Here is a 55,040-nt window from a genome sequence, read left to right as displayed (position 1 = left end):
GAGTCCGCCGTCGTCGGCGCCGCCGACCCCACCACCGGCCAGGCCATCGTCGCCTTCGTCATCCTGCGCGGCGGCATCACCGAGACCCCCGAGCTCGTCGAGGAACTGCGCGCCCACGTCGGCCGCACCCTCGGCCCGATCGCCAAGCCCAAGCAGATCAAGGTCGTCGGCGAGCTCCCCAAGACCCGCTCCGGCAAGATCATGCGCCGCCTGCTGCGCGACATCGCCGAAGGCCGCGAGGTCGGCGACACCACCACCCTCGCCGACAGCTCGGTGATGAGCCAGATCCAGGCCCAGCTGCCGCCGCACGGCAGCAACGGCTGAACGAGGCGCTGACGGCCGTAGGCAGCACGGGCAGTCGACGGCTGAGCGCGCTCGCTTGAGCAGTGACCGGGGCCCCGGGCGGTGACCACCGCCCGGGGCCCCGTCGTCGGGCCCGCGAGGGGATCACCCCGCTGCCGGCGCCGACCCGACTACCGAACCGGCCGCCGAGCCCGCCGCTGGGCCTGCCGCTGGGCCGACTACCGAACCGGCCTCTGGGCCTGCCGCCGAACCGGCCGCCGTCCCGCGCTGGGCGGCCAGGGTCCGCAGGGTCTCGTACGCGCCCTGGACGAAGCCCCGGTCGTGCAGGACCCGCACCCCCGACCACGCTCCGGCCAGCACCGCCAACCCGACCTGGGCCCGCGGGCTGAACCCGACGAAGGCGCTGAACCCCCGGGTCGACCCGGCGTGGAACACCAGCTCCACGGCGCCCTCCCTCTCGGCCGGCTCCCCCGCCGCACCGACCGCACCATCGTCGCCGGGCTCGCCCACATCACCACCGACCCCCCGCTGGTTCCAGCCCAGGCAGAGCCGGGTGCCGCCCCGGTGCCGCCCCACCCTGGGCCGACGGACCTCGGCGAGCGCCGTCCGCAGCACCGCCGGATCGGCCCGCTCGGGCAGCGGCACGGCGTCCAGCGAGAGGTGCGCCTGGAGGTAGCGGAGCATGTCGTCCGCGGTGGAGCGCACTGCCGAGGCGCCCGGCAGGGCGGGCAGCCGGAAGGACGGCACCCGGCCGCCGCGCCGGTACCCGCCGACGTCCTCCCGGCCGGGGCCGCAGGAGGTGTCCACCAGGCCGAGCGGCCCGCAGACCCGGGCGGCCAGCAGGTCGTCGTAGCGCTGCCCGGCCGCGTTGGCGAGCAGCAGTCCGAGCAGTCCGCAGCCGAGGTTGGAGTAGCGCACCTGGGTGCCCGGGGTCCCCCGGACGGGGGTCCGCGGCAGCGCCCCGAGCAGGTGCGTCGGCCCGAAGGTGGCGCACGGGCGGGTGAACCACCGGGGTGCCGCGGCCGGCCGCAGGCCGACCGGCAGCCGGGGCAGGCCCGAGGTGTGGGTGGCCAGGTGGAGCAGGGTGATCGGCCGCTCGTGCGGATAGCCGGGGACGGCGTTCGCGGGGAGGTAGCGGTCGATCGGGTCGTCGTACCGGACCTCGCCGCGGGCGGCCATCTCGGCGAGCAGCAGTCCGGTGAAGGTCTTGGTCACGGAGCCGAGCTCGAAGCGGGTGTCGGCCCGGACCGGGTGCCGACCGGGGTGGTCGGACTGCCCCCGGCAGGCGACCGTCCGCTCCTCGCCGCGGATCACCACGACGGCGACGCCGCCGTCCGGCCCCGCGGAGCGGAACAGCGGGCGGAGCAGCCGGTCGAGGTCGGCCGGAACGTCCTCGGCGTCGCCGGGCTCATCGGGCTCATCGGGTTCACCGGGCGAAGCGGGCTCGCCGGGCAGGGCAGGCCCACCGGGTAGGGCGGGCTCACCGGGTAAGAGGGGCGGTTGGGGCAGGGTGGTGCCACCACTGGGCATGGTCGTGCCTCCAGCAGGAACTACGGGGAACGGAAGGGGTGTGCGCACCGGCCCGGAGCGGGCGGGCGCCTGCGACCGACCTTAGGGAGCCGTTCACCCGACTGCACTCGGCCTGGGCCGTTCGGGTACCGGTCCACTGCTCCTCGGGAGTGCAGAACCGGCTCGCAGGGCTTAAGTCCTTTACTAGGACAATCCGGATGTCACCTGAACGTCCCTTAGACTGTTAAGGACGCATCAAGATCCTTGACGGGATTCGCGGGCGTCACAGGGCGCGCCGGGAAGTCTGGTCGGCAACTGCACCACCCGTGCATCCGTTGCCGCTCCCAGCCCCCAGGAGGTCCCCCGTGACCGACCAGCCGCCCGCTCACGAGCCGACGACCCGCCGCCGGCAGTTCCTCGGCCGGCTGTCACTGCCCGAGCGCACCTTCATCACCGACGCCCTGCGCACCGAGACGGTCGGCGGCATGCTGCTGCTGGCCGCCGCCGTGGTCGCGCTGGTCTGGGCCAACCTCTGGCCGAACGCGTACGAGAGTCTGCTCGACTTCAAGATCGGCCCCTCCGCCCCGCTCCACCTCGACCTCACCCTGGCCAACTGGGCCAAGGACGGCCTGCTGACGATCTTCTTCTTCGTGGCCGGCATCGAGCTCAAGCGCGAGTTCGTCGCGGGCGAGCTGCGCACCCCGGCCGCCGCGCTGCTGCCGGTGATCGCCGCCGTCTGCGGCGTCGCCCTGCCCGCGATCCTGTTCGCCCTGGTCAACTCCGGCAGCGGCGGTCACCCCGGCGGCTGGGCCATCCCGACCGCCACCGACATCGCCTTCGCCCTCGGCGTGCTGGCCGTGGTCGGCAGCCACCTGCCCTCGGCGCTGCGCGCCTTCCTGCTGACCCTGGCCGTGGTCGACGACCTGATCGCGATCCTGATCATCGCGGTCTTCTACAGCTCCGGGATCAAGTTCTGGGCGCTCGGCCTGGCCTTCGCCGGCCTGGTGCTGTTCTGGTTCCTGCACCGGCGCGGGGTGAAGGGCTGGTACCTGTTCGTACCGCTGGCCGTCGTGGTCTGGGCGCTGATGCACGAGAGCGGCATCCACGCCACGGTCGCGGGCGTCGCGATGGGCCTGATGCTGCGCTGCCACCGGGAGGGCGACGAGAAGCACTCCCCCGGCGAGCACATCGAGCACCTGGTCCGCCCGCTCTCGGCCGGACTGGCCGTCCCGGTGTTCGCGCTGTTCGCGGCCGGGGTGACGATCTCCGGCCCGGCGCTGCGCGAGGTGTTCACCCAGGCCGCCCCGCTCGGCATCGTGATCGGCCTGCTGGTCGGCAAGACGGTGGGCATATTCGGCGGCACCTGGCTGGCCGCCCGGTTCACCCGGGCCGAGCTGAACCCCCAGCTCAAGTGGGCCGACCTGTTCGCCGTCTCGGTGCTCGCCGGGATCGGCTTCACCGTCTCGCTGCTGATCAGCGAGCTGGCCTTCCCGAACGACCTCGCGCTGGCCGACCGCGCCAAGACGGCCGTCCTGGTCGGCTCGCTGCTCTGCGCGGTGGTCGCCACCGTGCTGCTCAAGCTCCGCAACCGGCACTACCGCGCCCTGTGCGAGGAGGAGGACCGGGACGAGGACGGCGACGGCGTCCCGGACGTCTACCAGCAGGACGACCCGGCCTGGCGGGCCCGCACCGGCGACGCGGCGGCGGTCGCCGAAGCACCCCGGCCGGTCGCCGAAGCACCCCGACCCGTCACCGAGACGCCCCGGCCCGTGCCGGGCGAGGGGCCCGGCACGGGCCGCTGAGCCCCTCCGAGGAGCGCGGAGCCCCCCTCCGAGGAACTCCGCGGAGGCCCGCCGGGGCCTTCCGAAGCCAGGACACGTCCCTCCGGCGGGGCCCCGGAGTGGTGTCCGACTGACCGGTAGGGGCATGATTCTGAGCTGTCGACACACCACTGACGCCTCCGGAACCCCCACCGGCCCCGGAAAACCGCGCACCGCGACGGCGTCACGCCGCAACAGCCGCAGAGGAGAACCGCTGATGCCCGCAGGAGCCGCAGACCCGTCCAGCAACGGCCGGGCGCCCTACGAGGGCGAGCGTTCGGTGGGGCAGCTGTTCGCGGCGGCCACCGCCGACCTGAGCGCACTCGTCCACGACGAGATCGCGCTCGCCAAGGCCGAGATCCGCAAGGACGTCAAGCGCGGTGTGACCGGCGGGGTCTCGATCCTGGTCGCCGCCACCGTGGCGCTGTTCTCCGTGCCGATGCTGAGCGCCGCGGCGGCGTTCGGCATCCACGCGCTGGGTCTGTCGCTCGGCTGGTCGTTCCTCATCGTGGCGGGCGCCTACCTGGTGCTGGCCTTCCTGCTCGGGGTGCTGGCCTACCGCTCGTTCAAGAAGATCCAGAAGCCGGAGCGCGCCATCGAGGGTGCCCAGAAGACCGCCGAGGTGCTGAGGAACGCCCGGCCGCGCCCGGCCACCCAGGAGGAGATCGACCGGGGCCTGGGCCGCATCCCGTAACCCGACCTGCAGCTACGTGCCCGGACCCGCCGACGGCGAGTGCCGGGCACGTGTCCTTCGCACGGATGTGACACGCTCTCGGTATGCCGCTCGACCAGAAGCCCGCTCCCGCGCAGCCGTCCGCCGCCTCCGGCCCCGACTCCGGCCCGGAGGCCGCCGAGGGCGCCACCGCCCCCGGACGGTCCGACGGCGGTGCCGACAGCGGTGCAGACAACGGTGCCGACAGCGGTGCCCCCGGCAGTGCCGGCGCCGGCGGCGGCGCCGCGGCCGAGGCGTGGAGCATCCGGCAGTCCGGCCCGTGGCGGCACCGCGACCTGGCGGCCAACGGCGCCCGCTTCCACATCACCGAGCTGGGCTCGGGCCCGCTGGTGCTGCTGGTGCACGGCTGGCCCGAGTACTGGTGGGCCTGGCGCCACCAGCTGACCGCGCTGGCCGCGGCCGGCTACCGCGCGGTGGCGCTGGACCTGCGCGGCATCGGTGGCAGCGACCGCACCCCGCGCGGCTACGACCCGGGCAACCTCGCCCTGGACATCACCGGGGTGATCCGCTCGCTCGGCGAGCAGCGGGCGCACCTGGTGGGCCACGCCTCCGGCGGCACCCTGGCCTGGGTGGCGGCGGTGATGCGCCCGTCGGTGATCCAGAGCCTCACCGTGGTCTCCGCGGCCCACCCCCGGGACCTGCGCCGGGCGCTGCTGACGGACCGCAAGCAGATCGCCGCCTTCGACCACGTGCTGGGCTTCCAGCGGCCGTGGATACCGGAACGCCGTCTGGTCGCCGACGACGCGGCGCTGGTGGGCCGCTACCTGGACGAGTGGACCGGGCCGACCAAGCTTGACGAGGCGGCGGTGCACGCGTACCGGCAGGCGATCCAGATCCCCAGCACCGCGCACTGCTCGATCGAGCCGTACCGCTGGCTGCTGCGCTCGATGGCGCGTCCGGACGGCATCCAGTTCGCCCGCCGGATGAAGAAGCCGATCTCCGCACCGACCCTGCACGTCCAGGGCGCCGCGGACCCGGTGCTGCTGTCGCACACCGCGCTGGGCGGCGGCGAGTACGTCGCGGCACCGTACCGCTGGCGGCTGCTGCCGGGGGTCGGGCACTTCCCGCACGAGGAGGCTCCGGAGGAGTTCACCACGGAGCTGCTGGACTGGGTCGGTCGCCACAAGGAGTGACGACCGGAGGGCCCTCCCCAGGATTCCCGGGAGGGTTCGGAAGTCCCAACTCCCTTGATGTTGCGCTCATATGACATGCACATGGGCCAGTTTCGGCGAACCCGGGCGGTTACTCCCACCGGCCCAGGGGCATCCCTTCCGGTATGACCTGGATGCCCGATCGCGGCGACGCCCCGCGCGGCCGACGCCACAACAGTCCCCAGCGCCCCGCACACCTCCCGGACTGGGCGGAGGACCTCGGCCTCGAGGGCCTCGACCGCCGCCAGCGCGGGGCGCAACGGCAGATGGGCATCCCGCGCATCCTGGGCCGGCGCGCCCGGTGGGTGGGCGCACGACTGCGGCGCGAGACCTGAGGTCTCGCGCCGCGTCAGCCGGACGTACGGCGGCCGCACCGAAGGGGTACGGAGGCCGTGGGGCGCCCGGTCAGTTCACGATCTGCGGTGACAGCGCGGTGAACCAGAGCAGGACGAAGGTCGCCACCGACATGATCGGCACCAGCACCTTGGTCTCGACGTCGTTGCCGCTGCGCTTGATCAGCACGATCTCGTAGCGCTCCTTGTGCGGCCACAGCAGCGGCGCGCCCTTCTTGGTCAGGCAGTCGCCCAACAGGTGCGCCAGGGTGCCCAGCGCCACCGCGTACGGCAGCCAGCCGGGCGCGTTGGGCATCCAGGTGTTCATCCCGAAGGTGCCGAGCGCGGACAGGCCGACGACGGTGAACCACGCCTCCGGGCCGTGGCCGGGCGGGCAGAGCCGCAGGGCCTTGATCGCCAGCGCCAGCAGGAAGAACGTCACCGTGAGGGTGAAGTAGCGGCCCAGGAAGGTGACGCCGGCCCAGGTGCCGCCGCCCATCAGCGCGACGAACAGCAGCGAGTGGGTGGCGTGCCGGTGCCCGCCCGAGGCCCAGGCCACGAAGCGGCAGAGCGCCTTGGAGAGCGGGCCGAGGAAGTTGGCGATCGAACCGTCGTGGTGGTCGAGGTCCGGCAGCAGCGCCGCGCCCGCGCACAGCACCGTGCCCATCAGTATGTCGGCCGGCTGCAGCGTGGTGTGCAGCAGCAGCGGGGGCAGGAACGGGGCCGAGGCCGCGTACAGCATCGCCCCGCTCACCGCGTGCGAATGACCCATCATCGGACTACCACGACCTCCCGTTGACTCACTCCGGGACGGCAACCCGGTTGAGCCGAACGGGTGAGCGCGGCCGAGGCTACCAGGGCGGACTGACGGTGCGACGGATTCCGCGCCGGCGGCATGCCGTACCCTCGCCCGACTCGAGACAAAACCACGGCCGGAGCACCACCCGCCCCGGCCGGCGCACCGGCCGCCCCCGGCCCCGGAGGGTCAGAGCGCGCAGCCCTGGGTGTCCACCCGGCCGCTCGCGGTGCTGCCCGCCGTCGCGTCCTCGCGCACCTCGGCCGAGGTCAGCACGTACCCGGTGTCGGCGCTGTCCAGCGACTTGGCGAACACCACGCCGAACACCTGCCCGTCCGGGGTGAGCAGCGGGCCGCCGCTGTTGCCCTGGCGGACCAGCGAGCGCACCGAGTAGACGTCGCGCACCACCTGGCCGCGGTGGTAGATGTCCGGGCCGTTGGCCTGGATCCGGCCGCGGATGCGGGCGGGCTGGACGTTGAAGGCGCCGTTCTCGGGGAAGCCCGCGACGATCGCGCTGTCGTTGGTCTTCGCCTCGCCCGCGAAGGTCAGCGGGGGCGCGTTCAGCTTGGGCACGTCCAGGACGGCGATGTCGCGCTGCCAGTCGTAGCGGACCACCGTGGCGTCGTACAGCTGGCCGACGCCGCCGATCTGTACGGTCGGCTCGTCGACGCCGCCGACCACGTGGGCGTTGGTCATCACCCGGTGCGGGGCGAAGACGAAGCCGCTGCCCTCCAGCATCTTGCCGCAGGAGGGCGCGGTGCCGACCACCTTGACCAGGCTCTGCCGCGCCCTGGCCACCGCCGGGCTGTTGGCCAGGGCCGGGTCGGGGGTGTCGACCTGGGTGATCGGCTCGTGCTCGAAGGGGTTGAAGACCTGCGGGAAGCCGTTGCGGGCGAGCACCTTGGAGAAGTCGGAGAACCAGTTCGGCGCGTCACCGGGCAACGCCTCCTGGACGCCGCCGAGGATCGCCGAGGAGCGGACCTGCTTGGAGACCGTCGGCAGGGACGTGCCGGCCAGTGCGGAGCCGATCAGCCAGGCGACCAGCAGCATCGAGATCACGTTGACCACCGCGCCGCCGGACGCGTCCAGCACCCGGGCCGGACGGCGGTCGATGTGGCCGCGCAGCTTCCAGCCGTAGTGCGCGGTGACCGCCTGGCCGATCGCGGCGCAGACGATCACCACCACGACGGCCACCACCGAGGCCGTGGTGCCGGGGCTGAGGTGGTCGAGCAGCAGCGGCAGCAGCTGGACGGCCAGCAGGCCGCCGCCGAGGAAGCCGACGAGCGACAGGACGCCCACCACGAAGCCCTGCCGGTAGCCCGAAATGGCGAACCCGACCGCGGCGAGGATCAGCAGCACATCCAGCACGTTCACTCCGACACCCTCCCACGCTTCGCGACCGTGCCGCGCCGACGGTCCGTCACGAGCCTTCGACGTCGCCGCCCGGCAGGGCCCGGGAGTGTTCGAGGTCGCCCTGGACCAGCGCCAGCGCGTCGTCCGAGAGGTCGACGACCCGGGACGGGTCCCACGGCCGCTCCAGCCCGCTGTGGTGCAGCACCCGGTCGATCACCCCGGCGGTGAACCCCCAGACCAGCCGCCCGGCGACCGCGAAGGCCGGCCCGACGTGCCCGGACGGGTGCCGCAGGCGGACCCGGTTCGCCGGGTCGGCGAGGTCGGCGATCGTCACCCGGAACACCGCACCGGTCTCGCCCTGGTCCACCGGGCGCACCGGCGACTCCTCGCGCCACCAGCCCAGCACCGGGGTCACCACGAAGGCGCTCACCGGGATGTACAGCCGGGGCAGCGCGGCGAAGACCTGCACCCCGGCCGGGTCCAGGCCGGTCTCCTCCCAGGCCTCGCGCAGCGCCGCCGCGACCGGGCCGGGGCCGTCCGGGTCGCCGTCCTCCGGGTCCAGCGCGCCGCCCGGGAAGGACGGCTGGCCGGCGTGCGAGCGCAGCGAGCGGGCCCGCTCGATCAGCAGCAGGTCCGGCCCGTCCGGGCCCTCGCCGAACAGCATCAGCACGGCTGCCGCCCGGCCGCCCTCGCGCGGCGGCAGGAAGCGGCTCAGCTGCTCCGGCAGCACCCGCTCGGCCGCGTCCCGGACCGGCTCCAGCCAGCCCGGCAGGTCGTTCCGCTCGATGGCACCGGCGATCACGCTTCCACCCCCTGGTCCGCGACCCGCCCCTGGTGGGCGGCCGCGTCGGCGCGGGCGGCGGCCTCGCCGGGGAAGTCCGACGGCGGCCTCAGCCGCTGGCCGGGCTGGCCGCCCATCTCGTACTTGAGCAGCTTGCGGGCCTTCTCCGGGTCCAGCTCGCCCTCCCCGTAGGCGGGGCAGAGCGGCGCGATCGGGCAGGCCCCGCAGGCGGGCTTCTGGGAATGGCAGATCCGGCGGCCGTGGAAGACCACGCGGTGCGAGAGCATCGTCCACTCCGACTTCGGGAAGATCTCGGCGACGGCCAGCTCGACCTTCACCGGGTCGTCCTCGGTGGTCCAGCCGAACCGGCGGGCCAGCCGCCCGAAGTGGGTGTCCACCGTGATGCCGGGGACTCCGAAGGCGTTGCCGAGCACGACGTTGGCGGTCTTGCGGCCGACCCCGGGCAGGGTCACCAGGTCGGCCAGCCGGCCCGGGACCTCGCCGCCGAACTCGTCGCGCAGCGCGGTCGAGAGGCCGATCAGCGACTTCGCCTTGTTCCGGAAGAAGCCGGTCGGGCGGATGATCTCCTCCAGCTCCTCCGGGTTCGCCGCCGCCATGTCCTCGGGCGTCGGGTACTTCGCGAACAGCGCCGGGGTGGTCTGGTTCACCCGCAGGTCGGTGGTCTGCGCCGACAGCACGGTGGCCACCAGCAGTTGGAACGGGTTCTCGAAGTCCAGCTCCGGGTGGGCGTACGGGTACAGCTCCGCCAGCTCGCGGTTGATCCGCCGGGCCCGTCGCACCATCGCCAGGTGCGACTCCGGCTTCCTCGGCTTCACCGCCGGCTTGGCCTTCGGCGCCGCCGCTTTCCGGACCTTGCTCTCTGCCATGCACGAAGGCTACGCCGAGCGGCGGACCGCTCGGGGCCGATCAAGGAGGGAGAAGGGGACCGCCGGGGCGCCGGACCCGGCCGGAAGCCGCCGAAAAAACTCGCGGGAAAGGTTCTCCGCCGGAGCGATGAGTTCTGCGGCGAGCCCCGGTCTACCTCTATGACCGACTCGTACGACAGAAGGAACATCCCATGAGCACCGTGGTCTCCGCCGACGGCACCGTCATCGCCTGCACCGTCACCGGCTCCGGCCCGGCCGTCGTCCTGGTGGACGGCGCGATCGGCCACCGGGCCTTCGACCCGGGCGTCGCGGTCGCCGAGCAGCTCGCGGCCCACCACACCGTCTGGGCCTACGACCGGCGCGGCCGCGGCGGCAGCGGGGACACCGCGCCGTTCGCCGTCGAGCGGGAGATCGAGGACCTGGCCGCCGTCATCGCCGCGGCGGGCGGCTCGGCCGCCGTCTTCGGCATCTCCTCGGGCGCCGCGCTCGCCCTGCGGGCCGCCGCCGCGGGCGTCGGCATGACCCGACTCGCCGTCTACGAGCCGCCGTTCAGCACCGATGAGGTCCAGCGCGAGCGCTTCGTCGGGTACGCCGACGAGCTGGCGGCGGCGCTCGCCGAGGGGCGGCGCGGGGATGCCGTCGCGGCCTTCATGACCTTCGTCGGGATGCCCGGGGAGATGGTGGAGGGGATGCGCTCGGCCCCGGTGTGGCCGGTGTTCGAGGCGGTCGCGCCGACCCTGGCGTACGACGCGGCGGCGCTCGGCGCGCGGACCGGCGCGACCGTGCCGGCCGACCTGCTGGCCACGATCGCCGTCCCCACCCTGGTCCTGGACGGCGGCGCCAGCCCGGAGCTGCTGCGGGCGCCGTCCCGCGCGGTGGCCGGGGCCGTGCCGGGCTCCGAGTACCGGACGCTGCCCGACCAGACCCACGAGGTGGCGGCCGAGGCGCTGGTGCCGGAGCTGCTGAAGTTCTACGCCTGAGACCGCCCGGTGCGCGGGGCCCGGTGCGCGGGGCGCAAGCCCGTGCGGCCCCGTTCACCAGCCCGTTCTAGTCTTCCGACGGTCTGACGATCGAGGAAAGAGGAAGCATGGACGGGGACTTCAAGGACTTCGCGGACATTCCCACCACCACCCTGGCCGACGTCCTGGGCCGCGCCCAGGTGATGGACATCGGTCTGCGCCCGCTCTGGGCGGGCATGCCCCGGGTGGCCGGACCGGCCTTCACCGTGCAGTGCCCGCCCGGCGACAACCTGATGCTGCACGCCGCGATCTACCGGGCCGAGCCCGGCTCGGTGATCGTGGTGGAGTCCGGCGACCTGGACTACGCGCTGGCCGGCGGCAACGTCTGCGCGGTGGCCCAGCGCCGGGGCGTCGCCGCTTTCGTGGCCGACGGCCTGATCCGGGACCTCGCCGAGGTGCGCGAGATGGGCTTCCCGGTGGTCGCCCGGGGCGTCATCCCGATCCCCGGCGCGAAGAAGCGGCTGGGCGCCCACAGCACCCCGGTGCGCTGCGGCGGCGTGCTGGTGGCGCCCGGCGACATCGTGGTGGCCGACGAGGAGGGCGTCGTGGTGGTGCCCGCCGCCGAGCGGACCGCGGCCCTGGAGGCGGCCCGGGCCAAGCTGGCCGCGGAGGCCGCCGAGACCCTGGACGACTGGGAGGCCGCCCACCGCGCCCGCGTCGAGCAGAGCCTCGCCGAGCTGGGCTTCGCGGGCTGAGGCCCGGCGGGAGCCGCGGCCCGGCGAGGGCTGAGCGGGTTCAGGCTCAGTACAGCCCGTTCAACTCGCCGAAGCCGAGCGCCCCGTCGAGCTCGGTGTACGTCCCGGCGCCGAGCAGTTCGACGGCGGCCCGGTGGGCCGCGGTGTACGCGGCCTGGGCCAGGCCGGTGCCGACACTGACCCGCCGCACCCCGGTGGCGGCCAGCTCGGCGACGGTCGGCCCGCCCGGCCCGGCCATCGCGTTCACCGGCAGCGGGGAGCGCCGGCACAGCTCGGTGAGGGCGTCGAGGTCCAGCAGCCCGGGGACGAACAGGCCGTCGGCGCCAGCCTCGGCGTAGGCCTCGGCCCGGGCCAGCACGTCGTCGAGCCCGCCCAGTCCGAACAGGAAGACGTCGGTCCGGGCGTTGACCAGCAGCTCGGGCAGTTCGGCGGCCGCGGCCGCCGTCCGGGCCGCGCGCAGCCGCTCGGCCTGCGCGGCCACCGGGTACAGCGGCCCGCCGACGGCCGTCGAGTCCTCCAGGTTGACCCCGGCCACGCCCGCGCCGACCAGCTCGGTGACGGTCGCGGCCACGTCGGCGGGCAGCGGCCCGTAGCCGCCCTCGGCGTCGACGGTGACCGGCAGGTCCACCGCGGCGACGACCCGGCGGGCCGCCGCGACCGCCGCGGCCCGGTCCAGCCGCTCGCCGTCGCCGTGCCCGAGCGACCAGGAGACGCCGCCGCTGGTGGTGGCGACGGCCCGGGCACCGGCCGAGGCGATCACCGCGGCGCTGCCCGCGTCCCAGGCGTTGGGCAGGACGAGCACGCCCTCGGCGAGGAGTTCGCGCAGTCGCAGCGCCCGCTCGCGGGCCTCGGGGGTGGTGGACATGGTGGGTCACCGGCTTTCGTGCGGATCGGTGGGGACGCAGGCATCCTGCGCCCCGTTCCGGGCCCGTCACCAGTGATTAAGCTGGGGCCGAATCTTCCGAAGGGGGCCGCGGATGCGGACGGAACTCCACTTCTCCGCCCAGGACTTGGCGCTGACCCGGTTCGCGGTCAGCCCGATGCAGGAGGTGGTGACCAGCCTGCGGGCCCTCGCCCGCTCCCCCGTCCCGGCGCTGCACCGCCGCTGGGCCGGGCAGGTGCGCGAGCGGCTGGCCGCCGCCGGGCTGGACCGGGGCCGGCTGGCCGCGATGGTCCCGCCCGAGGGTCACCTGCCCGACTTCCTCAACCCCGCCCCGGCGGGTTGCTCGACCAGGCTCGCCGAGGAGCTGGTCGCGATCTCCGCGACCGGCGTCGGGCAGGTCCGGGCCGACCTCGACATCCTGGCCGCCGAGGCCGGCGGCCGGCTGCCCGCCGCCCTGGAACCGCTGCACCGCGACCCGGCCGGCCAGCTGCCCCGGCTGGCCGCCGAGATCGAGACGTACTGGGAGCTGGCGCTCGCCCCGTACTGGGCCCGGATCAGCGCGGTGCTGGCCGCGGACGTCTTCCACCGCTCCCGGCAGGCCGCCGAGCACGGCAGCGCGCGGATGCTGGACGAGCTGCACGAGACGGTCCGCTGGGACGGCACCGCGCTGCGGCTGGAGCAGCGGCACTGCGCGGTGAACCGGCTGAACGCCGCGGCCGGGCTGCTGCTGGTGCCCTCGGTCTTCGCCTGGCCGCGGGTGCTCACCCGGGTGCTGCCGCCGGATCCGCCGCAGCTGGTCTACCCGGCGCGCGGCACGGCCGCGCTCTGGGAGGAGCGGCCGGGCTCGGCGGCGCGCACCGACGCGCTGGCCGGCGTCCTCGGCCGGTCCCGGGCCCGGCTGCTGGCCGAACTGGGCTCCCCGGCCTCGACCACCGAGCTGGCCCGCCGGACCGGACTGTCCCCGGCGGCCGTCTCCCAGCACCTCACCGCCCTGCGCGCGGCGGGCCTGACCAGCGCCCACCGGGCCGGTCACGCCGTCCTCTCCGCCCGCACCGCGGTGGGCGACTCCCTGTTCGATCCGAACGGACAGGAGTTCGACCGCGGGACGGCCTCCGAGCGCCCCGCCCCGTGACCCGCCGGTACGAATGGCCCCGCACGGCACACCCGGACACACCCCCTCCTCATATGATCGGAGCGACATGCGCCATGCTTGGTGATGCAGAACACTGAACGGAACTTGCGCCGGACGGCCCACCCGCCGGACGGCCGAGAAGGAGGAAGCACGTGGACGACGTTCTGCGGCGCGCCGCACTCTTCGCGGCACTCGACGACGAACAGGCCGGCGAGCTGCGCGCTTCCATGACCGAGGTCACCCTCGCCCGTGGTGAGTCGCTGTTCCACGAGGGCGACCCGGGCGACCGGCTGTACGTCGTCGCCGAGGGCAAGGTCAAGCTGCACCGCGCCTCCCCGGACGGCCGCGAGAACATGCTGGCCGTGCTCGGCCCCAGCGAGATGATCGGCGAGCTGTCGCTGTTCGACCCGGGCCCGCGCACCGCCACCGCCAGCGCGCTGACCGAGGTCAAGCTGCTCGGCCTCGGCCACGGCGACCTGCAGCCCTGGCTGCACGCCCGCCCCGAGGTCTCCATCGCGCTGCTGCGGGCCATCGCCCGCCGTCTGCGCCGGACCAACGACGTGATGTCCGACCTGGTCTTCTCCGACGTGCCCGGCCGCGTCGCCAAGGCCCTGCTGGACCTCTCCCGCCGCTTCGGCGTGCAGTCCGAGGAGGGCATCCACGTCGCCCACGACCTCACCCAGGAGGAGCTGGCCCAGCTGGTCGGTGCCTCCCGCGAGACGGTCAACAAGGCGCTCGCCGACTTCGCCGGCCGCGGCTGGCTGAAGCTGGAGGCGCGCGCGGTGGTCCTGCTGGACGTCGAGCGGCTGTCCCGGCGCTCGCGCTGACGCCCGGAGCACCGCGAAGGGCCCGTCCGGATCGGACGGGCCCTTCGGCGTTCCCGGATCGGCGCGGCCGGCGCAGCTCCGGCTCGGCTGAGGCTCGGCGCGGCTCAGGACCGGCACGGCGCGGGATCAGCCCTGCTCCGGGATGAGCCCGTGCTCCTCCAGGTACTCCAGCTGGGCCCGCACCGACAGCTCGGCGGCCGGCCAGAGCGCCCGGTCCACGTCCGCGTAGACCCGGGCGACCACGTCGGCGGCGGTCTTGCAGCCCGCCTCGACCGCGGTCTCCACCTGGGCGAGCCGGGTGGCCCGGTGCGCCAGGTAGTAGTCGACGGCGCCGAGCGCGTCCGCGAGCACCGGGCCGTGGCCGGGCAGCACCGTCCGCACGCCGTGCGCGGAGGCCATCGTGTGCAGGTGGCGCAGCGAGTCCAGGTAGTCCCCGAGCCGGCCGTCCGGGTGGGCGACCATCGTGGTGCCGCGGCCGAGCACGGTGTCCCCGGTGAGGACCGCGCCGTCGTCCGGCAGGTGGAAGGTCAGCGAGTCCGAGGTGTGCCCGGGGGTGGCGACCACCCGCAGGTCGAGCCCGCCGACGTCCAGCCGCTGGCCGCCCACCAGACCCTCGGAACCCAACCGGTGCGCCGGGTCCAGGGCCCGCACCTCGGTGCCGGTCAGCTCGGCGAACCGGGCCGCGCCCTCGGAGTGGTCGGCGTGGCCGTGGGTCAGCAGGGTGAGCGCGATCCGCTTGCCGCGCTCCTCGGCGAGGTCGAGCACCCGGCGCAGGTGGCCCTCGTGCAGCGGGCCCGGGTCGATCACCACCGCGAGGTCCGAGCCGGGCTCGGAGAGCAGCCAGGTGTTGGTGCCGTCCAGCGTCATCGGCGACGGGTTCGGCGCCAGCACGCACAGCGCCCGGGCGGTGGCCTCGCCGCCGACCTCGGCGGCGGGGTCACCCGGCAGGACGCCGCTCATGCGCAGCTCCCGATGGTTCGCTCGCTCACCGGTCGCCCTCTGCCACGCGATGCAGGGCCCGCAGCGGCAGGACCCGGACGAGGGCGCGCTGGGCGACCTCGACGAACGGGACCGGGCTGTCACAGCCGGTGGAACGGGGGGTCACTCGGCGGGCGGGCAGCTCGCGGGCCGTCCGGCGAGCCACGTCGTTGTGGTCCATCGGTCGTCGGTCCTCTCTGGTCTGGTCGGCATCGTCGTGGGGTGACGCGTCGTGGGGTGACGCGGTGGGGTCAGGATTCCTCGGCGGGGAACTCCCCGTCGATGGTCAGTTCGTCGTACCCGGGCCAGCGGACCGTCATCCGGTCGCCGCGGACCTCGGCCCGGCCCAGCACCGGCTCCAGCACCCGGTCGGCGGCCGCGCCCAGCGCCTCGGCGGCGGTGCGCACCGACGACAGCTCGCGCAGCACCGTCACGGTCGGCGGCAGCATGCCGAACCGGCCCTCCGCGTAGCCCCGGACCGCCTCGGCGGGCGTCAGCCAGGCGACCCGGTCGGCCTCGCCGACCTCCAGCGCCGCGCGCTGGCCGGTCGGCAGGGCGGCGACGAAGAACCAGGTGTCGTAGCGCCGCTCCTCGAACTCCGGGGTGATCCAGCGGGCCCAGCCGCCCAGCAGGTCACTGCGCAGCACCAGGCCGTGGTCGCGCAGGAACTCGGCGAAGGACAGCTCGTGCGCCTCCAGCGCGGCCCGCTCCGCGGACCAGTCGCGCGGCGCTGCGACGCTGTCCGCGTCCGGCCCGGCCAGCAGCACGCCGGCCTCCTCGAAGGTCTCGCGCACGGCCGCGCAGACCACCGCCCGCGCCGTCCTGGCGTCCACGCCGAGCCGCTGCGCCCACTCGTCGGGCGACGGTCCGGCCCAGCCGGTCTCGACCTCGGCGTCCCGCGGGTCCACCCCGCCACCCGGGTAGGCGTACATCCCGGCCGCGAAGGCCATCGAGGTGCGGCGGCGCAGCAGGTAGGCCTCCGGCCCGTCGGCGCCGTCGCGCAGCAGCACGACCGTCGCGGCGGGTCTGGCCACCGCCGGGGTGAGCAGGCCGGAGTCGACCGCCCGGATCCGGGCGGGCCAGCCGGGCGGCATCGGGAGCGTCGTTGCTCGATGGTCCATGCCGGGATGCTAAGCGCACGAAGGCGGGGTTGGACAGGCCCGACCCCGCCTTCGCGATCACACTCGGGTTCAGGCGCTCTTGACGCGCACCTGGATCTCGACCTCGACGGGGGCGTCCAGCGGCAGCACCGCGACGCCGACCGCGCTGCGGGCGTGCACGCCGGCCTCGCCCAGCACCGTGCCGAGCAGCTCGCTGGCACCGTTGATCACGGCGGGCTGGCCGATGAAGTCGGGGGCGGAGGCGACGAAGCCGACGACCTTCACGACCTGCTCGACCAGGTCCAGGTCGCCGATCACCGACTTCACTGCGGCCAGGGCGTTCAGCGCGCAGGTCTGCGCGAGCTCCTTGGCCTCCTCCGGGGACACCTCGGCGCCGACCTTGCCGGTGCTCACCAGCTTGCCGCCGACGACCGGCAGCTGGCCGGAGGTGAACACGAACTCACCGGACCGCACGGCCGGCACGTAGGCGGCGACCGGGGCGGCCACCGGCGGCAGGGTCAGGCCCAGCTCGGCGAGCTTCGACTCGACCCGGCTCATGCGTTCTTCTCCCGCTTGAAGTAGGCCACCAGCTGCTCCGGGTTCGGGCCGGGCACGACCTGGACGAGCTCCCAGCCGTCCTCGCCGAAGTTGTCCAGGATCTGCTTGGTGGCGTGCACGAGCAGGGGTGCCGTCATGTATTCCCACTTGGTCATGGCCAGACTCTAGACGAGCCGTCCCGGCGATCGCCGCCGCCCGCCGCCCGGCGTGTGAGGTGGAGCACAAAGGGGGCATGATTCAGTCCTGGCACCCCGGGTGCTCCGGGCATCGGGCGCGCTCCCTGGTTACCCTCGCGAGAGGGCGTCCCCGTGAGGGGGCACCCGCACGGAGGGGCGCCCGTACGGAGCGGCACCCTCGTGGAGGGGCGCCCTCGTCCGTGAGCGGGCACCCTCGGCAGGGCACCCCGCGGGAGGGGCGCCCGTAGGGACGGAGACGGACGGAGACGCAGCGTGGCACGCACCCCCGGCCAGGCGGCCCGGCGCGACCCCGACTGGGAGGGGGTCCGACTGCACGTGGTCAGCGGCAAGGGCGGCACCGGGAAGACCACGCTGGCCGCCGCACTGGCCCTGGCCCTGGCCGCCGAGGGCGGACGGGTGCTGCTGATCGAGGTCGAGGGGCGGCAGGGCATCGCCGAACTGTTCGGGATCGCCGCCCTCCCGTACGAGGAGCGCCGGATCGCCTCGGTCTCTCGCCCCCAGCTGGGGCTGCCGGCCGGGGAGGGCGGGCCCGGCGAGGTGCTCGCGCTGGCGATCGACACCGAGCAGGCGCTGCTCGAGTACCTGGAGATGTTCTACAAGCTCGGCCGGGCCGGCAAGGCGCTGCAGAAGGTCGGCTTCGTCGACTTCGCCACCACCGTCGCCCCCGGCGTGCGGGACGTGCTGCTCACCGGCAAGGCCTGCGAGGCGGCCCGCCGCAAGGGCCCGGACGGGCGGCGGCGCTACGACGCGGTGGTGATGGACGCCCCGCCGACCGGGCGGATCACCAGGTTCCTGAACGTCAACTCCGAGGTCGCCGGGCTGGCCCGGATCGGCCCGATACACACCCAGGCGCAGGCCGTGATGCGGGTGCTGCGATCCCCCGAGACCGCCGTGCACCTGGTCACCCTGCTGGAGGAGATGCCGGTGCAGGAGACGGTCGACGGCATCGCGGAGCTGCGCGAGGCGAAGCTCCCGGTGGGCGGGGTGATGGTCAACATGGTCCGGCCCCCGCTGTTGGACGCGGCCGCGGTGGCCGCGGTGGACGGGGACCACCGCGAGGAGGTCGCCCTGGCCCTCGGCGAGGCCGGGCTGGGCGGCCGCTCGCGCAAGGCGGAGACGGTCCGGGCGGCGGTCGAGCCGCTGATCGACCCGCTGCTGGAGCAGGCCAGGGAGCACGCCGAGCGGGTCGAGCTGGAGCGCGAGCAGCGCGCCGACCTCCAGCAGCTGCGGCTCCCGACGTACGAACTCCCGCTGCTGGGCGAGGGCGTGGACCTCGGCGGGCTGTACCGGCTGGCGGGCGAACTGAAGCGGCAGGGGGCGGCGTGACTCCGGGGAACAGCGGCGGCGGCAGCAGCAGGAACAACGGGAACGGCACGGTTTCGGCGAACGGGGGCGGCGGGGTGCGGGGCACCGGCAGCCGGCTCGCGGTGGACGCGCTGATCGACGACCCGAAGACCAGGATCATCGTCTGCTGCGGCTCCGGCGGCGTCGGCAAGACCACCACCGCCGCGGCGATCGGCCTGCGGGCCGCCGAGCGCGGCCGCAAGGTCGTGGTGCTGACCATCGACCCGGCCCGACGGCTGGCCCAGTCGATGGGCCTGACCGAGCTGGACAACACCCCCCGGCCGGTCAAGGGCGTCGCCGCCATGGCGGGGGCCCCGCTCCACGAGTCGGACGAGGGCACCGAGGGTGGCGAGGGTGGCGACGGGCAGTCGGCGGGCGAGGGGCGGCGGGCGGGCGAGCTCCACGCCATGATGCTCGACATGAAGCGGACCTTCGACGAGGTCGTGCTGGCCCACGCCGAGCCCGAACGGGCCAAGGCGATCATGGAGAACCCGTTCTACCAGTCCCTGTCGGCCGGCTTCGCCGGCACCCAGGAGTACATGGCGATGGAGAAGCTCGGGCAGCTGCGCGCCGCCGAGGAATGGGACCTCATCGTCGTGGACACCCCGCCGTCCCGCTCGGCGCTGGACTTCCTGGACGCCCCCAACCGGCTCGGGTCCTTCCTGGACGGCCGGGTGATCCGGATCCTGACCGCGCCGGCCAAGGTCGGCGGCCGCAGCGCGATGAGGTTCCTGAACGCCGGCATGGGCCTGCTCACCGGCACCCTGGGCAAGATCTTCGGCGCCCAGCTGCTCACCGACGTACAGACCTTCGTCAGCGCGATGGACTCGATGTTCGGCGGCTTCCGCGAGCGCGCCGACCGCACCTACCAGCTGCTCAAGGCGCCGGGCACGGCGTTCCTGGTGGTGGCGGCGCCGGAACGGGACGCGCTGCGCGAGGCGGCGTACTTCGTGGACCGGCTCGCCGCGGACCGGATGCCGCTGGCCGGGCTGGTGCTCAACCGGGTGCACAGCACGGGCGCGCCGCAGCTCACCGCGGAGCGGGCGCTGGCGGCCGCCGAGGCCCTGGAGGAGAACGGCTCGGAGCACGCCTCGCCGGAGGCGGAGCTGCTCGCGGCCGGACTGCTGCGGCTGCACGCCGAGCGGATGCAGATCATGGGGCGCGAACGGCGCACTCGGGACCGCTTCGTCTCGGTGTACCCGGACGTGCCGATCGTGGAGGTGGCCGCGCTGCCGGGCGACGTGCACGACCTGGACGGGCTGCGGGCCATCGGGGGCCGGCTCAGCGGCGCGGCGTAGCCCGGGCTCGCGGCATGTCCGTGCGGGCCTGGCCTGACCGACGGTGTGGTCCGGGCCGGAACGGGGGGAGCCCCGGACCGCGAAGTGCGGCCGGGGTCAGCCCGCCTGGGCGTAGTCCGTCAGTATCACGCCGGTCGCGAGGGACTCCTCGTACTCGGTGCGGGCGGTCTCCAGCAGCCTCCGCCACGAGATGACCGTCGGGCGGCGGCGCAGCAGCGCCCGGCGCTCGCGCTCCGTCATCCCGCCCCACACCCCGAACTCCACCCGGTTGTCCAGCGCGTCCGCGAGGCACTCCGTCCGGACGGGGCACCCGCTGCACACCGCCTTCGCCCGGTTCTGTGCCGCCCCCTGGACGAACAGTTCGTCCGGATCACTCGTGCGGCAGGCGGCCTGCGCACTCCAGTCGTCAACCCAGCCCATGCCGGCGCCGTCCTCTCCCGATGATTCGAGGCTCCCCCACGGCGGCAACGGCATATTCACCGTTGCCAGTTGAGGACGTTACGGAAGAAGGACTGCTTGCAACAGCCCCTTCGGGCTCAATCTCGAATGACCCGATTGGACTATGGGTATCGGTCATCTCACTCGTTGGAGTGATCGCAGGTCGCGGCACTTGCCAGCCGCGAGGCCCCAACTCTCGCCGCAGGAGCGGTCACGGAGTGCAACCATTCACTCGAACACAGCAGGCCCCAGCCGGCTCAAAAACCGGACAAGGGTGGGCAATTCGGGCAACTCTCCGCACTCACAAGAGTGAGTGATGTTGACGCACCGAAGCTGTCGCAAGCTTGTGACAAGCCTAGGCGAACACCTGCCCCTATGTACGGGAATCGGGGACGTAGGGTTCTCTCCATGGCACCGAAGCGCCCACAGGCACCCCAGCCCCCAGGCAACCCCGGAGCTCCGCGCCGCAAGAGCAGCGGATCACCGATGGACCACGTCGGCAACGGCGTGAAGTTCCTGGGCGTCAGCGTGCTCTCCGGAGTCCTGCTGGCAGGCCTCGCCCTGCCCGCCGTCGGTGCCATGGGCCTGACCGCCAAGGACACGGCGGAGAGCTTCCAGAACATCCCCGACGACTTCAAGACGCCGCCGCTCACCCAGGCCACCCAGATCTTCGACGCCAAGGGCGGCCTGATCGCCAAGGTCTACGAGCGCGACCGCACCGTCCTCACCGCCGACCAGATGTCGCCCTTCATGCGGCACGCCCAGGTCGACATCGAGGACGCCCGCTTCTACGAGCACGGCGCCGTCGACCTCAAGGGCATCCTGCGCGCGGTCGGCAAGAACGCGGAGAGCGGCACCGCCTCCCAGGGCGCCTCGACGCTGACCCAGCAGTACGTCAAGAACGTCAACGTGGAGAAGGCCGGCGACGACCAGGCCGCCGTCCTGGAGGCGCAGCGCAAGACCCTGGGCCGCAAGATCCAGGAGCTCAAGGTCGCCATCAAGCTGGAGGAGGACCTGACCAAGGATCAGATCCTCACCAACTACCTCAACATCACCTTCTACGGCCACCAGGCCTACGGGGTCGAGGCCGCCTCCCAGCGCTACTTCAGCAAGAGCAACAAGGACCTGACCGTCGCCGAGGCCGCCACCCTCGCCGGCCTGGTCCAGAACCCGTCGCAGTACGACCCGGTGCGCTACCCCGACAACGCGGTCAAGCGCCGCAACGTCGTCATCGACAAGATGCTGGAGAGCAAGCACATCACCGCCGACCAGGCGAAGGAGGCGAAGGCCGCCCCGCTGGGTCTGAAGTACAAGGACCCGCAGAACGGCTGCATCACCGCCCAGGCCGGCATGGGCTTCTTCTGCGACTACGTCCGCCACGTGGTCAAGCAGGACCCGGCCTTCGGCAAGAACGCCGACGACCGGAAGAAGCTGTGGGACACCGGCGGTCTGAACATCTACACCACGCTGGACCCGGACAAGCAGGCCGCCGCCCAGAACGCCGTCACCAAGAAGGTCAACGTGACCGACTCGGTGTCGGCCGCGGCGACCATGATGGAGCCCGGCAGCGGCAAGATCCTGGCGATGGCCCAGACCCGCCCGTACGGCCTGGACCCGAACAAGAACCAGACCGTCGTCAACCTCAACGTCGACGCCTCGATGGGCGGCGGCAACGGCTTCCAGACCGGTTCGACCTTCAAGCCGATCCTCGCCGCGGCGGCGCTGGAGGCGGGCATGTCGAACACCCAGGCGTTCCCGTCCGAGAACAAGATCGACTACCCCCAGATGTCGACCTGCAACGGCACCTGGAAGAACACCGACAAGCCCAAGGCCACGGTGAAGAACGAGTCGGCCGGTGAGGTCGGCCCGTACGAGCTCAAGCAGGCCATGGCGCTCTCGGTCAACACGTACTTCGTGGAGATGGAGCAGCAGGTCGGCCTCTGCGCGATGAAGCAGATGGCCAACAAGGTGGGCATCACCCAGTCCGCGAAGGGCGACCAGTTCCAGGAGGTGCCCTCGATGGTCCTCGGCACCCTGGAGCTCTCCCCGCTGACCATGGCGAACGTCTACGCGACCTTCGCCGCGCGCGGCAAGTACTGCACCCCGGTCGCGATCAACAAGATCACCACGGTGGACGGCAAGGAACTCAAGGTCCCGCAGTCCCAGTGCAACCAGGTCTTCTCCGAGCAGACCGCGGACTCGGTCAACACCGTCCTGCTCAACGTGACCGAGAAGGGCACCGCGGCCGCCCTCGGCCTCGACGACGGCCGCAAGATCGCCGGCAAGACCGGTACCACCGACGAGAAGAAGGCCGCCTGGTTCGACGGCTACACCCCGTCGCTGGCCACCGCGGTCTGGCTCGGCGGCCCCGCCGGCGGCGTCAAGATGAAGAACATCAACATCGGCGGCAAGCACTTCGACGAGGTGTTCGGCGCCGACGGCCCCGGCCCGATCTGGCAGATGGCCATGAACCAGGCGCTCAAGGGCACGCCGCTGGAGCCCATCCAGACCACCAACATCCCGGACCCCCAGCCGGCCACCCCGCCGCCGGGCACCGCCCCGACGACCGACCCGAACGCCCCGCAGCAGCCGGGTCAGAACCCGCCGCCACCGCCCGCACCGGGCAACGGCGGAGCCGGTGGTCCCGGTGGGGTGATAGGAGGAGGGTTCACCCTCCCGCCCGGCATGATCGGCGGCGGCGGGAACGGGAACGGCAACGGCGGCAAGCACGGCGGCGGCAACGGCTGACCGGCCCACCACCGTACGAACGGCGAAGGGGCGCCCTCCGGAACTTCCGGGGGGCGCCCCTTCGGCGTGTCTGCTCGGCGTGTCCACTCGGCCCATCGGCCGAACCGCTGCTCAGAGCAGGGCGGCCTTCACCGCGGCAGCCACCCGGCCGCCCTCGGCCAGGCCGTCCACCTTCGGCTTCACCAGCTTCATCACGGCGCCCATCGCCTGCGGGCCGCTCGCCCCGCTCTCGGCCACGGCGGCGGCCACGATCTCGGCCAGCTCCCCGTCCGAGAGCTGCTTCGGCAGGTACTCCGCCAGCACCACGCCCTCGGCGCGCTCGCGCGCGGCCTGCTCGACCCGGCCGGCCTTGTCGAAGGCCTCGGCCGCCTCGCGGCGCTTCTTCGCCTCGCGGGCGATCACCCGCTGCACCTCGTCGTCGGACAGCTCGCGCTTCTCGGCACCCGCCACCTCCTCGCTGGTGACAGCGGACAGCGTGAGCCGGATGGTGGACGAGCGGAGCTCGTCCCGGTCCTTGATGGCAGCCGTGAGGTCCTCGTGCAACTGCGCCTTGAGCGTCGTCATGGCCCCGAGTCTCCCACCTGGGGCGTTCCGTCGCTTGCCATTAACGGTCGGGGCCCGGTCGACCTCCGGGGTGGCACCCCCCGCCACCTCCCGTACCCGCTGTAACCGCCTACCCTGGTTACATGACCGACGGAGACGGCGCACCGGAACACCCGACCGGCCTGGTCCTCACCACCCCCGGCGGCACGAGCTTCCACTTCGACCCCGGCGCCCTCTGCCTCGAACTGCTCACCACCGGCGGCCCCGGCGCCCACACCCGGTACGAGGTGCTGCACCGCCCGTCCGACCTCACCGACTGGCTCGCACGGTCCCGGCTGCGCCTGCCCGCCGGCACCGTACGGATCACCGACGACCAGCTCACCGCCGCCCGCACCCTGCGCGACGCCCTCTGGCACCTCGCCGCCGCCCTCGCCCACGGGCGGACCGGCGACCCGGCGGACCGCGCCACCCTCAACCGGGCCGCCGCCCACCCCCCGCTCGTCCCCCGGATCGCCCCGGACGGCACCGCCGCCGCCCCGCTGCCCGCCGACGGGGCCCAACTCGTCTCCACCCTCGCCCGGGACGCCATCGCCCTGCTCACCGGCCCGCACGCCGACCGGATCCGGGAATGCCGGGCGCACGACTGCCAGCTGCTCTTCGTCGACACCTCCCGGCCCGGACGGCGGCGCTGGTGCTCGATGGAACGCTGCGGCAACCGCAACAAGGTCCGCGCCCTGCGCGCCCGGCGGGACACCGATCCGGTGCAGGGAGCGGAAGCCGTGTCCGGACCGCCCCACCGGACGTTCACCAGCTGATCCACCGTCTGAGAGCATGGGCTGATGCGACCGCTGTACTCCGTCCCCCTCGGTGTCGCCGCCGCCGGCGCCGCCTGCCTCGCCTACTCCGTCGGGTACGAGGTCCGTGCCTTCCGGCTCCGCCGCGTCGAGGTCCCCGTCCTGCCCCACGGCGCCAAGCCCCTCCGGATCCTCCAGGTGTCCGACATCCACATGGTGAGCGGACAGGGCAAGAAGCAGCGCTGGCTGCAGAGCCTCGCCGGCCTGCGCCCCGACCTCGTGGTCAACACCGGCGACAACCTCTCCGACCCGCTCGGCGTCCCCGCCACCCTCGACGCCCTCGGGCCGCTGATGGACTTCCCCGGCGTCTACGTCTTCGGCTCCAACGACTACTACGGCCCGGCCCGTAAGAACCCCGCCCGCTACCTCCAGGCCATGCGCAGCGGCGTCCACGGCATGAACAACCCCGACGGCACCGGCAACCGCGGCATCAGCGGCGCCGTGCACAACCCCTGGGAGAAGCTCCGCGACGGCTTCGACGCGGCCGGCTGGCTCGACCTGACCAACACCCGCGGCCGCCTCACCGTCAACGGCCTCGACCTCGAGTTCACCGGCCTCGACGACCCCCACATCCGCCGCGACCGCTACGCCGCCGTCGCCGGCGGCCCCTCCGCCGACGCCGACCTCTCCCTCGCCGTCGTGCACGCCCCCTACCTGCGCGTCCTCGACGCCTTCACCGCCGACCGCTACCCCCTGATCCTCGCCGGCCACACCCACGGCGGCCAGCTCTGCATCCCCTTCTACGGCGCCCTCGTCACCAACTGCGACCTCGACACCCGCCGGGTCAAGGGCCTCTCCACCCACAAGGCCGGCGGCCACCGCTCCTACCTCCACGTCTCGGCCGGCTGCGGCACCAACCGCTACACCCCGATCCGCTTCGCCTGCCCCCCGGAAGCCACCCTCCTCACCCTCACCCCCGCCCCCCGCTGACCCCGACCGGACGCCCGCCCGAAACCGGATTTCGTGTCTCGGCGAGCGTCCGGTAGAGTTCTACTCGTCGCGAAGGAGACGGAGCGACAAACAGAAGGACCGGGGTGTGGCGCAGCTTGGTAGCGCGCTTCGTTCGGGACGAAGAGGCCGTGGGTTCAAATCCCGCCACCCCGACCCAGTAACACCAGCTCAGGGCCGGTGTCCCGCAAGGGACACCGGCCCTGACTGGTTGTCGGGCATTTTCGGGAAGACATCGGCCCCGACCTCGGACCGGTCATCGGCGGAGGACCCGAGCCACCGACCGGCGGTGACCTGCGCAGGGGCGTTCGACCCCCGGCACCACGCCACGGCGCACAACCTACGTTGTCAGTGCATCGAGGTACGCTGCATGGTCGCCAGCAAGCGGCCGTCAAAGCGGGCAACCAGGCTCATCGAGCCACGTACCGTCGCCCCGTTACGACAATCAGGAGAACCAAGTGCAGCCCACCAAGATCGTGGATCTGTTCGCCGGCCCCGGGGGGCTCGACGTGGCGGCAGACAAGCTCGGCATCCCCACGGTGGGCATCGAGTGGGACTCCGCCGCGTGCACCACACGCCGAGCCGCCGGGCTGGAGACGTGGGAGGGCGACGTCCGCATGTTCGGACCGTCGAACTGCCCCGAAGCCGACGTGCTGGCCGGAGGTCCTCCCTGTCAGACCTTCACCGTCGCGGGCTCGGGCGCGGGGCGCCGCGCCCTCGACCAGGTGCTGGAGTTCGTCAAGCGACTCATCGCCCGAGAGGACCGCGAAGAGATCCAGAAGGACCTGGCCAAGCTCGACGACGAGCGGACAGGTCTGGTGTTGCAACCCCTCATGTGGGCCCTCGACGCCATCGACTCCCCCGACCGAAAGCCCTACAAGGCGATCGTCCTCGAACAGGTGCCGGCCGTGCTTCCGGTGTGGGCGGCGTACAAGGAAGCATTCGAGGGCGAGGGCTACCAGGCCGACTGCGGCATCCTGCACACCGAGGCGTTCGGCGTCCCGCAGACCCGCCGCCGGGCCGTGTTGATCGCCCGGTACGGCGCCGACCCGGTCAAGCTCCCCGCCCCCACCCATCGCGTCTACCGCAAGGGGGTGGAGCGCGACAGGGGAGAGGAGAATCTCCTGGAGTGGCGGACCATGGAAGAAGTGATCGTCCGCGAGACCGAGTTCGAAGTGATCTCCAACTACGGCACCGGCGGCGATCCCAAGGCCCGCGGCCGACGCCGCTCGACCGAGCCGTCGGCCACGGTCACGGGCAAGATCTTCCGCAATCGAGTGGTCGGCCCCGGCGACACGGAGCTCGAGCGTTTCACCTACTCCGAGGCCGGTCGTCTGCAGACGTTCCCGACCGACTACCCCTGGCGCGGCCGCGATGTCGGTCAGCAGATCGGCAACGCGGTTCCTCCCCGCCTCGCCATGCACGTCCTGTGCGCCGCCTTCGGGTGGGACGCGCCGTCCGACGCCATGCTGCGGAAACTCGACTCCTGGGGTGCGCGGGGCACCGACGAAACGGACGCCGACAACCCGACGGACGGGGAACGGCAGAACTCCTGATCGGAGGCCGGAGAAGCAGCCATCGGCGGGCGTCCGCGTCGCGCACGGCCATCGACGATCCGAGGGGGGAACGATGCCCGCATCCTTTGTCACCGACCTGTGCGGATACCGGAACGGCAAACCGAACACCAGTGACAGCAGCAAGGCCGATTCCGTCGAATTGGGCCGGATCTTCTTCGAGCGCCTCGGAGTGCCCGAGGAGAAGCACGCGGAGAAGAACGACCACACCTGGAGCCTGGCCATGGTCGCCGATCTGCAGGGAAAGCTGAAGGAGGTTGCTCAGCACCTCACCGTCGAACGGGAGCGGCACGCCCACGAGTTCGAACAGTACGCGCACCTCGGCGCCATCCAACGGCTGGCCGACGATGACTCGCTGCCGCTCGACAACGCCGTGAGGAATCTGCAGAACCACCTGCCGACGGCCGAGGAGGGCGGGGAGGAAACGTCCGTTCTGGTGGAGGCCCTGCTCAAGGCCCTCGACGAATCCCGGGCCAGGCGTCGTCCGTTGCTCGATGCCCTCGGTGACGAGTCACTGCCGAAGCTGGACATATCCGTCCACCGCGCGCTGGACGGGGCGGCGATCGACAGGCCCCACCTCGTAGCGGGATTCTCACTGAAGTGGTCGCTCAGGACCGACCGGCTGCAGGACCCTCGCACCCATGGCGCCAAGATGGCCACCCTGCGCCGAGGCCGCATGCCGCACTTCGCGGCCGTCACGATGGAGCCCCGTCCGTACTTCCTGGCACGGCTCGGGCAGGGCACGGGGGATCTCGACTGTGTCTATCACCTCCATCTCCCGGCCCTCACCGCCGCAGTGGACGAGTACTACTCCGCGACGAAGAGCCGTCTGAAGACCCGCGACACCTTCCACCGCATGGTGGAACAACGCCGCTTGCGTGACTACGACGACCTCGTCGCCTACCTGGGAACGCTCTGAACATCCGGCGGAACCCGCCTCCTGACAACACGGTTCGTGCCCCATATTGTCGATCCGTGACCTACGAAGCACCGCTCTTCACCATCCCGTCCGACGGCACCCCCTGCCCGGATCACCCCGACGACCCTGGTCTGACCGCCGTCGAGAAGTGGTTGCTCGACCAGCGGGACCACCGCAGGCGCTTCGGGCAGGTGTTCCGCAGGGCCATCGACGAGGTCCTGGACGGACAACGCACGGGCCGGTACGACCTCTACATCAAAGAGGGCCTGGGCCGGGTCGAGAGCACCGAGAAGACGTATCTCGGCACCAAGGTGGAGATCGTCACCCGGGCCGAGTTCGACCTCGGCTACGGAAGCCCCATGGACTACGTCATCGCCGGTCAGCACGTCGACGCGAAGTTCACCGTGGGCGGCAACTGGATGATCCCGAAGGAGGCCATGCACCACATCTGCCTCCTGATGCGCGCCGACGACCGAACCGGGGCCTTCCAGGTGGGGATACTCCGGATAAAGCCGGACGTCCTCACCGCCGGACCGAACGGCGATCAGAAGAGAAGTGTCTCGGCCGCGGGCAAGACCAGGATCCGCTGGATCGTCCAGGACGGCGAACTGCCGGACAACCTCCTGCTCCGCCTTCAAAAGACCGAACCCGAGACCGTCCGGGACATCTTCCGGGCCTCTGACGACTACCGCGGCTCCGGCAATGGCGGCCAGCTGCGCGTCAACGAACTCTTCCGCCGGGTACGGGGGCGAGTCGTCGACCGCACCACCGTGGTCACCGTCGCCACTCAGCACGACGGTCTCAAGCGGGCACGCGACGCACGCAAACACCTCGGGCCGGAGGGCATCATCGTGATCGGTCATCTGAAGCCCTACCCCCAGATCGCGGAACAACTGGGCCTGCCCGTCCCGGAGAAGGGCTCCTTCGTATCGGTGAAGCTCACCGAGCTGGACGAGCACAGCACCCGTCGGTCGACCGTCATCGACGGCGTCCGGTACGGGATCTGGGCCGAGGGCGACCCGACCTGTGAAGCCCCTGGGATCAAGGGATAGAGCCCGGATTCCGGTGGCCTCGGCCGGGGTGGGCGGGGGACGGTCAGAGGGTGGTGGGGAGGGCGGTGCGGGAGGTGATGCCCAGTTTGGGGTAGGCCTTGTAGAGGTGGTGGGCGATGGTGCGGGGGCTGAGGAAGAGTTGGGCGGCGATGTCGCGGTTGGTGAGGCCCTGGGCGGCGAGGCGGGCGATCTGGAGTTCCTGAGGGGTCAGGGAGTTCGGGAGGGCCGGGGAGGCTTCGGGGTTGGGGGCGGGGGTGCCGGTGGCGGAGAGTTCGGTGCGGGCGCGGGTGGACCAGGGGTGGGCCGCGAGGCGGTCGAAGGTTTCCAGGGCGGCCGTGAGGTGGGGGCGGGCGTCGGTGCGGCGGCGGGTGCGGCGGAGCCACTCACCGTAGAGCAGGGCCGTGCGGGCCTGTTCGAAGGGGCGGTGGGTGGTGGCGTGCAGGTCGAGGGCGGCGCGGTAGGCGGCTTCGGCGAGTTCGTCGGGGCCGAGGAGGGCCTGGCAGCGCAGGCGTAGCGCCTCGGCCCAGGGGCGGTCGGCGGCGGCGGTCCAGCGGGCGAAGCGTTCGTAGGCTTCGGCGGCGCGGTCCGGGGTGCCCAGGCGGACGGCGGCCTCGACCAGGTCGGGGACGGCGCGGGTGGCGCTGACGTGGTGGCGCTGCGGGCCGGTGGTGAGGGCGTGGAGGCGGTCGGCGGCGCCGGCGGCGCGGCCCTGGCCGAGGTCGAGCAGGGCGAGGGCCCAGTGGGCCCAGGGGCGGCCGGCGGCCGGGGCGGCGGTCTGCGGGCCGGTGGTGGCGAGGGCGGTGGTGGCCAGTTCGGTGCAGCGTTCGGTGCGGCCGTCGAGGGCGGCCGAGTAGGCGAGCAGGGCGCTGAGTTGGCTGACCCACTGGTGCTGGCCGGTGTCCTGGGCGAGGGCGAGGGCCTCGGTGGCGGTGAGTTCGGCGTCGGCGTGGCGGCCGTGGAAGAGCTCGGCTTCGGCGAGGAAGAACTGCAGGGTGGGCATCACGCCGAGGGTGCCCTTGGCGCGGGCTTCGGCGACGAGTTCGCCACCGAGGTCGACGGTCTCCTCGTCGCGGCCGAGGATGAGGGTGGCGCCGCAGAGTTGGACCAGGTCGGCGGGGCTCTCGGCGCCCGCCCGGCGGGCGGCTTCGACGGCCTCCCGGGCGGGGGGCAGTGCGGCGGCGGGCCGGCCGAGGGCCGGGAGGACGGCGGCGGGCAGGTAGCGGGCGAGCGGGGCGACGGGGTCGTCGGCGGCGAGCGGGAGGGCGGCGAGCCGGTCGAGCACCTCGGCCACCGGCTCCTCCCCCGCGTACCAGGCGGCGTGGAAGGCCTGGAACAGCATCCGGGCGGCGTGAGCGGGTTCGACGGCCTCGGCAGCGGCGGCCGCTTCGTCGGAGCCGAGCGCGAGGGCGGCGTCGAGCAGCAGCCGGTGGGCGGTCGGGTAGGAGCCGCGCCAGAAGTGCGCGGTGGCCCGGACGTGGTCCAGCAGGGCGTGCGCGAGGACGCTGTCGGTGCGGCCGGCGGCCTCGTCGGCGAGCGCCTCGGCGCGCGTCAACTCGCCTTCCTCGGTGGCGGCTTCGGCGGCCAGGACGAGACGGCGGGTGGCGGCGTCGCGGTCGGGGGTGAGCCGGGCGGCGCGTTCGTACGCGGCGGCGCCGCCGTGGCCGCCGCGCCGACCGGTGCGGACGGCGGTGCGTTCCAGCGCGTCGGCGAGGGCGGCGTCGGGGGCGGTGGCGGCGAGGGCGAGGTGCCAGGTGCGGCGGTCGCCGTCCGGGAGCGCCCCGGCGACGGCCCGGTGGACGGTCAGCCGCTGGTGGTGCGGGGCGCGCTGCAGGATCGCGGAGCGCAGCAGCGGGTGGCGGAAGGCGATCCGGCGGTCGGGGGTGACCGTGACCAGGCCGGATTCCTCGGCGGGGGCGAGGTGTTCGGCGCCGACGCCGAGCGCGGCGGCGGCGGGCAGCAGGACGTCCAGTTCGCCGCTCTCCTCGGCGGCGGCCACCAGCAGCAGGGTCTGGGTGGCCGGGGGCAGGCCGGTGACCTGGCCGTGGAAGGCGATCAGCAGGCGGCTGGTGAGCGGCAGTCCGCCCGCGGTGTGCGCCTGCGGGCCGGTGGCGACGGGGAGTTCGGTGAGGGCGAGCGGGTTCCCGGCGGCTTCGGCGAGCAGGCGGTCGCGGACGGCGGCGGGCAGGTCGGGGCCGGCCCGCTCGGTCAGCAGCCGGGTGGCGTCGGCTTCGGCGAGGCCGGTCACCCACACCTCGGGCAGGCCGAGTTGGCGCTCGGCGGGGGCGCCGGGCTCGGTGCGGGCGGCGAGCAGCAGGGCCACCCCTTCGGCCTGGAGACGGCGGGCGGCGAGCAGCAGGGCGTCCAGGGAGGCCCGGTCCAGCCACTGGACGTCGTCGAGCACGCACAGGAGGGGCCGGTCGGCGGCGAGTTCGGCGAGCAGTCCGAGGGTGGCGAGGCCGACCAGCAGCCGGTCGGCGGGGGCGGTGGCCAGTGCTACGGGCGGTGCCGCGGCCGACGGTGCCGCGGCCGGATCCACCGGTGCGTCGCCGAGGCCGAACGCCGCCTCCAGGGCGCGCCGTTGCGGACCGGGCAGGACGTCCAGCCGGTCCAGGCCGGGGGCCAGCAGCAGGCTCAGCCCGGCGAAGGGCAGTTCGGCCTCGTACTCGACGCCGGACGCCCGGATCACCCGGAAGGCCGTCCCGGCCCGGGCGACGGCGTCGTCCAACAGGGCGGTCTTGCCGATACCCGCCTCGCCGCGGAGCAGCAGCGCCCCGGCCCCGCCGTCCCGTGCCTGCGCCAACAGGGCGTCCACGGCGGCCTGTTCGTGTTCCCTCCCGAAGAGCATGCCCCGACCCTATCGAGCCGGCCGCCGGCACTCCGGCACAACGGCTGCGCAACCGGCCGCGGATACCTACGCACCCCCATGCCTATCCGTGACTGATTCGCTCCCGGCGGCCCTTCCCTACCTTTGTGAGCAGCGGGAACGACCCGCCAACGGCCCACCGGAACACGGGAGATGACCATGACCGAGATCACCATCGCCGCCCTCCAGCAGCTCGCCGAGCGCTACCTGGCGGTCTGGAACGAGACCGACCCGGCCGCCCGCCGCAAGCTGATCGACGAGGTGTGGGCCGAGGACGGCCGCTACACCGACCCGCTGGCCGCCGTGGCCGGCCGGGACGCGATCGACGCGCTGATCGGCGCGGCCCAGGCCCAGTTCCCGGGGCTGGAGTTCACCCTCGGCCCGGTGGACGCCCACCACGACATCGCCCGGTTCACCTGGAACCTCGGCCCGGCCGGCGCCGAGCCGGTGGTGATCGGCTTCGACGTGCTGGCGGCCACCCCGGAGGGCCGGATCGGCACCGTGCACGGGTTCCTGGACCGCGTGCCGGGCGCCTGAGCCCGGGACGGACGTCCGTACCACGCGGACGTCCGGACCAAACGGCCCGAGCGCCGGACGGACCGATTCCCGGGGCGCCGCACCCCCACGGCGGCGCCCCGCCCCCCTGCGGGGCGAGACCGAGAGAGGAGAGCCCGAGATGAGCACCACGCTGAAAGCCCGCACCGAAGCCCCCGTCCCGGCCGCCCCGTCGACCCCGGCGGCCACCGCCCCCAGGGGCCTGCTGCCGGTGGTCCTGACCGCCACCTTCATGACCGCCCTGGACACCTTCGTCGTCAACGTCGCCGTCCCCTCCGTCCAGGCCGATCTGGGCGCCGGCCCGGCGGTCGTCCAGTGGGTGATGGCCGGGTTCGGCCTGGCCCTCGCCGCCGGACTGGTCACCGCCGGCCGGCTCGGCGACCGGTACGGCCGCCGCCGGGTGTTCGCGCTCGGCCTGGCCCTGTTCACCCTCGCCTCGGCGGGCTGCGGCCTCGCCCCCACCGCCGCCGCGCTGGTCGGCGCCCGGGTGGCGCAGGGCCTGGCGGCCGCACTGATGGGTCCGCAGGTGCTGGCGATCCTGCGGACGGCGTTCAGCGGCACCGCGCAGGCCCGGGCCTTCGCCCGGTACGGGCTGACGATGGGCGTCGGCGCGGTGTTCGGCCAGCTGATCGGCGGGCTGCTGATCCGCGCGGACCTTCTCGGCCTGGGCTGGCGCAGCTGCTTCCTGATCAACCTGCCGATCGGCCTGGCCGCGCTGGCCGCCGTCCGCCGCTGCCTGCCGGAGTCGCGGGCGCCGCAGCGGCCGGGGCTGGACCCGGTCGGGGTGCTGCTGGTGACCGTCGGGCTGACCGCCCTGGTGCTGCCGCTGATCCAGGGCCCGGGCCTCGGCTGGCCGTTGTGGACGGTGCTCTGCCTGGTCGCCGCGGTCGCCGTGCTGGCCGGGTTCGCCGTCCACCAGCACCGCAGCACCACCTCCGCTGCTGCCACCGGCACCACCACCGGCACCCCGCTGGTCGACACCCGGCTGTTCCGCAGCCGCGCCTTCGGCACCGGGCTGCTCGCCCAGCTGGTCTTCTGGCTCGGCCAGGCCTCGTTCTTCCTGGTGCTCGCCCTGCACCTGCAGCTGGGCCGCGGGCTGGACGCGCTCGGCGCCGGGCTGGTGTTCACCGCGATCGGCCTCGGCTACCTGCTGACCTCGAACGCCACCCACCGGGTCACCGCACGCCTCGGCGAGCCGCGCACGATCACCGTCGGCGGGCTGCTGATGGCCGTCGGGCTGGGCCTGCTCGCGCTCGCCGCCCACACCGCCGCGGACAGCAGCGTCTGGTGGCTGGCGCCCGGGCTGTTCGTGGACGGCCTCGGCATGGGCCTGGTGATCGCGCCGGTCACCACCGTCGCCCTGGCGGCCGTCGAGCCGCAGCTGGCCGGTGCGGCGGCCGGGGTGGTGGCCACCGTGCAGCAGGTCGGCGGCGCCGTCGGGATCGCCTTGATCGGCCTGGTCTACTACGGCGCCGGCGACCCGACCACGGCCTTCGTTCGCAGCGTCGCGGTGCTGGCGGTGCTGGAGCTGGTGCTGGTGGGCCTGGTCCGGCTGGTGCCGCGCCGTTCGTGAAGACCGCAGAACGCTGCGGGGACACCGCACCGGCCAGGTGGAACGCCGTAGGAATGCCGCAGGAGGACCGCAGGAACACGGGCGGGCGGGGTGAACCCCGCCCGCCCGTTCCGTTCCCTCCCCCCGATCGGGTTGGATGGTCGGATGAGCGAGGAGAAGAGCGCCGTACCGGCGTGGGAGCAGCGGTTCAGGGCGGCCCGGGTGTCGCTGCCCGACTGGGCCGAGGACGCCCCCGACCGGGCGCTGTACGTGTCCAACGCGACCGGCACCTACGAGGTCTACGCCTGGGACCGCGCCACCGGCACCCACCGCCGGGTCACCGACCGGCCGAACGGCACCACCGACGCCGAGCTGTCCCCGGACGGGGACTGGGTCTGGTGGTTCGACGACCACGACGGCGACGAGTTCGGCGTCTGGCGCCGCCAGCCCTTCGCCGGCGGCCCGGACGAGGAGGCCGTGCCCGGCCTCGCCCCCTCCTACTCGGCCGGTCTGGCCCTGGGCCGCGACGGCACGGTGGTCGTCGGCCGTTCCACCGACGAGGACGGCACCACCCTGCACCTGCGCCGCCCGGGCGCGGCCGAGCCGGTCGAGATCTACCGGCACGAGGAGTACGGCGGCATCGGCGACCTCAGCCACGACGCCACCCTGCTCGCCATCGACCACACCGAGCACGGCGACGCGATGCACTCCGCCCTCCGGGTGGTCCGGCTGACCGACGGCGGCGTCGAGACCGTCGCCGAGCTGGACGAGGTCACCGGCCGGGACGAGCCGCGCGGCGTCGCCTGCCTGGGCTTCGCCCCGGTCGAGGGCGACACCCGGATGCTGGTCGCGCACCAGCGCACCGGCCGCTGGGAGCCGATGATCTGGGACGTCGCCACCGGCGCCGAGACCGCCCTCCCGCTGCGCGACGAGCAGGGCCGCGAACTGCCCGGCGACGTCTCCGCGCAGTGGCGCCCCGGCGCCCGGGCGCTGCTGGTCGAGCACGAGTACGAGGCCCGCAGCGAGCTGTTCACGTACGAGCTCACGACCGGCCGGCTGACCCGGCTGGAGACCCCGCGCGGCACCGTCGGCGGCGCCACCGCCCGCCCGGACGGCACCGTCGAGTACCTGTGGTCCTCGGCCGCCGAGCCCTCCGCCGTCCGCTCCACCGCCGGTGCGGTCGTGCTGCGGGCGCCCGGCCAGGTGCCGCCCGGCTCCGTCCCGGTCGAGGACGTCTGGGTGGACGGGCCCGGCGGGCGGGTGCACGCCCTGGTGCAGCGCCCGACGACGGCCGGCCCGGGCCCGTACCCGACGGTCTTCGAGGTCCACGGCGGCCCGACCCACCACGACAGCGACTCCTTCGCGGCCGGACCGGCCGCCTGGCTGGACCACGGCTTCGCGGTGGTCCGGGTCAACTACCGCGGCTCGACCGGCTACGGCCAGGCCTGGACGGACGCGCTGCACGAGCGGGTCGGCCTGATCGAGCTGGAGGACATCGCGGCCGTCCGGGAGTGGGCCGTCGCCGGCGGCCTCGCCGACCCGCGGCGACTGGTGCTCACCGGCGGCAGCTGGGGCGGCTACCTGACCCTGCTCGGCCTGGGCGTGCAGCCCGACAGCTGGTCGCTGGGCGTCGCCGCCGTACCGGTCGCGGACTACCCCACCGCGTACGCCGACGAGATGGAGGCGCTGAAGTCGCTCGACCGCACGCTCTTCGGCGGCACCCCCGAGGAGGTGCCGGAGCGCTTCACGGCCTCCTCGCCGCTGACCTACGTCGAGCAGGTGCGGGTGCCGGTGTACATCAGCGCCGGGGTCAACGACCCGCGCTGCCCGATCCGGCAGATCGAGAACTACGTCGAGCGCCTGGAGCAGCTCGGCAAGCCGCACGAGGTGTACCGGTACGACGCCGGGCACGGCTCGCTGGTGGTGGAGGAGCGGATCCGGCAGCTGCGGCTGGAGATCGACTTCGTCCGTCGGCACCTCGGGGTTCCGGGCGACGGCGACAGCACCGGAGGGGCTGGGTGAGACGTCCGCTGACGCTCGCGGGGGCGGCGCTGGCCGGGGTGCTGGCGCTCAGCGGCTGCTCGGGCTCGCACGGCGACGAGGTGGCCTGCCCGGCTCCGGCCGTGCCGGGGGCGGGCAGCCCGTCGGCGGCCGTGCCGACGGCCGGGGTTCCGACGGCGACCGCTCCGGCCCCGGCTTCACCGGCTCCGCCCGCGCCCACCAAGCCGGCGACCCGGGCGAGCGCACCGGGGGCCGGGGCCGGGGCCGGGTCGGGAGCCGGGTCGGTGGTCCTCCGGGCCTCCTACGCGCCGGGCTCGGAGGAGGACACGGCCGAGCGCGGGTCCGGCGGGTCGCACGGGTCCGGTGGATCGGGCGGGTCGCACGGGTCCAGCGGGTCCAGCGGGTCCAGCGGGTCCAAGGGCTCGGGTTCCAAGGGCTCGTCCGGATCGTCCGGCTCCAGCGGCTCCAACGGTTCGAAGGGCGGTCGCACCACGCACCACCACATCGACCACTACGGCCCGAACAACGGGGCGGCCGGCCACGGCCGCTGCCGCGGCGGGAGCGCGCCGGTGAACGAGGATACCGCGACGCCGTTCGGCAGCGGAGGCGACTGGTCGACCCCTTCGGGGACCCCGACCGGCCGGACCCCGACCGGCCAGTCCCCGGCCGCACCAGCACCGACCGGACCGGCACCGAGCGCCCCGGCCCCGACCGCACCGCTCAAGCCGACCCCGACGCCCGGTAAGCCGACCCGCTGACCCGCTGACCGACCGAGCGGCTCAGTCCAGGACCGGGTCCAGCCCGAGGGCCCGGTCCTGCTCCGCCTCCGCCTCCCGGCGCACCAGGCGGAACCACATGAAGACCACGAAGCCGCCGAAGACGAACCACTCCAGGGTGTAGCCCAGGTTCTGGAAGGCCCGCAGGGTGAGACCGTCCCCGCCCTGCGGCTGCACGGTCGGCACGGCGGTGAGCCCGGCGGGCACCTGGTCGGCGGACACCCAGCCGTCGTACCAGCCGTCGTACTCCAGCACGTTCAGCAGCGAGGCCCGGTTGATCATGCCGAGCTGTCCGGCGGGCAGGCCGCCCGCGACTGCGCCGTTGCTGCCCACCGATTCGTTGGCCTGCAGCCGCCCGGTGACCGTCACCGGCCCGCCGGGTGCCGCCTCGGCCGCGGGGACGGTGCCGGACGGGTTGCCGGGCGCCCAGCCCCGCACCACGGCGACGGCGTGTCCGTCGGCGGTGCGCAGCGGGGTGAGCACGTAGTAGCCCTGCTTGCCGTCCAACACCCGGTTGGGGACGAGGAGTTGGTGCTCCGTGTCGTAGTCCCCGGTGACCGTGACGGGCTTGCCGACGGTCTCCGTGGTCACCTGCGGGGAGGTCGGGCCGAGCAGCGCGTCGATCGGGCGGGCTTCACCCGAAGCGGTGAGCGACTGCTTGGTCTCCTGGTGGGTGGAGACGCGGTCCTCGAACCGGCCGAGCTGCCAGGAACCCAGCCATACGCACACCGCCACGGCGGCCACGGCCAGGGCGGTGCCGCCCAGCCAGCGCGGAGTCAGGAGGAACCGGTACACACCCCCCACGGTAACCACTCCTCACACCGTGCCGGACCACAGGGTCCGCCCCGGCCCGCAGGGGCGACGGACGCACGCCGCCCGTTCACCCCGCCGCGGGCGTCCCCGAGGGCTGGGCCGCGGACCCGCCCGACGGCTGCACCCCGCCCCGGTAGAGCGTCCCCCCGCACCCGACCGGCAGCGAGGCCGTGGCGGCCGCCGGGCTGCCGGGGGCGGGGGTGTGGGCGATGGTGGCGGTGGGCGCCGGGCCGGTGGGGTTGCCGCTCGGGGTGGCGGTCGGGCTCGGTGCCGGGGTGGGCCCGGAGGTGGGCGTGGAGCTGGCCTGCGAGTTGGAGCTCGGCGCCGCCGAGGCGCCGGTGCCGGAGGCCGGGGCGTCGGCGGAGGCGCCGGCGGGGGCCTGGGTGGTCAGGGACACCTGGTTGACGCCGGCGGTCGGCGCGGGGCTGGCACCGCCGGAGGAGCCGCAGACCTGGTCCGGGATCCACGCGAACGGCACCTTGTACCCGGCCAGCGGGGCGAGCACCGGCGGTTCGGCGTCCATCGCGGGCAGGTTGCCGGCCGGGTCGCCCGGGGCGTGGTCGGCGGAGCGGACCTTGTTGCGGTCGGTGCCGTTGACGCCGGTGACGGCCACCGCGCCCGGACCGCCGAGGCGGCAGCTGCGGCCGGAGACGTTGTACACCGTGAAGGAGCCGTAGATCCGGCCCTGGGCGTCCGCCGAGCCGACCTGGGCGCTGCCCTGGCCGAGGTCCGTGCGGGTGCACAGCGGGACGATCCCGCCGTCCCCGGTGCCGGGGGTCCCGGTGGGGGTGGCGGTGCCGGGGCGGGTGGCGTCCGCGCCGGGGCTCGGCGAGGCGCTGCCGGAGCCCGTCGGGGGCGCGCTGCCCGCGCCGCCGGGGCCGGGGTGCGGGCCCGAGCCGGTGGCGCCGCCGCCGATCGCGCTGCCGGAGGGTGCCGCGAGGGTGGCGCCGTTGGCCTCGGCCGAGCCGGGCCCGCCGGACAGTCCGAGGCGGTCGCCCTCGTGCAGGACGGGCAGGGCGATCGCGACCGCCAGGGCCAGCGCCGCCGCGCCCGTCCAGGCCCCGCGCCGGGCGGCCCGCCGCCGGGGTACGGCCTGCCGGATCCGCGGCAGGGCCCCGATTCCGGGCTGGATCCGGTCCACCGCGTGGTGCATGAGCTCGCGCAGCGCCCGTTCCTCGGAGGAGAGGTCCGGGACGTCGTCGTCCCCGGGCCGCTGCCGGGCCGCGTCAGCCATGTCCGGCCTCCATCTGGACCCGGAGGGCGGCGAGTCCGCGCGAGCCGTACGCCTTCACCGAACCGAGTGAGATGCCCAGGGTCTCGGCCACCTGCGCCTCCGTCATGTCCACGAAGTAACGCAGCACCAGAACCTCCCGCTGACGCCGTTGCAGACCCTTCAGCGCGGCCTTCAGCTGGTCGCGCTCCAGGGCATCGTAGGCACCTTCTTCTGCACTGGCCATGTCAGGCATCGGCTTGGGCAGCAGTCGCAGGCCGAGGATCCGGCGGCGCAGCGTGGAGCGCGAGAGGTTGACCACCGTCTGCCGCAGGTAGGCCAGGGTCTTCTCGGGTTCGCGCACCCGGCGCCGGGCGGCGTGCACCCGGATGAAGGCCTCCTGCACGACGTCCTCACACGTGGAGAGGTCGTCCAGGAGCAGCGCGGCAAGGCGCAGCAGGGAGCGGTAGTGCGCCTGGTAGGTCTCGGTGAGCAGGTCCTCGCTGGTACCCGCGTCGGTACCGGCACCGGAGTCCGCCGCACCGGGTGCGGCCGCCGTCATCTGGTCGTCTTCCGGCCTACTCGAAGACCACGGGGAACGCACCGGGAAGGCCGTCACGGCTCTCGCCCCGACGCCCGCCCTTGCCCCCACCATCACGTTCGCCACGCCCGTTGGACACTCGATCCCCTGTCATGGTTGCCCATCCCGGGGGCCATTCTTCCGCATCGGCGGAAGAGGCCTCCAGGGGATTCCCACGGGATTCCGGACAGATTGTGTCGAGGAGCGGACACAGGTCCGGACAACAAGGGGCACAAGGGACCCTCTTGCCCCGCCCTACTCCTGCCCGACCGTCAGCTCACCGGCCACCAGCTCGGCGAGCTGCAGCAGGTTGAGCGCGGCCCCCTTGCGCAGGTTGTCGCCGCACAGGAAGAGGTCGAGCGCGTCCGGCTCGTCCAGTGCCCGGCGCACCCGCCCGACCCAGACCGGGTCGGTGCCGACCGCGTCGTTCGGGGTGGGGAACTCCCCCTCCGCCGGGTCGTCGTAGAGGACCACGCCGGGCGTCTCGCGCAGGATGTCCTGCGCGTGCTCCTGGCTGACCTCGCGTTCGAAGCGGGCGTGCACGGCGAGCGCGTGGGTGCGGACCACCGGGATGCGCACGCAGGTCGCGGAGACCCGCAGGGCGGGCAGGCCGAGGACCTTGCGGGCCTCGTCGCGCAGGCCGAGCTCCTGGGCGGACCAGCCGCCGTCCCGCAGACCGCCGGTCCAGGGCACGGCGTTGAGGGCGAGCGGGGCCGCGAACGGACCCTCGTCGGCGATCACCGCGCGCAGGTCGCCGGTCTGCCGGCCGACCTCGGTGCCGGCCACCAGGGCGGTCTGCTCGCGCAGCGCCGCCGTGCCCGCCCGGCCCTCGCCGCTGGCGGCCTGGTAGGTGGCCACCACCAACTGCTCCAGCCCGTACTCGGCGTGCAGCGCGCCGACCGCCGTGACCAGCGCCAGCGTGGGGCCGGCCGGACTGGCCACGATCCCGCGCGGACGGATCCGCAGCGCGGACGCGTTCACCTCGGGGACGACCAGCGGCACGTCCCCGGCAGTACGGAAGGCGGCCGAGTCGTCGACCACCACCACGCCCTTGGCCGCCGCGATCGGCGCCCACTGGGCGGAGACCTCGTCCGGGACGGCGAACACGGCGACGTCGATCCCGGCGAAGGCCTCCTCGGCCAGCGGGACCACCTCGACCGGCACCCCGCGCACGACCGGCGTGCGGCCGGCCGAGCGCGGGGAGGCGACGAGTCGGACCTCGCCCCAGACGTCCTGACGGAGCGAGAGCAGGCCGAGCAGCACCTCGCCGACCGCGCCGGTGGCGCCGACGACGGCGAGGTTCGGGCGCCGGGTCACCTGCCCGTGCCCCCGCCCGGCTCCCGGGTCATCGACCGGTGCCGCCGTAGACGACGGCTTCGTCGCTCTCGCTGTCCAGCCCGAAGGCGCTGTGCACGGCGCGGACCGCCTCCGGCACGTCGTCGGCGCGGGTGACCACCGAGATGCGGATCTCCGAGGTGGAGATCAGCTCGATGTTGACGCCCGCGGCGGAGAGCGCCTCGAAGAAGGTCGCGGTGACGCCCGGGTTGGAGCGCATGCCGGCGCCGACCAGCGAGATCTTGCCGATCGCGTCGTCGTAGCGCAGCGACTCGTAGCCGATGCCCTCCTTGACCCGGCCGAGCGCGTCGATGGCCTTCTGGCCCTCGGTCTTCGGCAGGGTGAAGGAGATGTCGGTCAGGCCGGTCGACGCGGCGGAGACGTTCTGCACCACCATGTCGATGTTGACCTCGGCGTCGGCGATGGCACGGAAGATGCGCGCCGCCTCGCCCGGCTTGTCGGGCACGCCGACGACCGTGACCTTGGCTTCGGAGGTGTCGTGGGCGACCCCGGAGATGATGGCCTGCTCCATCTCGCCCCCTTCGGGCTTGTTCGGGTTGTCGTTGCTGACGATCGTCCCGGGAAGACCCGAGAAGGACGAGCGTACGTGAATCGGGATGTTGTAGCGCCGCGCGTACTCGACACAGCGGTCGAGCAGCACCTTGGAACCCGACGAGGCCAGCTCCAGCATGTCCTCGTACGCGATCCAGTCGATCTTGCGCGCCTTCTTCACCACGCGCGGGTCGGCGGTGAACACGCCGTCCACGTCGGTGTAGATCTCGCAGACCTCGGCCCGGAGCGCGGCGGCCAGCGCGACGGCGGTGGTGTCCGAACCGCCGCGGCCCAGCGTGGTGATGTCCTTGCTGCTCTGGGACACGCCCTGGAAGCCGGCCACGATCGCGATGTTGCCCTCGTCCAGGGCGGTGCGGATGCGACCCGGCGTCACGTCGATGATGCGCGCCTTGTTGTGGACGGAGTCCGTGATGACGCCGGCCTGACTCCCCGTGAAGGACTGGGCCTCGTGACCCAGGGATTTGATCGCCATGGCCAGCAGCGCCATGGAGATGCGCTCTCCAGCGGTCAGCAGCATGTCGAACTCACGGCCGGCAGGAAGCGGTGACACCTGCTCCGCGAGTTCGATGAGCTCGTCCGTCGTGTCGCCCATCGCGGACACCACGACGACGACCTCATGGCCGGCCTTCTTGGCGTCAACGATTCGGCGGGCAACGCGCTTGATGCCTTCGGCATCCGCAACGGATGAGCCGCCGTACTTCTGCACGACAAGGCCCACGTGCGCTCCTCGACTAGTGTCGTTTTCCGGGGGCGCCAGGCCCCCGTACCCCCCGGTGGAAAGGGGGGTGCGGTCCGCGCCAGTCTACCGAGCAGGGGTGCTCCGACCGGCGCCTTCCATATGATGAGACGGCTGTTTCAGCACGTGGGCGGCGGTGCGGGCGGCGGCACCGGCAGGTCTGCGGGGCATCGGGCGCCGTTCCGAAGAATCCTCGGACGAACGCCGGGCACCGCGGCCGGATTTCTTTTCCGGCGGGATCGCTGAGGCATTCGTCACAATCCCCGGCGGCCTGCCCACTTACCGGCTACGGGCTACCGGCTTATCGGCCGAGGCCGAGCTCAGCCGCCATCAGGTCGCCCGCCTGCTGCTCCAGCTGCTCGTCGGTGAGCCCGTCGTCGTCGGTGTCCGCGCCGTCCGGCGCCGCACCGATCGGGCTGTCCAGCCGGACGTGGGCGATCAGCGACTGCAGCGCCCGCAGCACCGCCGTGCAGGTCGTGCCCCAGTTGGAGAGGTACGAGAACTGCCACCACCACAGCGCCTCGCTGACCCGGCCCTCGCGGTAGTGGGTCAGGCCGTGCTGGAGCTCGCTGACCACGCCGGCCAGGTCGTCCGAGATCCGGAAGGCGTTCGGCTTCTCCGGCGGACCGTACGGGTCGAAGACCTCGTGGTAGACGTCGATCGGCGCGAGCAGCCCGGCGAGGCGCTCGCGCAGCTGCTCGCCGTCCGGCTCCGGCCCGGCGTCGGGCTCGAAGCGGTCCTCCGGGACGACGTCCTCGATGGCGCCCAGCCGGCCGCCGGCCAGCAGCAGCTGCGAGACCTCCAGGAGCAGCAGCGAGACCGCGCTGCCCGGTTCGTCGCCCTTGGCGACCTCGGTGACGGCGAGCACGAAGCTCTCCACCGAGTCGGCGATCTGCACGGCGAAGTCGTCCGGCTCGGAGCCGTGGCCGTGGGTGTGCGGGGCGAGCGCCTCGGGCTCCGGCTGGGGCTGCGGGTCGCCGTGGGGCTGCTGGTTGATCGTCCGGTCAGACATCGAGCAGTCGTCTCCCTTCGAAGGCGCGGCCGAGGGTGACTTCGTCCGCGTACTCCAGGTCCCCGCCGACGGGCAGTCCGCTCGCCAGCCGGGTCACCTTCAGGCCCATCGGCTTGCAGAGCCGGGCCAGATAGGTGGCGGTCGCCTCCCCCTCCAGGTTGGGGTCGGTGGCCAGGATCAGCTCGGTGACCGTGCCGTCCGCGAGGCGCGCGAGCAGCTCGCGGATGCGCAGGTCGTCCGGGCCGACGCCCTCGATGGGGCTGATCGCGCCGCCCAGCACGTGGTAGCGGCCGCGGAACTCACGGGTGCGCTCGATGGCGACGACGTCCTTGGGCTCCTCGACCACGCAGATGACGGCGAGGTCGCGCCGCGGGTCCAGGCAGACCCGGCACTGCTCGGCCTCCGCGACATTGCCGCAGACCGCGCAGAAGCGGACCTTGTCCTTGACCTCCAGCAGCGCGTGCGCGAGGCGGCGCACGTCGACCGGGTCGGCCTGCAGCACGTGGAAGGCGATCCGCTGGGCGCTCTTGGGCCCGACGCCGGGCAGCCTGCCCAGTTCGTCGATCAGGTCCTGAACCACGCCCTCGTACAACGTCGCGCCTTCCCTCGGATGGTCCGGTGGTGCTCCTGGTCGGAGGTGCTCCGGTGCCATCATCCAACGAATCGGGCGTCGGACACACCGCCCGACGCCCGACTCCCACAGAAATCACATGATTCCAAGGTCTGAACGCCAGACCGTTGGACTCCACGGCGGGGCCCCGGACCCGGGCCCTGCCGGCCCGGACCCGGTACTGGACCGGGTGCTGGACCGGACCGGGTACTAGAAGGGCAGGCCGGGGATGCCGCCGCCGCCCAGGCCCTGGGTCAGCGGGCCCATCCGCTCGGCCTGCATCTTCTGGGCCGCCTGGTTGGCGTCCCGCACGGCGGCCAGGACCAGGTCCGCCAGGGTCTCGGTGTCCTCCGGGTCGACGGCGGCCGGGGCGATGGTCAGCGCCACCAGCTCACCCGAGCCCGTCACCGTGGCCTCGACCAGGCCGCCGCCCGCCGTGCCGTTCACCTTCGCCTCGGCCAGCTCCTGCTGGGCCTTCGCGAGCTCCTCCTGCATCTTCTGCGCCTGCTTGAGCAGCTGCTGCATGTTGGGCTGACCACCACCGGGGAACACGGCTCACTCCTTGCTGTCACGCGGTAATTCGTTCGTCACCGTTGAGCCTACGGGCCCCGGGCGGATGCTGTGGCCCCCTGCCGTGGCCCCGCTCCCGGGGGTGCTCAGTTGCCGCGGTGGTGGATCTCCTCCAGCACCGTGGCGCCCAGTTCGCGGATGATCAGCTCCTGGCCGGAGAACGCCTCCTCGTTGAGGTCCGGGTCGTCCTCCTCCGGGATGTCGTCCTCCGGGGCCACCGACTGCACCGGGCGGGCCGGGGGCGCCGCCACGGGCGGCGGGGCCTGCACCGGGGCGGGCGCCTGCACCTGCGGCTGGGGCGGCGACTGGACCGGGGCCGGGGCCTGCATCTGCGGCGGGGCCTGCACCGGGGCGGGGGCGGCCATCGGCGGCGCGGCGGCCGCCGGACGGGCCGGGGCACCCCAGCCGCCGCCGGCCGGGGCGGCCGCGGCCGGAGCCGCGCCCACGCCACCGGAGGGGTCGACGATGCACTCGATCCGCCAGTCCACGCCCAGCGCGTCGGACAGCGCCTGGCGCAGCACGTCGTCGCTGTTGCTGCCGACGAAGCTGTCCCGGGCACCCGCGTTGATGAACGAGACCTGGAGCGTGCTGCCGTCGAACCCGGCCACCTGGCCGTTCTGGCTGAGCAGGATCCAGGTGAAGCGGCGGCGGTTCTTCACCGCCTCCAGGATCTGCGGCCACAGCTGCCGGACCTGCCCGGCGCCCTGCTGCGCGGCCGCGGACGGCTGGCCGCCGGGCGCGGCGGCGGGGGCCGGGGTCGGGGCCGACTGGACCGGGGTCGGCGCGGGCTGCGGGGCGGCCTGCGGCTGGGGCGCGGGGGTGGCGGGGGCAGCGGCGGGGGCCGGTGCGCCGCCGGCGGGCGGGAAGCTGCGCGCGATCGGCCAGGCGCCCGGGGCGGGCCCGGCCGGGGCCGGGGCCTGCACGGGGGCGGGGGCGGGGGCCGCCGCGACCGGCGCGGCGACGGGTGCGGGCGCCGGGGCGGGCACCTCCACCGGCGGGGCGGCCTGGGGGACCGCCGTCATCGCTGGAGCCGTCATCGCCGGGGCCATCGGGGCTGCCATCGGGGCCATCCCGGCCGGAGCCGCGAACCCGCCCGCCGCCGCCCGGCGCTCCAGCTTGTCCAGCCGCGCCTGCAGCGACAGCTCGTCGCTGTACGCGCCCGGCAGCATCACCCGGGCGCAGATCAGCTCCAGCTGGAGCCGCGGCGCCGCGTTGCCGCGCATCTCGGTCAGCCCGGTGTTGACGATGTCGGCGGCCCGGCTCAGCTCGGCCGCGCCGAAGGCGTCCGCCTGGGCCTGCATCACCGCGACCCGGTCCGCCGGGGCGTCGATCAGCCCCTTCTCCCCCGCCTCCGGCACGGTGGCGAGGATCACCAGGTCGCGCAGCCGCTCCAGCAGGTCGGTGACGAAGCGGCGCGGGTCGTGCCCGCCCTCGACCACCCGGTCGATCACCTGGAACACCGTCGCCCCGTCCTGCGCGGCGAAGGCGTCCACCACCTCGTCGAGCAGCGCCGAGTCGGTGTACCCGAGCAGCGACGTCGCCATCTGGTACGTCACGCCGCCCTCGGCGGCACCGGCCAGCAGCTGGTCCATGACCGACATCGAGTCACGCACCGAGCCCGCGCCGGCCCGTACGACCAGCGGGAACACCGGGTCCTCGACCTGGATGCCCTCGCGGCCGCAGACCTCCGCCAGGTAGTCGCGCAGCGTGCCGGGCGGGACCAGCCGGAACGGGTAGTGGTGGGTGCGGGACCGGATCGTCCCGATCACCTTCTCCGGCTCGGTGGTCGCGAAGATGAACTTGAGGTGCTCCGGCGGCTCCTCGACCACCTTGAGCAGCGCGTTGAACCCGGCCGAGGTCACCATGTGCGCCTCGTCCAGGATGAAGATCTTGTACCGGCTGTGCACCGGCGCGAAGAAGGCCCGCTCGCGCAGCTCGCGCGCGTCGTCCACACCACCGTGCGAGGCGGCGTCGATCTCGATCACGTCGATCGAGCCGGGCCCGCCGGTCGCGAGGTCCCGACAGGACTGGCACTCCCCGCAGGGCGTCGGCGTCGGCCCCTGTTCGCAGTTGAGGCAACGGGCCAGGATGCGCGCGCTCGTCGTCTTGCCACAGCCGCGCGGCCCGCTGAACAGGTACGCGTGGTTGACCCTGTTGTTGCGCAGGGCCTGCTGGAGCGGGGCGGTCACGTGCTCCTGCCCGATGACCTCCGCGAAGGTCTCGGGGCGGTAGCGGCGGTACAGGGCTAGGGACACACCACCGACGATATCGGGACGGACGGACAAACGCGTCGCCCCTTCCCTCCGGGCCCCCGCTCTCCCCGAGGCCCGCACGGCCCCGGGAACGCAAAGACCCCTCGTGCACCCGCCAGAGCCCTCCTACCCTTGCTGCCTTCCGGCCCTGGGGGGGTTCAGAGAGATGACGCCACACGAGGGGCTGACCCCCACAGTACCGGATCCCGGCCCCGACGATCCACAGGCCACCCCCTCCCCTCGGCCTGCGGGATAGCTGGTCGCGAGCACCCCGAAACATGTACTAAGCTCTCCCACGGAGGATTCGCCTAGAGGCCTAGGGCGCACGCTTGGAAAGCGTGTTGGGAGCAATCCCTCACGAGTTCGAATCTCGTATCCTCCGCCTTCACGAAGGCCCCGACCGGTTCGCCGGTCGGGGCCTTCGTCGTTTCCCGGTGCGTTCCCGGTGCGGCGCCCGGTCCCGGTGGGGGTCAGGTCCGGGCGGTGGCTGCCGCGCGGGTGGCGGCTTCGGCGACGGTGGCGGCGGCGTGGGCGGCGCGGCCGGTCGTGCGCCAGTCGTCGATGAGCCGGAGGGTGGGGGCGGGGGGTAGGAGTCCGAGCTGTCCGAGGAGGGTGACGTCGTCGCGGACGGCCTCGTGCCGGACGACCTTGCCGTCCCGCAGGTGCAGGACGTGGACCTGTTCGGAATCGATCTCGGCCCCGGTGGGCGGGATGACCTGGTCGAGCTCGCCGTCCCGGTAGCGGATGAAGGGGCCGGTGTGCCGGCCCTTCATGTGCAGCCGTATCCACACCCGGTCGCCGTCGCGGACCAGGTCGGTGACGGGGAAGCTCAGGTCGGCGAAGGCCGAGCGCAGCCACGCGCCCGAGGCCAGGGCGCCGGCCGGCCCGGGGATCGAGCAGGCCTCGGGGGAGACGACCGCCTCGCGGTTGGTGAAGTCCTCGTGCACGGCCGCTGCGGCCAGTGCCGCGTCCCCGGTCGCCAGGACCGTGAAGAGTCCGCGGGCCGCGTCCTCGGCTGACATTCCCATCGGTTCGGTTCCTCTCGTGCATGGGGCGGGTCGCCGCCCTGACCGACATTCAGGTTACACAGAACCTATTGAATAGGTCGAGCACTTCCTCGACTAGGCTGCCCCCATGCCGACCAAACGCAAGTACGTCTCGCCCCGGCGGGAGCAGGCCGCGGCCGAGACGCGCGCGCAGATCCTCCAGGCGGCGACCCGGCTGTTCGCCGAGCGTGGCTACGGGCGGGTGACCGTCGCGGACATCGCGGCGGAGGCGGGCGTCTCCTCGAAGGCCGTCTTCGCGAGCGCCGGGAGCAAGGGCGACATCCTCAACGAGATCGTCGACACGGCCGTCCGGGCCGCGGGCGACGAGCAGGCGGTGCGCGCCGTGCTCGCCGAGCGGGACCCGGAGTCCGCGCTGGGCGCGCTGGCCCGCGGCACCCGGGCGGGGAACGAGGGCCTGTTCACCGTCCACGAGGCGATCCACAAGGCGCTGCCGTCGCACGAGGACGGCGAGGCCCTGTGGGAGCGCGCCACCGCCGACTACCGCGCCGCCCTCCGCACCGCCGCGCACCACCTGCACACCCTGGCGCCCACCGGCCGGCCGGAGGAGGAGACGGCGGACCTCCTGTGGTTCTGGTTCGGCCCGGGCGGCTGGCGCACCCTGGTCGCCGAGAACGGCTGGTCCTGGGACCGCGCCGAAGCCTTCCTCCTCCGCACCGCCGTCGCGACCCTGCGGACACCGTGATCCGAGGGAGTCGGACGCGACGGAACTCCGGTGATCGATCGAGTAGTTGAGGATCGGGCAGGCCGATTCGGGGACCGCGCTCTCCAGGGGCCTGGCGAAGCAGGTCGCGAGCCGGTCACGGACGCCCTGCGGTGACTCGTGCAGGGCCGGGACGGCGGGTGGCGGATGATGGGGAGGAGCGCGGGAGCGGACGTGAGGGGCAGCGCAGTGGCTGACAGCGGAACCAGCGGTGCGGGACCGGAACTCCCGGCGGGCGATGGGGAGTCCGGGGCCGTCGCAGCCGCCGCGCGGCCCGAGGACGGGGCGGCGGAGGGCTCGGGACGGCGGCGGCGGTCGGTGGTCCGGCGGCTGGCCGTACTGGTGCTGGTGCTCGTACTACTGGGCGGGGCGCCCTGGTGGACGCTCTTCGGTTCGGGTGCCGACTGGCCGTTCCCGGTGGTCCTGGCCGGCACGGTGGTGTTCGCCGCCTGGCTGGTGTCCTTCCCGTTCCTGATGATCGCGGGCCACGGGTCGCGGCGGAACGACCGGGCGGCCCGCGTCGCGGACACCAGCCTCGGGGTGGTCTGGGTGCTGTTCACCTGGTCGGTGCTGGGCGGGCTGGTGAACCTCGTCCTGGGCGGGCTCGACGTCGGCGGCGCCGACCGGGCCAGGACCGTGGCGGCGGCGGTGGCCGCGGTCTCGGCCGGGCTGCTCGCCTGGGGGCACCACGAGGCGATGCGGGTGCCCCGGGTGAAGCGGCTGGACGTCCACCTGCCGCGGCTCGGCGGCGGACTGGACGGGACCAGGGTCGTGGTGCTCGCCGACACCCACTACGGGCCGATCGACCGGGCGGACTGGTCGGCCCGGGTCGCCGAGGCGGTCAACGCGCTCGACCCGGACGTGGTGGTCCACGCCGGGGACATCGCCGACGGCACCCCCGCCCAGCGCCGGGAGCAGTCCGCGCCGCTCGGCACCGTCCGGGCCCGGCTGGCCAAGGTCTACGTCACGGGCAACCACGAGTACGGCGGGGAGGCCCAGGGCTGGCTGGACCGGATGGCGGACCTCGGCTGGGAGCCGCTGCACAACCGCCACGTCGTGGTCGAGCGCGGCGGGGACGCCCTGGTGCTGGCCGGCGTGGACGACGTCACCGCGGAGTCCTCCGGCCTGGCCGGGCACCGGGCCAACCTGCTCGGCGCACTGGCGGGCGCGGACCCGGACCGGCCGGTCCTGCTCGTCGCCCACCAGCCCAAGTACGTCCCGCAGGCCGCGGCCGCCGGCATCGACCTGCAGATCTCCGGACACACCCACGGCGGCCAGATCTGGCCGTTCAACTTCCTCGTCCGGATCGACCAGCCGGTGGTGCACGGCCTCAGCCGGCACGGCGAGCGCACCCGGCTCTACACCAGCCGGGGCACCGGCTTCTGGGGGCCGCCCTTCCGGGTCTTCGCCCCGAGCGAGATCACCGTGCTCACCCTGCGCTCGGGCGAGGCCCCGGCGGGCGGGTAGCGCCCCCCGGCCGGCGGGCAGCGCGCCCCCGGGGGGTCACACCGGCCGGTTGGGCTGGTCAAGGAGCAGCTGGACTCCGTCGAGGATGCGGGCCAGGCCGAACTCCAGCGGGTCGACGGGGTCGGGGGCGAAGGCGCCGGCGGCGATGGCCCGGGTGAGGGTGGGGAAGCGGTCGGCGTGGCGTTCCAGGACCTCGTTGGTGAGGCGGCCCCACTCCCGGCTGTGCTCCTCGTCGAAGTCGAGGTCCTGCTGGACGAGGGTGCGGACCAGGCCGGCGACCAGGACGAACACCCGGTGCTGCTCGGCGGCGCTCAGACCGGAGGACTCCAGGGCGGCGAGGGCCGCGTCCAGCCAGCCGAGCTGGTGGGGGCCCATGAGCTGGCGGCGCATGGCGGTGGCCGCCAGCAGCCAGGGGTGGGCGCGGTGGAGCGCGGCCGAGCGGCGAGCCCACTCGGTGATGCGCTGCCGCCAGTCCTCGCCGGCGGCTGACAGGTCGGGGGCCCCGGCGAGCACGGACTCGACCATCAGCTCGACCAGTTCGGCCTTGCCGGGCACGTAGCGGTAGAGCGCCATGGCCGAGACGCCGAACTCGGCGGCGACCTTGTTCATGGAGACCGCGTCCAGCCCCTCGGCGTCGGCGATCACCACGGCGGCGGCGGCGATGCGCTGGGGGGTCAGGCTGGGCTTGGGCCCGCGGGTGGGCTGGTCCCGCTCGCCCCACAGCAGTGCGATGCCCGCGCGCAGGTCGCGTGCCTTCTCCTTGGCCATCCCGGTCTCCTCTTCGAATCTTCGTTGACAGCACCCAGAACTGTGTATACCTTAAACACATCTGCTGACGCGGTAAACAGTTTGGGGGATACACCATGCTTGCCACCATCGCCATCGCCACCACCGCCGCCCTCGCCACTCCCGTCGCCGGGGTGTTGGGCTACCGACAGCTCAAGCGCGCGGCACTCGCGAAGAAGCTCCGGATCACCGCGCCGAACGGCATCGAGGAGTCCGGCTTCGTCCGGATCGGCGGCATCGACCAGTGGGTCTCCATCCGCGGCGAGGACCGCAACAACCCGGTGGTCCTGGAGATCCTCGGCGGCCCCGGCGCCTCCAACCTGGTCTTCCTCCCCCGCACCCACAGCTGGGAGAAGCACTTCACGATCGTCCGCTGGGACATGCGCGGCGCCGGCTTCACCTTCGCCGCCGGCGGCCCGGACGGGCAGGGCGAGCTGAGCTACCCGCAGCTGTACCGCGACGCCCTGGAGGTCACCGAGCACCTGCGGGCCCGGCTCGGCGTCGACCGGCTGCTGCTGGTCGCCAACTCCTTCGGCACCGTCCTCGGCCTGCGGCTGGCCCGCAACCACCCCGAGCTGTACTCGGGTTACGTCGGCACCGACCAGAACATCATCGACGGCGGCCGGGAGCGCACCGCCTACGACGCCCTCGTCGACCGGCTGCGCGCGGCGGGCCGCAAGAAGGAGAAGGAGCTGGCCACCGCCCTGGCCATGGGCGCCGACCGGACCCGGTGGACCACCAAGGACGTCGCCGAGTACAACAAGCTGGTCCTCACCAGCGACCCGCTCTCCTACGACACCATGAAGACCGTGGTGATGCGCTCGCTCTGGTTCTCCCCCCTGCACACCCTGCGCGGCCTGCGGTCCTACCTGAAGGCCATGGAGTTCTCCGAGCAGCTCCAGCTGGAGGCCGCCACCTTCGACGAGCGCGCCGAGGGCACCGATTTCCGGATCCCGTTCTTCGTCTTCCAGGGCGACAGCGACGTCCTCACCCCGCCCGCGCCGGCCCGGCGGTTCTTCGACGACGTCACCGCCCCGGTGAAGGAGTTCGCGCTGATCCAGGACGCCAGCCACTTCGCGAGCTTCCGTCACCCCGACCGGTTCCTCGACCTGATGCTCACCAAGGTCCGCCCGGCGATCACCGCCCGGCCGGCCGCCCGCTGAACCGGGCGGGCCGGTGTCACTCCGCCACGACGGCTATCTCGTGGACGGCGTTGCGGTCACCGGTGAGCGGCTGGACCCGCCCCACGGAGTCGGTGGCCCGGCAGCGGATCCGGTGCCGCCCCGGAGCGAGGTCGTGCCGGAGCCGGAAGCGCTGCCACGTCGGGTGCGGACCGCGCGCGTCCAGCTCGGCGGGCTGCCAGTCGGCGTCGTCCACCGCGACCTCGACGGCCGTCACCTCGGTGGAACTCCAGGCGTAGCCCGCCAGTTCGCGGACCCCGGCGGGCACGGTGGAGCCGTCCCGCAGGCTCAGCAACTTGCTGCTGACGTCCTTCTCGCGGACCGGCCGGACCTCGCTCTCCCCCGGCAGGACGCGGGTGTACAGGCGGGTGGTGAACAGGTGCTCGGCGCGATCGGCGGCCAGCACGATCCTGGTCAGCCACTTGACCGAGTTGGTGCCGAACATCAGCGGCGCCACCGCGCGCACCGGGTACCCGTGGTCGGGGCGCAGCGGTTCGCCGTTCATCCGGTGCGCCAGGACGACCTCGGTGCGGGCCTGCTCCAGCGGCAGGTCCTTGAGGAAGTTCACGTCGCTCTCCCCCGCGAAGTCGGCCCGGTCGGCGCCCTCCAGCCAGACGTGCCGGGCCTCCGGAAGCGGACCGGCCAGCGCCAGCACCTCGGCGAGCGGGACGCCGACCCACTCCAGGTTGGTGACGGCGCGGGTCGGCACGGTGGGGTGCAGCGGATTGCCGAAGCACTCGTGGACGGCGGTGAATTCGGTCTGCGGCAGGCGCTGCAGGGCCTGGAAGTCCAGCCGCAGGGGCCGCTCCACCAGGCCCTCGACGGTGAGCGTCCAGCTGTCGGCGTCGAGCCCCTGGGGCCGACCGAGGTGGTTGCGGATGAACACCTCGTCGACCGGGGTGCGGAAGAGGTCGTGCGTCTCCGGATTCGTCTTGAACATGCGTCATACCCCCGTGCTGATTCCACTGTTCCCGGGATCGACGGTACAAGGAGGGACTGACAACGGGCAGCTCAGGCCCCCGCAGCCCGCGCCTCGGCCAGCAGTTCCGCCACCGTCGCCGCCTTGTGCTCCGAGTACGCGAGCAGCCGCCCGGTGGCCCCGGCGGCCTCCCGCTTGGCCCGGGCGTAGCGGGCGGCCGCCTCCGGGTGGGCCCGCAGGTGGTCGCGGAAGAGCAGGTTGTCGGCCCACAGCCGGCCGCCCAGCGCCACCACGTGGACGTTGGCCGACTGCTCCGAACGCCGCCGCAGATAGCGCCGACCGGGAACGCCGGACTCGCCCAGGTCCTCGAAGCCGAGGCCGCGGACGTGCCCGGCCACCGCCTCGACGTCCCCGGCCGCGCAGCCGACCTGGACGTCGAGCACCGGCTTGGCGGCCAGGCCGGGCACCGAGGTCGAGCCGATGTGCTCGACCTCGACCGCGCCCCCGACCGCACCGGGAAGCCCCCGCAGCCCGGCGGCGAGCCGCTCCGCCAGGGCCCGGCCGAGGGCGGCCCAGGTCGGGTCGTACGGGACGACGTGGATCGGTTCGTCCAGCTCAGGGGTGGTGTTCGACATGACCGGAGGGTAGCGGTCGGAGGCGTCCGATTCCTTCAAGACCCCCCGCCCGCGGCCCGCCTAGCGTGGTGGCCATGAACAGCACACCAGCACCGCGGTTCGCCTTCATCGGCCTGGCCGTCTCCGACATGGCCGCCTCGGTCGCCTTCTACCGGCGGCTGGGACTGGCCTTCCCCGAGGGCTCCGAACAGGAGCCGCACGTCGAGACCGAGCTGCCCGGCGGGCTGCTCCTGGTCCTCGACGCCGAATCGACCATCCGCTCCTTCCACCCGGACTGGCAGCCGCCGACCGGCGGCGCCCGGGCGGCGCTGGCGTTCCGCTGCCAGAGCCCGGCACACGTGGACGCGGTCTACCAGGAGCTGACCGAGGCCGGGTACCAGGGCGAGCTCAAGCCCTGGGACGCCTTCTGGGGCCAGCGCTACGCCTCACTGCGCGACCCGGACGGCAACGGGGTCGACCTGCTGGCACCGCTCCAGGACGCGTGAGGGCCGGCCCGCTCACAGCAGCTCCGTCACCCGGGCCCCCGCCAACTCCCGTACGTCGCGCGACAGATGAGCCTGGTCCGCGTAGCCCGTCCGGGCCGCCGTCTCGGCGAGCGGGACGCCGGCGCGGGCCAGCCCCAGCGCGCGCTGCAGCCGCAGGATCCGGGCCAGCGTCTTGGGACCGTAGCCGAAGGCGGCCAGCGAGCGGCGGTGCAGCTGCCGGGCGCCGAGCCCGACCGCCTCGGCCGTCGCGGCGACGCTGCGCCCGGCCGCGAGCGCGCCGGCCACCGCCCGCACCAGCGGGTCCTCGGGCCGCGCCGCGGCCGCCAGGTGCAGCGCCAGTTCCTCCAGGGCGACGGCCGGGTCGGCGGCGGCGTCGATCCGCCCGGTCAGTCGGCGCACCTCGGCGGCGGGCCGCAGGTCCGCCAACTCGACCCGGCGGTCGCGCAGTTCGTACGCCGGCACGCCGAGCAGCAGCGGCCCGGCGCCGGGCCGGAAGCGGATGCCCGTCCACGGCCCGCGCAGCCCCGGACCGGGCCGGAACGCCCGGGTGTCCGGTCCGGCGACCAGCAGCCGACCCTCGCTCCAGAGCAGGTCCATGCAGCCGTCCGGCAGCACCAGACCGTCCGCGCCGCCGTCACTGCCACCGTCACCGGCACCGCCGCCGGCCGGGCTCGCGCCCTTCGTCCACAGCACCGCCCCGGGCAGCCTGGACGCGCGTTCCGCGTAGTCGGTGGGCATGTTCGAAGGCTACGCGCGCCGGGCGGGCGGCGCGTTCCGGGAGCCTTCGGCGGTCCCACCTGCGGTCCCACCGGCGAGGTGGCCGGCGGCCAGGTCCGCGACGATCGCCCCGGCCCGGTCGTTCAGGTGGAGGTGGTCGACCAGCAGGTGGAGGCCCCGGCCCCGGGCGATGCCGTCCCAGGAGTGCCGGAGGAGCAGGTGGCGGACGGCCGAGCGGAAGGCGAGGCCGACCCGGTAGCCGAAGGCGGGCGCGCCGGTGCCGCACTCCCGCAGCACCTCGACCATCCGCTCGTGCACCGGCAGGTAGTCGACGCCGACGCCCCGGGCGAGTTCGGCGACGACGGCGTTGAACGCGCGGACCCGCCGGTTGGACGGGGAGTCCGGGTCCTCGCCGAACGGCGGCAGCGAGGCCAGCGCGATCCGGGCGCGGCTGCCGGTCCGAAGCACTTCGACGATCGCGCCGAGCCGCTCCCGGTACCGCTCCGGCCCGGCGCCGCCCAGCAGGTCGTTGGTGCCGATCATGACCACCACCTCGGCCGGCCGCCGGTCGAGGACATCCCGGCCGATCCGCTCCAGCAGGTCGGCGCAGGTGTCGCCGTTGCGTCCGGCGTTGACGAGGTCGAGGCCCCGGCAGTCGGACCGCCGGCGCAGCGCGGCGACCCAGTCGGTGCCGACGGTGCCGTGCACCAGGCTGTCCCCGGCCACCACGGCCACCGGCGAACTCCCGCCGCGCAAGGGCGGGTTGACGGGCGGGCGACGGAAGACGGCCCAGCCCAGGGCAGCGGCGCAGGCGAACAGCCCGCCGGTCGCGGCGGCGAGGCCGGGGAGGAGCCGTTGCATGGGGACCTGCCT

At 73.7% G+C, this 55,040-nt stretch carries 53 protein-coding genes, 2 tRNA genes, 1 other RNA gene and 1 pseudogene (1 of these 57 running past the window's edge); 26 read left to right on the top strand and 31 right to left on the bottom strand.

Annotation, left to right across the window (positions count from 1 at the left end):
• A pseudogene (locus ACFVXG_RS11475) lies at positions 1-324 on the top strand (acetyl-coenzyme A synthetase) (its annotated part extends 247 nt beyond the left edge of the window); the annotation flags it as partial.
• A gap of 123 nt (positions 325-447) precedes the next feature.
• Here ACFVXG_RS11475 and ACFVXG_RS11470 read toward each other — a convergent pair.
• Positions 448-1,833, bottom strand: coding sequence for a serine hydrolase domain-containing protein (locus tag ACFVXG_RS11470; protein WP_387926483.1), 1,386 nt, complete (start codon positions 1,831-1,833; stop codon positions 448-450).
• Positions 1,834-2,177: 344 nt separating this feature from the next.
• On the opposite strand from ACFVXG_RS11470, the gene nhaA reads away from it, so the two are divergent.
• The 4 genes from nhaA to ACFVXG_RS11450 all read left to right on the top strand — a co-directional run bounded on the left by nhaA (position 2,178) and on the right by ACFVXG_RS11450 (position 5,851).
• A complete protein-coding gene (nhaA, locus tag ACFVXG_RS11465; protein WP_387926481.1) occupies positions 2,178-3,614 on the top strand; it encodes a Na+/H+ antiporter NhaA in 1,437 nt (478 codons plus the stop codon).
• A gap of 235 nt (positions 3,615-3,849) precedes the next feature.
• Entirely contained in the window at positions 3,850-4,326 is a 477-nt protein-coding gene (locus ACFVXG_RS11460) for a phage holin family protein (RefSeq protein ID WP_387926479.1), read from the top strand.
• A gap of 83 nt (positions 4,327-4,409) precedes the next feature.
• Positions 4,410-5,498, top strand: a complete 1,089-nt coding sequence (locus tag ACFVXG_RS11455) for an alpha/beta fold hydrolase (protein ID WP_387926477.1) — start codon at positions 4,410-4,412, stop codon at positions 5,496-5,498.
• A 143-nt stretch (positions 5,499-5,641) separates the two neighbouring features.
• Complete coding sequence (locus tag ACFVXG_RS11450; protein ID WP_387926476.1) at positions 5,642-5,851, top strand: hypothetical protein; 210 nt, start codon at positions 5,642-5,644, stop codon at positions 5,849-5,851.
• Positions 5,852-5,921: 70 nt separating this feature from the next.
• On the opposite strand, the gene ACFVXG_RS11445 is transcribed toward ACFVXG_RS11450, so the two are convergent.
• The 4 genes from ACFVXG_RS11445 to nth all read right to left on the bottom strand — a co-directional run bounded on the left by ACFVXG_RS11445 (position 5,922) and on the right by nth (position 9,665).
• Positions 5,922-6,623 carry a metal-dependent hydrolase gene (locus tag ACFVXG_RS11445; RefSeq protein WP_387926474.1) on the bottom strand — a complete coding sequence of 234 codons (702 nt, stop codon included), beginning with the start codon at positions 6,621-6,623 and terminating at the stop codon, positions 5,922-5,924.
• A gap of 210 nt (positions 6,624-6,833) precedes the next feature.
• The gene (locus tag ACFVXG_RS11440) at positions 6,834-8,018 is read right to left on the bottom strand and encodes a MarP family serine protease (protein WP_387926472.1); all 1,185 of its coding nucleotides are present in this window, start codon (positions 8,016-8,018) and stop codon (positions 6,834-6,836) included.
• Positions 8,019-8,064: 46 nt separating this feature from the next.
• A complete protein-coding gene (locus ACFVXG_RS11435; RefSeq protein WP_387926470.1) occupies positions 8,065-8,799 on the bottom strand; it encodes an NUDIX hydrolase in 735 nt (244 codons plus the stop codon).
• Positions 8,796-9,665 carry an endonuclease III gene (gene nth / locus ACFVXG_RS11430; RefSeq protein ID WP_387926468.1) on the bottom strand — a complete coding sequence of 290 codons (870 nt, stop codon included), beginning with the start codon at positions 9,663-9,665 and terminating at the stop codon, positions 8,796-8,798. The genes ACFVXG_RS11435 and nth overlap by 4 nt, the downstream gene beginning before the upstream one ends.
• Positions 9,666-9,856: 191 nt before the next feature.
• Here nth and ACFVXG_RS11425 point away from each other — a divergent pair, with 191 nt between their 5' ends.
• Complete coding sequence (locus ACFVXG_RS11425) at positions 9,857-10,645, top strand: alpha/beta fold hydrolase (RefSeq protein WP_387926466.1); 789 nt, start codon at positions 9,857-9,859, stop codon at positions 10,643-10,645.
• A gap of 107 nt (positions 10,646-10,752) precedes the next feature.
• Positions 10,753-11,379: an RraA family protein gene (locus ACFVXG_RS11420; RefSeq protein ID WP_387926464.1), complete on the top strand. Its 627-nt coding sequence runs from the start codon at positions 10,753-10,755 to the stop codon at positions 11,377-11,379.
• 46 nt (positions 11,380-11,425) lie between these two features.
• Here the strand turns inward: ACFVXG_RS11420 and ACFVXG_RS11415 are convergent, their stop codons facing one another.
• Positions 11,426-12,244: an isocitrate lyase/phosphoenolpyruvate mutase family protein gene (locus ACFVXG_RS11415; protein WP_387926462.1), complete on the bottom strand. Its 819-nt coding sequence runs from the start codon at positions 12,242-12,244 to the stop codon at positions 11,426-11,428.
• Positions 12,245-12,356: 112 nt separating this feature from the next.
• On the opposite strand from ACFVXG_RS11415, the gene ACFVXG_RS11410 reads away from it, so the two are divergent.
• On the top strand, positions 12,357-13,394 hold the full coding sequence (locus ACFVXG_RS11410; protein WP_387926460.1) for a DUF5937 family protein: 1,038 nt from the start codon (positions 12,357-12,359) through the stop codon (positions 13,392-13,394).
• 152 nt (positions 13,395-13,546) lie between these two features.
• Positions 13,547-14,221 (top strand): Crp/Fnr family transcriptional regulator, encoded by a 675-nt coding sequence (locus ACFVXG_RS11405; RefSeq protein ID WP_030288117.1) that lies wholly within the window; start codon positions 13,547-13,549, stop codon positions 14,219-14,221.
• Positions 14,222-14,347: 126 nt separating this feature from the next.
• On the opposite strand, the gene ACFVXG_RS11400 is transcribed toward ACFVXG_RS11405, so the two are convergent.
• The 5 genes from ACFVXG_RS11400 to ACFVXG_RS11380 all read right to left on the bottom strand — a co-directional run bounded on the left by ACFVXG_RS11400 (position 14,348) and on the right by ACFVXG_RS11380 (position 17,012).
• Positions 14,348-15,181 (bottom strand): MBL fold metallo-hydrolase, encoded by an 834-nt coding sequence (locus ACFVXG_RS11400; protein WP_387926458.1) that lies wholly within the window; start codon positions 15,179-15,181, stop codon positions 14,348-14,350.
• A gap of 25 nt (positions 15,182-15,206) precedes the next feature.
• A complete protein-coding gene (locus tag ACFVXG_RS11395; RefSeq protein ID WP_387926457.1) occupies positions 15,207-15,380 on the bottom strand; it encodes a hypothetical protein in 174 nt (57 codons plus the stop codon).
• A gap of 70 nt (positions 15,381-15,450) precedes the next feature.
• A complete protein-coding gene (locus tag ACFVXG_RS11390; RefSeq protein ID WP_387926455.1) occupies positions 15,451-16,320 on the bottom strand; it encodes an NUDIX hydrolase in 870 nt (289 codons plus the stop codon).
• A gap of 69 nt (positions 16,321-16,389) precedes the next feature.
• Positions 16,390-16,857, bottom strand: a complete 468-nt coding sequence (locus ACFVXG_RS11385; RefSeq protein ID WP_387926453.1) for a RidA family protein — start codon at positions 16,855-16,857, stop codon at positions 16,390-16,392.
• Entirely contained in the window at positions 16,854-17,012 is a 159-nt protein-coding gene (locus ACFVXG_RS11380) for a DUF4177 domain-containing protein (protein WP_094743074.1), read from the bottom strand. The genes ACFVXG_RS11385 and ACFVXG_RS11380 overlap by 4 nt, the downstream gene beginning before the upstream one ends.
• A 294-nt stretch (positions 17,013-17,306) precedes the next feature.
• Here ACFVXG_RS11380 and ACFVXG_RS11375 point away from each other — a divergent pair, with 294 nt between their 5' ends.
• Positions 17,307-18,380 carry an ArsA-related P-loop ATPase gene (locus tag ACFVXG_RS11375; RefSeq protein WP_387926451.1) on the top strand — a complete coding sequence of 358 codons (1,074 nt, stop codon included), beginning with the start codon at positions 17,307-17,309 and terminating at the stop codon, positions 18,378-18,380.
• Between the two features lie 74 nt (positions 18,381-18,454).
• Positions 18,455-19,696, top strand: a complete 1,242-nt coding sequence (locus ACFVXG_RS11370) for an ArsA family ATPase (RefSeq protein ID WP_387926513.1) — start codon at positions 18,455-18,457, stop codon at positions 19,694-19,696.
• A 96-nt stretch (positions 19,697-19,792) separates the two neighbouring features.
• Here ACFVXG_RS11370 and ACFVXG_RS11365 read toward each other — a convergent pair whose 3' ends face one another.
• A complete protein-coding gene (locus tag ACFVXG_RS11365) occupies positions 19,793-20,116 on the bottom strand; it encodes a WhiB family transcriptional regulator (RefSeq protein ID WP_030240986.1) in 324 nt (107 codons plus the stop codon).
• Between the two features lie 504 nt (positions 20,117-20,620).
• Between ACFVXG_RS11365 and ACFVXG_RS11360 the strand changes: the two genes are divergently transcribed.
• Positions 20,621-22,882: a transglycosylase domain-containing protein gene (locus ACFVXG_RS11360; protein WP_387926449.1), complete on the top strand. Its 2,262-nt coding sequence runs from the start codon at positions 20,621-20,623 to the stop codon at positions 22,880-22,882.
• A gap of 111 nt (positions 22,883-22,993) precedes the next feature.
• Here ACFVXG_RS11360 and ACFVXG_RS11355 read toward each other — a convergent pair whose 3' ends face one another.
• Complete coding sequence (locus tag ACFVXG_RS11355) at positions 22,994-23,446, bottom strand: GatB/YqeY domain-containing protein (RefSeq protein ID WP_387926447.1); 453 nt, start codon at positions 23,444-23,446, stop codon at positions 22,994-22,996.
• A 122-nt stretch (positions 23,447-23,568) separates the two neighbouring features.
• Between ACFVXG_RS11355 and ACFVXG_RS11350 the strand changes: the two genes are divergently transcribed.
• From ACFVXG_RS11350 to ACFVXG_RS11325, 6 genes are all read left to right on the top strand, one after another.
• Positions 23,569-24,240 (top strand): CGNR zinc finger domain-containing protein, encoded by a 672-nt coding sequence (locus ACFVXG_RS11350; RefSeq protein ID WP_387926445.1) that lies wholly within the window; start codon positions 23,569-23,571, stop codon positions 24,238-24,240.
• A gap of 24 nt (positions 24,241-24,264) precedes the next feature.
• On the top strand, positions 24,265-25,209 hold the full coding sequence (locus ACFVXG_RS11345) for a metallophosphoesterase (protein WP_387926443.1): 945 nt from the start codon (positions 24,265-24,267) through the stop codon (positions 25,207-25,209).
• A 100-nt stretch (positions 25,210-25,309) separates the two neighbouring features.
• Positions 25,310-25,383, top strand: a tRNA-Pro gene (locus ACFVXG_RS11340).
• A gap of 302 nt (positions 25,384-25,685) precedes the next feature.
• The gene (locus ACFVXG_RS11335) at positions 25,686-26,783 is read left to right on the top strand and encodes a DNA cytosine methyltransferase (protein ID WP_387926441.1); all 1,098 of its coding nucleotides are present in this window, start codon (positions 25,686-25,688) and stop codon (positions 26,781-26,783) included.
• 73 nt (positions 26,784-26,856) lie between these two features.
• On the top strand, positions 26,857-27,720 hold the full coding sequence (locus tag ACFVXG_RS11330) for an NgoMIV family type II restriction endonuclease (RefSeq protein ID WP_387926439.1): 864 nt from the start codon (positions 26,857-26,859) through the stop codon (positions 27,718-27,720).
• 56 nt (positions 27,721-27,776) lie between these two features.
• Positions 27,777-28,772, top strand: coding sequence for a NaeI family type II restriction endonuclease (locus tag ACFVXG_RS11325; RefSeq protein ID WP_387926437.1), 996 nt, complete (start codon positions 27,777-27,779; stop codon positions 28,770-28,772).
• Positions 28,773-28,815: 43 nt separating this feature from the next.
• Here ACFVXG_RS11325 and ACFVXG_RS11320 read toward each other — a convergent pair whose 3' ends face one another.
• A complete protein-coding gene (locus ACFVXG_RS11320) occupies positions 28,816-31,617 on the bottom strand; it encodes an ATP-binding protein (RefSeq protein ID WP_387926436.1) in 2,802 nt (933 codons plus the stop codon).
• Between the two features lie 177 nt (positions 31,618-31,794).
• Here ACFVXG_RS11320 and ACFVXG_RS11315 point away from each other — a divergent pair, with 177 nt between their 5' ends.
• From ACFVXG_RS11315 to ACFVXG_RS11305, 3 genes are all read left to right on the top strand, one after another.
• On the top strand, positions 31,795-32,172 hold the full coding sequence (locus ACFVXG_RS11315) for a nuclear transport factor 2 family protein (RefSeq protein WP_387926435.1): 378 nt from the start codon (positions 31,795-31,797) through the stop codon (positions 32,170-32,172).
• Between the two features lie 139 nt (positions 32,173-32,311).
• A complete protein-coding gene (locus ACFVXG_RS11310) occupies positions 32,312-33,763 on the top strand; it encodes an MFS transporter (RefSeq protein ID WP_387926433.1) in 1,452 nt (483 codons plus the stop codon).
• A gap of 144 nt (positions 33,764-33,907) precedes the next feature.
• Positions 33,908-35,764: a S9 family peptidase gene (locus ACFVXG_RS11305; RefSeq protein ID WP_387926431.1), complete on the top strand. Its 1,857-nt coding sequence runs from the start codon at positions 33,908-33,910 to the stop codon at positions 35,762-35,764.
• Between the two features lie 280 nt (positions 35,765-36,044).
• Here the strand turns inward: ACFVXG_RS11305 and ACFVXG_RS11300 are convergent, their stop codons facing one another.
• The 11 genes from ACFVXG_RS11300 to ffs all read right to left on the bottom strand — a co-directional run bounded on the left by ACFVXG_RS11300 (position 36,045) and on the right by ffs (position 46,396).
• On the bottom strand, positions 36,045-36,236 hold the full coding sequence (locus ACFVXG_RS11300) for a hypothetical protein (RefSeq protein WP_387926429.1): 192 nt from the start codon (positions 36,234-36,236) through the stop codon (positions 36,045-36,047).
• A gap of 286 nt (positions 36,237-36,522) precedes the next feature.
• On the bottom strand, positions 36,523-37,314 hold the full coding sequence (locus ACFVXG_RS11295) for an SURF1 family protein (protein WP_387926427.1): 792 nt from the start codon (positions 37,312-37,314) through the stop codon (positions 36,523-36,525).
• Between the two features lie 85 nt (positions 37,315-37,399).
• On the bottom strand, positions 37,400-38,566 hold the full coding sequence (locus ACFVXG_RS11290) for a hypothetical protein (protein ID WP_387926425.1): 1,167 nt from the start codon (positions 38,564-38,566) through the stop codon (positions 37,400-37,402).
• Positions 38,559-39,104: a SigE family RNA polymerase sigma factor gene (locus ACFVXG_RS11285; RefSeq protein WP_350506293.1), complete on the bottom strand. Its 546-nt coding sequence runs from the start codon at positions 39,102-39,104 to the stop codon at positions 38,559-38,561. The genes ACFVXG_RS11290 and ACFVXG_RS11285 overlap by 8 nt, the downstream gene beginning before the upstream one ends.
• A gap of 273 nt (positions 39,105-39,377) precedes the next feature.
• Positions 39,378-40,439, bottom strand: a complete 1,062-nt coding sequence (locus tag ACFVXG_RS11280) for an aspartate-semialdehyde dehydrogenase (RefSeq protein ID WP_387926423.1) — start codon at positions 40,437-40,439, stop codon at positions 39,378-39,380.
• 28 nt (positions 40,440-40,467) lie between these two features.
• Positions 40,468-41,748, bottom strand: coding sequence for an aspartate kinase (locus ACFVXG_RS11275; RefSeq protein ID WP_387926421.1), 1,281 nt, complete (start codon positions 41,746-41,748; stop codon positions 40,468-40,470).
• 319 nt (positions 41,749-42,067) lie between these two features.
• Positions 42,068-42,778, bottom strand: a complete 711-nt coding sequence (locus tag ACFVXG_RS11270) for a DUF5063 domain-containing protein (RefSeq protein WP_387926419.1) — start codon at positions 42,776-42,778, stop codon at positions 42,068-42,070.
• Complete coding sequence (recR, locus tag ACFVXG_RS11265) at positions 42,771-43,370, bottom strand: recombination mediator RecR (RefSeq protein ID WP_030392621.1); 600 nt, start codon at positions 43,368-43,370, stop codon at positions 42,771-42,773. The genes ACFVXG_RS11270 and recR overlap by 8 nt, the downstream gene beginning before the upstream one ends.
• A gap of 228 nt (positions 43,371-43,598) precedes the next feature.
• Entirely contained in the window at positions 43,599-43,940 is a 342-nt protein-coding gene (locus tag ACFVXG_RS11260; RefSeq protein ID WP_360227091.1) for a YbaB/EbfC family nucleoid-associated protein, read from the bottom strand.
• Positions 43,941-44,044: 104 nt separating this feature from the next.
• Entirely contained in the window at positions 44,045-46,213 is a 2,169-nt protein-coding gene (locus ACFVXG_RS11255) for a DNA polymerase III subunit gamma and tau (protein ID WP_387926417.1), read from the bottom strand.
• A 92-nt stretch (positions 46,214-46,305) separates the two neighbouring features.
• Positions 46,306-46,396: signal recognition particle sRNA small type (gene ffs, locus ACFVXG_RS11250), an RNA gene on the bottom strand.
• Positions 46,397-46,507: 111 nt separating this feature from the next.
• Here ffs and ACFVXG_RS11245 point away from each other — a divergent pair.
• Positions 46,508-46,592, top strand: a tRNA-Ser gene (locus ACFVXG_RS11245).
• Positions 46,593-46,680: 88 nt separating this feature from the next.
• On the opposite strand, the gene ACFVXG_RS11240 is transcribed toward ACFVXG_RS11245, so the two are convergent.
• Positions 46,681-47,238 (bottom strand): ester cyclase, encoded by a 558-nt coding sequence (locus ACFVXG_RS11240; protein WP_387926415.1) that lies wholly within the window; start codon positions 47,236-47,238, stop codon positions 46,681-46,683.
• A gap of 106 nt (positions 47,239-47,344) precedes the next feature.
• Between ACFVXG_RS11240 and ACFVXG_RS11235 the strand changes: the two genes are divergently transcribed.
• Together ACFVXG_RS11235 and ACFVXG_RS11230 are read left to right on the top strand one after the other, a co-directional pair.
• Positions 47,345-47,959, top strand: coding sequence for a TetR/AcrR family transcriptional regulator (locus ACFVXG_RS11235; protein WP_387926413.1), 615 nt, complete (start codon positions 47,345-47,347; stop codon positions 47,957-47,959).
• A gap of 336 nt (positions 47,960-48,295) precedes the next feature.
• The gene (locus ACFVXG_RS11230; protein ID WP_387926511.1) at positions 48,296-49,444 is read left to right on the top strand and encodes a metallophosphoesterase; all 1,149 of its coding nucleotides are present in this window, start codon (positions 48,296-48,298) and stop codon (positions 49,442-49,444) included.
• A gap of 36 nt (positions 49,445-49,480) precedes the next feature.
• Here the strand turns inward: ACFVXG_RS11230 and ACFVXG_RS11225 are convergent, their stop codons facing one another.
• Positions 49,481-50,212 (bottom strand): TetR/AcrR family transcriptional regulator, encoded by a 732-nt coding sequence (locus ACFVXG_RS11225; RefSeq protein WP_387926411.1) that lies wholly within the window; start codon positions 50,210-50,212, stop codon positions 49,481-49,483.
• Positions 50,213-50,307: 95 nt separating this feature from the next.
• Here ACFVXG_RS11225 and ACFVXG_RS11220 point away from each other — a divergent pair, with 95 nt between their 5' ends.
• Entirely contained in the window at positions 50,308-51,393 is a 1,086-nt protein-coding gene (locus tag ACFVXG_RS11220; protein WP_387926410.1) for an alpha/beta fold hydrolase, read from the top strand.
• Between the two features lie 16 nt (positions 51,394-51,409).
• Here ACFVXG_RS11220 and ACFVXG_RS11215 read toward each other — a convergent pair whose 3' ends face one another.
• Entirely contained in the window at positions 51,410-52,351 is a 942-nt protein-coding gene (locus ACFVXG_RS11215) for a molybdopterin-dependent oxidoreductase (protein ID WP_387926408.1), read from the bottom strand.
• Positions 52,352-52,422: 71 nt separating this feature from the next.
• The gene (locus ACFVXG_RS11210; protein WP_387926406.1) at positions 52,423-52,965 is read right to left on the bottom strand and encodes a GrpB family protein; all 543 of its coding nucleotides are present in this window, start codon (positions 52,963-52,965) and stop codon (positions 52,423-52,425) included.
• Positions 52,966-53,039: 74 nt separating this feature from the next.
• On the opposite strand from ACFVXG_RS11210, the gene ACFVXG_RS11205 reads away from it, so the two are divergent.
• A complete protein-coding gene (locus ACFVXG_RS11205; protein ID WP_387926404.1) occupies positions 53,040-53,450 on the top strand; it encodes a VOC family protein in 411 nt (136 codons plus the stop codon).
• Between the two features lie 12 nt (positions 53,451-53,462).
• Here ACFVXG_RS11205 and ACFVXG_RS11200 read toward each other — a convergent pair whose 3' ends face one another.
• Positions 53,463-54,188 (bottom strand): helix-turn-helix domain-containing protein, encoded by a 726-nt coding sequence (locus ACFVXG_RS11200; RefSeq protein WP_387926402.1) that lies wholly within the window; start codon positions 54,186-54,188, stop codon positions 53,463-53,465.
• 9 nt (positions 54,189-54,197) lie between these two features.
• On the bottom strand, positions 54,198-55,028 hold the full coding sequence (locus ACFVXG_RS11195; RefSeq protein WP_387926400.1) for an SGNH/GDSL hydrolase family protein: 831 nt from the start codon (positions 55,026-55,028) through the stop codon (positions 54,198-54,200).
• Between the last annotated feature and the right edge of the window lie 12 nt (positions 55,029-55,040).

The sequence above is a fragment of the Kitasatospora sp. NPDC058162 genome (assembly GCF_042884005.1).
In the GTDB taxonomy this organism is placed as follows: Bacteria; Actinomycetota; Actinomycetes; order Streptomycetales; family Streptomycetaceae; genus Kitasatospora.
This window is presented reverse-complemented; position numbering and strand designations above follow the sequence as displayed.

Coding starts and splice junctions, on each gene's coding strand:
- ACFVXG_RS11270 (WP_387926419.1), bottom strand. CDS start 42,778: ATGTCTGACCGGACGATCAACCAGCAGCCCCACGGCGACCCGCAGCCC.
- ACFVXG_RS11455 (WP_387926477.1), top strand. CDS start 4,410: ATGCCGCTCGACCAGAAGCCCGCTCCCGCGCAGCCGTCCGCCGCCTCC.
- ACFVXG_RS11380 (WP_094743074.1), bottom strand. CDS start 17,012: ATGACCAAGTGGGAATACATGACGGCACCCCTGCTCGTGCACGCCACC.
- ACFVXG_RS11425 (WP_387926466.1), top strand. CDS start 9,857: ATGAGCACCGTGGTCTCCGCCGACGGCACCGTCATCGCCTGCACCGTC.
- ACFVXG_RS11225 (WP_387926411.1), bottom strand. CDS start 50,212: ATGGCCAAGGAGAAGGCACGCGACCTGCGCGCGGGCATCGCACTGCTG.
- ACFVXG_RS11470 (WP_387926483.1), bottom strand. CDS start 1,833: ATGCCCAGTGGTGGCACCACCCTGCCCCAACCGCCCCTCTTACCCGGT.
- ACFVXG_RS11445 (WP_387926474.1), bottom strand. CDS start 6,623: ATGATGGGTCATTCGCACGCGGTGAGCGGGGCGATGCTGTACGCGGCC.
- ACFVXG_RS11345 (WP_387926443.1), top strand. CDS start 24,265: ATGCGACCGCTGTACTCCGTCCCCCTCGGTGTCGCCGCCGCCGGCGCC.
- ACFVXG_RS11290 (WP_387926425.1), bottom strand. CDS start 38,566: ATGGCTGACGCGGCCCGGCAGCGGCCCGGGGACGACGACGTCCCGGAC.
- ACFVXG_RS11390 (WP_387926455.1), bottom strand. CDS start 16,320: ATGGACCATCGAGCAACGACGCTCCCGATGCCGCCCGGCTGGCCCGCC.
- ACFVXG_RS11235 (WP_387926413.1), top strand. CDS start 47,345: ATGCCGACCAAACGCAAGTACGTCTCGCCCCGGCGGGAGCAGGCCGCG.
- ACFVXG_RS11200 (WP_387926402.1), bottom strand. CDS start 54,188: ATGCCCACCGACTACGCGGAACGCGCGTCCAGGCTGCCCGGGGCGGTG.
- ACFVXG_RS11240 (WP_387926415.1), bottom strand. CDS start 47,238: ATGGGAATGTCAGCCGAGGACGCGGCCCGCGGACTCTTCACGGTCCTG.
- ACFVXG_RS11195 (WP_387926400.1), bottom strand. CDS start 55,028: ATGCAACGGCTCCTCCCCGGCCTCGCCGCCGCGACCGGCGGGCTGTTC.
- ACFVXG_RS11410 (WP_387926460.1), top strand. CDS start 12,357: ATGCGGACGGAACTCCACTTCTCCGCCCAGGACTTGGCGCTGACCCGG.
- nth (WP_387926468.1), bottom strand. CDS start 9,665: ATGGCAGAGAGCAAGGTCCGGAAAGCGGCGGCGCCGAAGGCCAAGCCG.
- ACFVXG_RS11415 (WP_387926462.1), bottom strand. CDS start 12,244: ATGTCCACCACCCCCGAGGCCCGCGAGCGGGCGCTGCGACTGCGCGAA.
- ACFVXG_RS11400 (WP_387926458.1), bottom strand. CDS start 15,181: ATGAGCGGCGTCCTGCCGGGTGACCCCGCCGCCGAGGTCGGCGGCGAG.
- ACFVXG_RS11360 (WP_387926449.1), top strand. CDS start 20,621: ATGGACCACGTCGGCAACGGCGTGAAGTTCCTGGGCGTCAGCGTGCTC.
- ACFVXG_RS11450 (WP_387926476.1), top strand. CDS start 5,642: ATGACCTGGATGCCCGATCGCGGCGACGCCCCGCGCGGCCGACGCCAC.
- ACFVXG_RS11350 (WP_387926445.1), top strand. CDS start 23,569: ATGACCGACGGAGACGGCGCACCGGAACACCCGACCGGCCTGGTCCTC.
- ACFVXG_RS11385 (WP_387926453.1), bottom strand. CDS start 16,857: ATGAGCCGGGTCGAGTCGAAGCTCGCCGAGCTGGGCCTGACCCTGCCG.
- ACFVXG_RS11355 (WP_387926447.1), bottom strand. CDS start 23,446: ATGACGACGCTCAAGGCGCAGTTGCACGAGGACCTCACGGCTGCCATC.
- ACFVXG_RS11305 (WP_387926431.1), top strand. CDS start 33,908: ATGAGCGAGGAGAAGAGCGCCGTACCGGCGTGGGAGCAGCGGTTCAGG.
- ACFVXG_RS11320 (WP_387926436.1), bottom strand. CDS start 31,617: ATGCTCTTCGGGAGGGAACACGAACAGGCCGCCGTGGACGCCCTGTTG.
- ACFVXG_RS11330 (WP_387926439.1), top strand. CDS start 26,857: ATGCCCGCATCCTTTGTCACCGACCTGTGCGGATACCGGAACGGCAAA.
- ACFVXG_RS11220 (WP_387926410.1), top strand. CDS start 50,308: ATGCTTGCCACCATCGCCATCGCCACCACCGCCGCCCTCGCCACTCCC.
- ACFVXG_RS11210 (WP_387926406.1), bottom strand. CDS start 52,965: ATGTCGAACACCACCCCTGAGCTGGACGAACCGATCCACGTCGTCCCG.
- ACFVXG_RS11215 (WP_387926408.1), bottom strand. CDS start 52,351: ATGTTCAAGACGAATCCGGAGACGCACGACCTCTTCCGCACCCCGGTC.
- ACFVXG_RS11460 (WP_387926479.1), top strand. CDS start 3,850: ATGCCCGCAGGAGCCGCAGACCCGTCCAGCAACGGCCGGGCGCCCTAC.
- ACFVXG_RS11285 (WP_350506293.1), bottom strand. CDS start 39,104: ATGACGGCGGCCGCACCCGGTGCGGCGGACTCCGGTGCCGGTACCGAC.
- ACFVXG_RS11365 (WP_030240986.1), bottom strand. CDS start 20,116: ATGGGCTGGGTTGACGACTGGAGTGCGCAGGCCGCCTGCCGCACGAGT.
- ACFVXG_RS11420 (WP_387926464.1), top strand. CDS start 10,753: ATGGACGGGGACTTCAAGGACTTCGCGGACATTCCCACCACCACCCTG.
- ACFVXG_RS11315 (WP_387926435.1), top strand. CDS start 31,795: ATGACCGAGATCACCATCGCCGCCCTCCAGCAGCTCGCCGAGCGCTAC.
- ACFVXG_RS11205 (WP_387926404.1), top strand. CDS start 53,040: ATGAACAGCACACCAGCACCGCGGTTCGCCTTCATCGGCCTGGCCGTC.
- ACFVXG_RS11395 (WP_387926457.1), bottom strand. CDS start 15,380: ATGGACCACAACGACGTGGCTCGCCGGACGGCCCGCGAGCTGCCCGCC.
- ACFVXG_RS11310 (WP_387926433.1), top strand. CDS start 32,312: ATGAGCACCACGCTGAAAGCCCGCACCGAAGCCCCCGTCCCGGCCGCC.